59 protein-coding genes and 1 pseudogene (1 of these 60 only partly in view) are annotated in these 55,296 nt (G+C 64.5%); 10 read left to right on the top strand and 50 right to left on the bottom strand.

The features are described 5' to 3' along the window. The 5 genes from E1832_RS09230 to E1832_RS09210 all read left to right on the top strand — a co-directional run. Positions 1-103: the end of an amidase family protein gene (locus tag E1832_RS09230; RefSeq protein WP_133359456.1), read on the top strand. The gene continues 1,289 nt to the left of window position 1, outside the view; the window shows 103 of its 1,392 coding nt (coding positions 1,290-1,392); its start codon lies off the left edge, out of view; the stop codon is at positions 101-103. Positions 104-192: 89 nt separating this feature from the next. After that, a complete protein-coding gene (locus E1832_RS09225; RefSeq protein ID WP_133359455.1) occupies positions 193-1,575 on the top strand; it encodes an aspartate aminotransferase family protein in 1,383 nt (460 codons plus the stop codon). 339 nt (positions 1,576-1,914) lie between these two features. Next, positions 1,915-3,015, top strand: coding sequence for a TRAP transporter substrate-binding protein DctP (dctP, locus tag E1832_RS09220; RefSeq protein ID WP_133359454.1), 1,101 nt, complete (start codon positions 1,915-1,917; stop codon positions 3,013-3,015). 83 nt (positions 3,016-3,098) lie between these two features. Then, a complete protein-coding gene (locus E1832_RS09215; protein WP_133359453.1) occupies positions 3,099-4,421 on the top strand; it encodes a TRAP transporter small permease subunit in 1,323 nt (440 codons plus the stop codon). Positions 4,422-4,424: 3 nt separating this feature from the next. Further along, a complete protein-coding gene (locus E1832_RS09210) occupies positions 4,425-5,780 on the top strand; it encodes a TRAP transporter large permease (protein WP_133359452.1) in 1,356 nt (451 codons plus the stop codon). A gap of 151 nt (positions 5,781-5,931) precedes the next feature. On the opposite strand, the gene E1832_RS09205 is transcribed toward E1832_RS09210, so the two are convergent. The 5 genes and pseudogenes from E1832_RS09205 to E1832_RS22915 form a co-directional block, all read right to left on the bottom strand. Then, entirely contained in the window at positions 5,932-6,678 is a 747-nt protein-coding gene (locus tag E1832_RS09205) for a proteasome-type protease (RefSeq protein WP_133359451.1), read from the bottom strand. A 35-nt stretch (positions 6,679-6,713) separates the two neighbouring features. Continuing rightward, positions 6,714-7,520 carry a transglutaminase family protein gene (locus E1832_RS09200; RefSeq protein ID WP_133359450.1) on the bottom strand — a complete coding sequence of 269 codons (807 nt, stop codon included), beginning with the start codon at positions 7,518-7,520 and terminating at the stop codon, positions 6,714-6,716. Positions 7,521-7,524: 4 nt separating this feature from the next. Beyond that, positions 7,525-8,466, bottom strand: coding sequence for an alpha-E domain-containing protein (locus tag E1832_RS09195; RefSeq protein ID WP_206021030.1), 942 nt, complete (start codon positions 8,464-8,466; stop codon positions 7,525-7,527). A 6-nt stretch (positions 8,467-8,472) separates the two neighbouring features. Continuing rightward, a complete protein-coding gene (locus tag E1832_RS22515; protein WP_165978845.1) occupies positions 8,473-9,903 on the bottom strand; it encodes a circularly permuted type 2 ATP-grasp protein in 1,431 nt (476 codons plus the stop codon). 717 nt (positions 9,904-10,620) lie between these two features. After that, positions 10,621-11,763: pseudogene (locus E1832_RS22915) on the bottom strand (glycine betaine ABC transporter substrate-binding protein); the annotation flags it as partial. Positions 11,764-12,027: 264 nt separating this feature from the next. Between E1832_RS22915 and betA the strand changes: the two are divergent. After that, positions 12,028-13,686, top strand: coding sequence for a choline dehydrogenase (betA, locus tag E1832_RS09185; RefSeq protein WP_133359447.1), 1,659 nt, complete (start codon positions 12,028-12,030; stop codon positions 13,684-13,686). A 13-nt stretch (positions 13,687-13,699) separates the two neighbouring features. Here the strand turns inward: betA and E1832_RS09180 are convergent, their stop codons facing one another. Both E1832_RS09180 and pobA read right to left on the bottom strand, forming a co-directional pair. Further along, complete coding sequence (locus tag E1832_RS09180; protein ID WP_133359446.1) at positions 13,700-14,560, bottom strand: crotonase/enoyl-CoA hydratase family protein; 861 nt, start codon at positions 14,558-14,560, stop codon at positions 13,700-13,702. Between the two features lie 124 nt (positions 14,561-14,684). Continuing rightward, positions 14,685-15,869: a 4-hydroxybenzoate 3-monooxygenase gene (gene pobA / locus E1832_RS09175; protein WP_206021028.1), complete on the bottom strand. Its 1,185-nt coding sequence runs from the start codon at positions 15,867-15,869 to the stop codon at positions 14,685-14,687. Between the two features lie 88 nt (positions 15,870-15,957). Between pobA and E1832_RS09170 the strand changes: the two genes are divergently transcribed. Beyond that, positions 15,958-16,827, top strand: a complete 870-nt coding sequence (locus tag E1832_RS09170) for a helix-turn-helix domain-containing protein (RefSeq protein WP_245513922.1) — start codon at positions 15,958-15,960, stop codon at positions 16,825-16,827. A gap of 127 nt (positions 16,828-16,954) precedes the next feature. On the opposite strand, the gene hemE is transcribed toward E1832_RS09170, so the two are convergent. The 6 genes from hemE to E1832_RS09140 all read right to left on the bottom strand — a co-directional run bounded on the left by hemE (position 16,955) and on the right by E1832_RS09140 (position 22,733). After that, positions 16,955-17,998 carry a uroporphyrinogen decarboxylase gene (gene hemE, locus E1832_RS09165; RefSeq protein WP_133359444.1) on the bottom strand — a complete coding sequence of 348 codons (1,044 nt, stop codon included), beginning with the start codon at positions 17,996-17,998 and terminating at the stop codon, positions 16,955-16,957. Between the two features lie 77 nt (positions 17,999-18,075). After that, the gene (locus E1832_RS09160; RefSeq protein ID WP_133359443.1) at positions 18,076-19,260 is read right to left on the bottom strand and encodes an amino acid aminotransferase; all 1,185 of its coding nucleotides are present in this window, start codon (positions 19,258-19,260) and stop codon (positions 18,076-18,078) included. Beyond that, positions 19,260-20,114 carry a 3-mercaptopyruvate sulfurtransferase gene (sseA, locus tag E1832_RS09155; RefSeq protein ID WP_133359442.1) on the bottom strand — a complete coding sequence of 285 codons (855 nt, stop codon included), beginning with the start codon at positions 20,112-20,114 and terminating at the stop codon, positions 19,260-19,262. The genes E1832_RS09160 and sseA overlap by 1 nt, the downstream gene beginning before the upstream one ends. 153 nt (positions 20,115-20,267) lie before the next feature. Beyond that, positions 20,268-21,131 carry a DUF2202 domain-containing protein gene (locus tag E1832_RS09150; protein WP_133359441.1) on the bottom strand — a complete coding sequence of 288 codons (864 nt, stop codon included), beginning with the start codon at positions 21,129-21,131 and terminating at the stop codon, positions 20,268-20,270. Positions 21,132-21,389: 258 nt separating this feature from the next. After that, positions 21,390-21,866 (bottom strand): SsrA-binding protein SmpB, encoded by a 477-nt coding sequence (gene smpB, locus E1832_RS09145; protein WP_133359440.1) that lies wholly within the window; start codon positions 21,864-21,866, stop codon positions 21,390-21,392. A gap of 48 nt (positions 21,867-21,914) precedes the next feature. Continuing rightward, positions 21,915-22,733 carry a sulfotransferase family protein gene (locus E1832_RS09140; protein WP_133359439.1) on the bottom strand — a complete coding sequence of 273 codons (819 nt, stop codon included), beginning with the start codon at positions 22,731-22,733 and terminating at the stop codon, positions 21,915-21,917. A gap of 150 nt (positions 22,734-22,883) precedes the next feature. On the opposite strand from E1832_RS09140, the gene E1832_RS09135 reads away from it, so the two are divergent. Then, entirely contained in the window at positions 22,884-24,461 is a 1,578-nt protein-coding gene (locus tag E1832_RS09135) for a DUF5928 domain-containing protein (RefSeq protein ID WP_133359438.1), read from the top strand. Positions 24,462-24,471: 10 nt separating this feature from the next. On the opposite strand, the gene E1832_RS09130 is transcribed toward E1832_RS09135, so the two are convergent. The 14 genes from E1832_RS09130 to E1832_RS09065 form a co-directional block, all read right to left on the bottom strand. After that, positions 24,472-25,116 (bottom strand): DUF1523 family protein, encoded by a 645-nt coding sequence (locus tag E1832_RS09130; RefSeq protein ID WP_133359437.1) that lies wholly within the window; start codon positions 25,114-25,116, stop codon positions 24,472-24,474. Positions 25,117-25,126: 10 nt separating this feature from the next. Further along, complete coding sequence (locus E1832_RS09125) at positions 25,127-25,396, bottom strand: hypothetical protein (RefSeq protein ID WP_133359436.1); 270 nt, start codon at positions 25,394-25,396, stop codon at positions 25,127-25,129. 1 nt (position 25,397) lies between these two features. Beyond that, positions 25,398-26,747: a DUF6638 family protein gene (locus E1832_RS09120; protein ID WP_133359435.1), complete on the bottom strand. Its 1,350-nt coding sequence runs from the start codon at positions 26,745-26,747 to the stop codon at positions 25,398-25,400. Next, the gene (locus E1832_RS09115) at positions 26,744-27,232 is read right to left on the bottom strand and encodes a hypothetical protein (protein WP_133359434.1); all 489 of its coding nucleotides are present in this window, start codon (positions 27,230-27,232) and stop codon (positions 26,744-26,746) included. Before E1832_RS09115 ends, E1832_RS09120 begins: the two co-directional genes overlap by 4 nt. Next, positions 27,232-29,190: an AAA family ATPase gene (locus tag E1832_RS09110; protein WP_133359433.1), complete on the bottom strand. Its 1,959-nt coding sequence runs from the start codon at positions 29,188-29,190 to the stop codon at positions 27,232-27,234. Before E1832_RS09110 ends, E1832_RS09115 begins: the two co-directional genes overlap by 1 nt. Before the next feature lie 130 nt (positions 29,191-29,320). Then, entirely contained in the window at positions 29,321-30,448 is a 1,128-nt protein-coding gene (locus E1832_RS09105) for a hypothetical protein (RefSeq protein ID WP_133359432.1), read from the bottom strand. Positions 30,449-30,620: 172 nt separating this feature from the next. Next, positions 30,621-31,697: a coiled-coil domain-containing protein gene (locus tag E1832_RS09100; protein WP_133359431.1), complete on the bottom strand. Its 1,077-nt coding sequence runs from the start codon at positions 31,695-31,697 to the stop codon at positions 30,621-30,623. 304 nt (positions 31,698-32,001) lie between these two features. Next, positions 32,002-33,681, bottom strand: coding sequence for a bifunctional protein tyrosine phosphatase family protein/NAD(P)/FAD-dependent oxidoreductase (locus tag E1832_RS09095; RefSeq protein WP_133359430.1), 1,680 nt, complete (start codon positions 33,679-33,681; stop codon positions 32,002-32,004). Between the two features lie 204 nt (positions 33,682-33,885). Continuing rightward, entirely contained in the window at positions 33,886-34,581 is a 696-nt protein-coding gene (locus E1832_RS09090) for an ABC transporter ATP-binding protein (RefSeq protein ID WP_133359429.1), read from the bottom strand. Continuing rightward, a complete protein-coding gene (locus tag E1832_RS09085) occupies positions 34,581-35,291 on the bottom strand; it encodes an ABC transporter ATP-binding protein (protein WP_133359428.1) in 711 nt (236 codons plus the stop codon). Before E1832_RS09085 ends, E1832_RS09090 begins: the two co-directional genes overlap by 1 nt. After that, positions 35,288-36,232 (bottom strand): branched-chain amino acid ABC transporter permease, encoded by a 945-nt coding sequence (locus E1832_RS09080; RefSeq protein WP_133359427.1) that lies wholly within the window; start codon positions 36,230-36,232, stop codon positions 35,288-35,290. Before E1832_RS09080 ends, E1832_RS09085 begins: the two co-directional genes overlap by 4 nt. After that, positions 36,229-37,155 (bottom strand): branched-chain amino acid ABC transporter permease, encoded by a 927-nt coding sequence (locus E1832_RS09075; RefSeq protein ID WP_133359426.1) that lies wholly within the window; start codon positions 37,153-37,155, stop codon positions 36,229-36,231. The genes E1832_RS09080 and E1832_RS09075 overlap by 4 nt, the downstream gene beginning before the upstream one ends. An 82-nt stretch (positions 37,156-37,237) precedes the next feature. Then, positions 37,238-38,530: an ABC transporter substrate-binding protein gene (locus E1832_RS09070; RefSeq protein ID WP_133359425.1), complete on the bottom strand. Its 1,293-nt coding sequence runs from the start codon at positions 38,528-38,530 to the stop codon at positions 37,238-37,240. 111 nt (positions 38,531-38,641) lie between these two features. Continuing rightward, positions 38,642-40,057: a hypothetical protein gene (locus E1832_RS09065; protein ID WP_245513921.1), complete on the bottom strand. Its 1,416-nt coding sequence runs from the start codon at positions 40,055-40,057 to the stop codon at positions 38,642-38,644. 170 nt (positions 40,058-40,227) lie between these two features. On the opposite strand from E1832_RS09065, the gene E1832_RS09060 reads away from it, so the two are divergent. Both E1832_RS09060 and E1832_RS09055 read left to right on the top strand, forming a co-directional pair. Beyond that, positions 40,228-42,303, top strand: coding sequence for a hydantoinase/oxoprolinase family protein (locus E1832_RS09060; protein WP_133359424.1), 2,076 nt, complete (start codon positions 40,228-40,230; stop codon positions 42,301-42,303). Beyond that, the gene (locus E1832_RS09055; RefSeq protein WP_133359423.1) at positions 42,300-44,117 is read left to right on the top strand and encodes a hydantoinase B/oxoprolinase family protein; all 1,818 of its coding nucleotides are present in this window, start codon (positions 42,300-42,302) and stop codon (positions 44,115-44,117) included. Before E1832_RS09060 ends, E1832_RS09055 begins: the two co-directional genes overlap by 4 nt. Positions 44,118-44,399: 282 nt before the next feature. Here the strand turns inward: E1832_RS09055 and rpmD are convergent, their stop codons facing one another. The 23 genes from rpmD to E1832_RS08940 form a co-directional block, all read right to left on the bottom strand. Next, complete coding sequence (gene rpmD / locus E1832_RS09050) at positions 44,400-44,588, bottom strand: 50S ribosomal protein L30 (protein ID WP_133359422.1); 189 nt, start codon at positions 44,586-44,588, stop codon at positions 44,400-44,402. 3 nt (positions 44,589-44,591) lie between these two features. After that, complete coding sequence (rpsE, locus tag E1832_RS09045) at positions 44,592-45,161, bottom strand: 30S ribosomal protein S5 (RefSeq protein WP_133359421.1); 570 nt, start codon at positions 45,159-45,161, stop codon at positions 44,592-44,594. 106 nt (positions 45,162-45,267) lie between these two features. Continuing rightward, on the bottom strand, positions 45,268-45,627 hold the full coding sequence (rplR, locus tag E1832_RS09040; protein ID WP_133359420.1) for a 50S ribosomal protein L18: 360 nt from the start codon (positions 45,625-45,627) through the stop codon (positions 45,268-45,270). An 11-nt stretch (positions 45,628-45,638) separates the two neighbouring features. Next, a complete protein-coding gene (rplF, locus tag E1832_RS09035) occupies positions 45,639-46,172 on the bottom strand; it encodes a 50S ribosomal protein L6 (protein ID WP_133359419.1) in 534 nt (177 codons plus the stop codon). 11 nt (positions 46,173-46,183) lie between these two features. Then, positions 46,184-46,576, bottom strand: a complete 393-nt coding sequence (gene rpsH, locus E1832_RS09030; RefSeq protein WP_133359418.1) for a 30S ribosomal protein S8 — start codon at positions 46,574-46,576, stop codon at positions 46,184-46,186. Between the two features lie 12 nt (positions 46,577-46,588). Then, positions 46,589-46,894, bottom strand: coding sequence for a 30S ribosomal protein S14 (gene rpsN, locus E1832_RS09025; RefSeq protein WP_133359417.1), 306 nt, complete (start codon positions 46,892-46,894; stop codon positions 46,589-46,591). Between the two features lie 18 nt (positions 46,895-46,912). Beyond that, positions 46,913-47,476, bottom strand: coding sequence for a 50S ribosomal protein L5 (rplE, locus tag E1832_RS09020; protein ID WP_133359416.1), 564 nt, complete (start codon positions 47,474-47,476; stop codon positions 46,913-46,915). Next, a complete protein-coding gene (gene rplX / locus E1832_RS09015) occupies positions 47,469-47,780 on the bottom strand; it encodes a 50S ribosomal protein L24 (RefSeq protein WP_133359415.1) in 312 nt (103 codons plus the stop codon). Before rplX ends, rplE begins: the two co-directional genes overlap by 8 nt. 2 nt (positions 47,781-47,782) lie before the next feature. Next, positions 47,783-48,151, bottom strand: coding sequence for a 50S ribosomal protein L14 (gene rplN, locus E1832_RS09010; protein WP_005621870.1), 369 nt, complete (start codon positions 48,149-48,151; stop codon positions 47,783-47,785). 76 nt (positions 48,152-48,227) lie between these two features. Continuing rightward, the gene (gene rpsQ, locus E1832_RS09005) at positions 48,228-48,458 is read right to left on the bottom strand and encodes a 30S ribosomal protein S17 (RefSeq protein WP_133359414.1); all 231 of its coding nucleotides are present in this window, start codon (positions 48,456-48,458) and stop codon (positions 48,228-48,230) included. 12 nt (positions 48,459-48,470) lie between these two features. Further along, a complete protein-coding gene (rpmC, locus tag E1832_RS09000) occupies positions 48,471-48,677 on the bottom strand; it encodes a 50S ribosomal protein L29 (RefSeq protein ID WP_133359413.1) in 207 nt (68 codons plus the stop codon). A 175-nt stretch (positions 48,678-48,852) separates the two neighbouring features. Then, positions 48,853-49,251 carry a hypothetical protein gene (locus E1832_RS08995; protein ID WP_133359412.1) on the bottom strand — a complete coding sequence of 133 codons (399 nt, stop codon included), beginning with the start codon at positions 49,249-49,251 and terminating at the stop codon, positions 48,853-48,855. A gap of 266 nt (positions 49,252-49,517) precedes the next feature. After that, on the bottom strand, positions 49,518-50,138 hold the full coding sequence (locus E1832_RS08990; RefSeq protein WP_133359411.1) for a 2OG-Fe(II) oxygenase family protein: 621 nt from the start codon (positions 50,136-50,138) through the stop codon (positions 49,518-49,520). 211 nt (positions 50,139-50,349) lie between these two features. Beyond that, on the bottom strand, positions 50,350-50,763 hold the full coding sequence (gene rplP / locus E1832_RS08985) for a 50S ribosomal protein L16 (protein ID WP_133359410.1): 414 nt from the start codon (positions 50,761-50,763) through the stop codon (positions 50,350-50,352). A 13-nt stretch (positions 50,764-50,776) separates the two neighbouring features. After that, positions 50,777-51,493, bottom strand: coding sequence for a 30S ribosomal protein S3 (rpsC, locus tag E1832_RS08980; protein ID WP_133359409.1), 717 nt, complete (start codon positions 51,491-51,493; stop codon positions 50,777-50,779). Next, the gene (gene rplV / locus E1832_RS08975) at positions 51,493-51,873 is read right to left on the bottom strand and encodes a 50S ribosomal protein L22 (RefSeq protein ID WP_133359408.1); all 381 of its coding nucleotides are present in this window, start codon (positions 51,871-51,873) and stop codon (positions 51,493-51,495) included. The genes rpsC and rplV overlap by 1 nt, the downstream gene beginning before the upstream one ends. Positions 51,874-51,876: 3 nt before the next feature. Continuing rightward, the gene (rpsS, locus tag E1832_RS08970; RefSeq protein WP_133359407.1) at positions 51,877-52,155 is read right to left on the bottom strand and encodes a 30S ribosomal protein S19; all 279 of its coding nucleotides are present in this window, start codon (positions 52,153-52,155) and stop codon (positions 51,877-51,879) included. 3 nt (positions 52,156-52,158) lie between these two features. After that, positions 52,159-53,001 (bottom strand): 50S ribosomal protein L2, encoded by an 843-nt coding sequence (gene rplB / locus E1832_RS08965; RefSeq protein ID WP_133359406.1) that lies wholly within the window; start codon positions 52,999-53,001, stop codon positions 52,159-52,161. 163 nt (positions 53,002-53,164) lie between these two features. Further along, a complete protein-coding gene (locus E1832_RS08960; RefSeq protein WP_133359405.1) occupies positions 53,165-53,461 on the bottom strand; it encodes a 50S ribosomal protein L23 in 297 nt (98 codons plus the stop codon). Continuing rightward, on the bottom strand, positions 53,458-54,075 hold the full coding sequence (rplD, locus tag E1832_RS08955; RefSeq protein WP_133359404.1) for a 50S ribosomal protein L4: 618 nt from the start codon (positions 54,073-54,075) through the stop codon (positions 53,458-53,460). The genes E1832_RS08960 and rplD overlap by 4 nt, the downstream gene beginning before the upstream one ends. Then, on the bottom strand, positions 54,072-54,797 hold the full coding sequence (gene rplC / locus E1832_RS08950; protein ID WP_133359403.1) for a 50S ribosomal protein L3: 726 nt from the start codon (positions 54,795-54,797) through the stop codon (positions 54,072-54,074). The genes rplD and rplC overlap by 4 nt, the downstream gene beginning before the upstream one ends. 17 nt (positions 54,798-54,814) lie before the next feature. Beyond that, positions 54,815-55,129, bottom strand: coding sequence for a 30S ribosomal protein S10 (gene rpsJ / locus E1832_RS08945; protein WP_008756422.1), 315 nt, complete (start codon positions 55,127-55,129; stop codon positions 54,815-54,817). Between the two features lie 79 nt (positions 55,130-55,208). Next, a partial coding sequence (locus E1832_RS08940; RefSeq protein WP_206020970.1) for an EF-Tu C-terminal domain-related protein occupies positions 55,209-55,296 on the bottom strand: 88 nt, incomplete at its 5' end.

Below are 55,296 nucleotides of genomic sequence, written 5' to 3'. Positions count from 1 at the left end.
ACCGACCCCGGTGGGTGTTCAGCTGGTGGCCAACCAGTTCCGCGAGGATCTGCTGCTGGATGCGGGCGAGGCGATCGCCGATACCGTCGCCGTCGCCAGTTAACCCCCTTTCCGCCGGCGGCAGAATGGATAGAGTGGCCACGCCCGTCGCCTGCCCCGGCGGATCTTAGACGCAATGCAAAGGAACCGACGATGAAACCCCTGTCCAATTCGGCACAGCACGTGGACGTCACCACCACCCTGCACCCCTACACCGACGCCCGCGCTCATGAGCAAAAAGGCCCGCTGGTGATCGATCGCGGCGAGGGCATCTATGTCTACGACCAGGCCGGCACGCAGTATATCGAGGCGCTGGCCGGCCTGTGGTCGGTGGCGGTGGGGTTCAACGAAAAGCGTCTGCGCGATGCGGCCACGGCGCAGATGGACCGCCTGCCCTATTACCACACCTTTGCCCACAAGGCGCATGAACCCTCGATCCGGCTGGCCGAGAAACTGGTCGAGATGACGCCGGAGAACCTGACGCGGGTGTTCTACACCTCCTCGGGGTCCGAGGCGAACGACACCGTGGTCAAGATGCTGTGGTACATGAACAACGCACTGGGCCGGCCGGAGAAGAAGAAGTTCATCGCCCGCAACAAGGGCTATCACGGCATCACCGTCGCCTCGGGCAGCCTGACCGGCCTGCCGGCGAACCACCGCGATTTCGACCTGCCGGCGATCCCGGTGCGCCATGTCACCTGCCCGCATTACTATCGCTTCGCCGAGGCCGGGGAGAGCGAGGCGGCCTTCACCGCCCGCCTGCTGAAAGAGATCGAGGACGTGATTCTCGAGGAAGGCGCCGACACCATCGCCGGGTTCATCGGCGAGCCGCTGATGGCCGCCGGCGGCGTCATGCCCCCGCCCGAGGGCTACTGGCCGGGGGTCGAGGCGCTCTGCCGGAAATACGACATCAAGCTGATCGCCGACGAGGTGATCAACGGATTCGGCCGCCTCGGCAGTTCGTTCGGCGCGGTGCACTACGGCTTTACCCCCGACATCATGGTGACGTCGAAACAGCTCACCTCCTCGTACATGCCGCTGGCTGCGATCATCTTTTCCGAAGAGATCTATGACGCCATCGCCGACAACAGCCACACCATCGGCACCTTCGGCCATGGCTTCACCGCCTCGGGCCACCCGGTCGCCACCGCCGTGGCGCTGGAGAACCTGACCATCATCGAAGAGCGGGACCTGATGGGCAACGCCGCCCGTGTGGGCAAGGTGATGCAGGACGCGCTGGCGCAATACGCCGGTCATCCGCTGGTCGGCGAGGTGCGCGGCGCCGGTCTGATCGCCGGGCTGGAACTGGTCGCCGACAAGGACAGCAAACACCCCTTCGATCCGATCGGAAAGGTCGGGGCGGCGGCCTTTGGGTTCGGCCATGAAGAGGGGCTGATAATCCGCAACGTGGGCGACACGCTGGCGCTGTGCCCGCCGATGATCATCACCGAGGACCAGGTGCAGGAGGTGGTGGCGCGGCTGGGCCGGGTGCTCGACCGTACCGCCGACTGGGTCAGGGCCGAGGGCATCGCCTGACATCGACCAGGCTGGCCGCAAGATCCGTTTCATCGCCAACCGGCAGCCCCCGCGGCTGCCGGTTTTTTTGTGCCGCGGCGGGGTCTCGTCGGTCGCTTGCCGCCCCTGTGCCAACAATCGGCCAGGAAATCAGGTCAATCCAATTGACCAAATCATTGTTCCCCGCGCGGCCCGAGCAAACGGGCCCGGGCCGCGCGGCGCGAAATCTCGACGCAGCGCGAGACAAATTGAAAAAGGATCTATGCAAATTGGATAAACAAAGTTACCAATTCCAAGGTGTGAATTCAAAACACGTGGCCGGGCGGGTGGGAGATCGCCTGGCGAATTAGGGAGGATACCATGACGAAGACACTTATCTCTCGCCGGGCCGCCTTGCAGAGGGTGGCACTGGCCGGCGCCGCCGGTCTGGCGGCACCGTCGATCGCCACCGCGGCCGGCGAAACCACCACCTGGAAGATCCAGACATCCTGGCCCGGCGGGGCCGGTTTGCAGATCTTCAAGGACTGGTGCGCGACCATCGTCGAGAAGACCGGCGGCGAGCTGGCCTTTAATCCGTTCGGCGCGAATGACGTGGTCGGCGATTTCCAGCTGTTCGACGCGGTCAAGAACGGCGTGCTGGACGCGGTGAACCCGTTCACCATCTATGCCCAGGGGATCATCCCCGCGGCCACCTTCCTGACCAGCTATCCGCTGGCGCTGCGCAACCCGCATGAATGGGACGTGTTCTATTACGGCCTCGGCGGGCTGGAAATCGCGCGCGAGATGTATGCCAAGCAGGGCATGCACTTTGTGGGTCCGGTCCATCACGGCCCGAACATCATCCACTCCAAGGTGCCGATCCGTTCGATCGACGATTTCCGGGGCCGCAAGATGCGCATGCCCGGCGGCATGGTGGCCGAGGTGTTCACCGAGATCGGCGCCGAGACCACGGTTCTGCCCGGCTCGGAAATCTTCCCGGCGCTGGAAAAGGGCACCATCGACGTGGCCGACTATGTCGGTCCGGCGGTGAACTACAGCCTCGGGTTCAGCCAGGTGACCAAGTATATCTCCATGGGCCCTCCGGGTTTCATGTCGTTGTACCAGCCGGTCGACCTGATGGACATCACCGTGGGCATGGATGCCTGGAACAAGCTGAGCCCGCAGATGCGGCAGTTCGTCGAGATGGAAACCCACGTCTATTCCGACATGCACCATGCGGCGATCCAGAAGGCCGACCAGGAGGCCTGGGCCAAGTTCGAGGCCGACGGCACCGAGGTCACCCGCCTCAGCCAGGACGATGTCGAACTGATGACCGAGGTCGCCGTGCCGATCTGGTTCAAATACGCCAACCGCGACAAGGACAGCGCGCGGGTCTTCAAGATCCAGCTCGACTACATGATGTCCGGCTCGCTCGGCTATGTGACCCAGGAGCAGATCGAAGGGTTGCAACTGGACCTGTGAACTAACTGACCGAGGGCATGGCCTGCGCACCACTACGGCGCAGGCCATGTCTGCTTTTTTGCATTGAGGCTGAGAGGGGACGCATGCCAAGTCTCGATTTCACACTGCCCCATTGGGCATATTGGGCCGGGTTGATCCTGTTCCCGTTAATCGCCATGGCGCTGGCCAAGCGCCCGAAACCGGAAAACCCGACCTACAACACCGCGCTGGGATACATGATCCTGGTGACGGGCGGCATGCTCGGCCTGCATCGGTTCTATCTCAAGAACCTGTTCGGACTGGTCTTCATTCCCGTGTTCCTAGCCATCCTGATCGCCAACAGTCAGGGCGCCACCGCGCGCTCCGAGCTGTCGAACGCGGCCAATACCGTGCGCATGGCCGAAGGCACGATCACGCGCGAGACCGAGCGCGCGGCCTCTGCCGAGGCCAGCCTGCCGGAACTGCGCGCCGATTTTGAGGCCGCCGAGGAAGGCTCCTTTGCCAAGCGTGGCGCCGAGAAGAAGATCAAGCGCGCCGAGGACCGCATCGAAAAGAGCCGCGCCGCGATCGAACAGGCGCGCACCGATCTGGCCAGCGCCGAACCGATCGAGGTGGTGGCGCAGGATCGTCTGGCATTCTGGAAGAGTATCTCGACCTATGCCTTCTACCTGCTGCTGGCCGGGATGCTGCTCGACGCCCTGTTGCTGCCCGGTATGGTGCGCCGCGCCAACGCGACCCTGCCCGCCAGGGTCGAGCTGTCCGAGACCGAGCGCAAGCTGAAGGAACTGGAGGAAGAGGAGACACAGGAGGATTCCCGCCATGTCTCGGCGGGCTGGACCGGCCATATCGACCGGCTGGCTCTGTTCTGCGGCGAATTCGTCAGCTATTGGGCGGTGATCGCCGTCTTTGTCTATTACTTCGAGGTGATTAGCCGGTACGTGTTCAACAGCCCGACCAACTGGGCCCATGAATCCATGTATCTGATGTTCGGCATGCAGTACCTGATCGCTGGATCCTATGCGATGCTGACCGAAAGCCATGTGCGGGTCGACATCTTCTACGCGCCTTTGCCGCGCAAGAAAAAGGCCTGGGTCGATCTGCTGACCTCGGTGTTCTTCTTCATCTTCGCCGGCACGCTGCTGGCGACATCCTATATCTTCGCCTTCGACGCGATTGCGGTGCCCTCGGGCAACTCCATCGTATCGGACTGGGCGCGGGGCGAGGTCGGTTTTGGCGAATTGCTGTCCGGCTTCAACCTGTCGCAATGGACCGATCCGAATATCCGCTGGGGCGAGATCAGCTTCAACGAATGGGAGGTTCCTCTTTGGCCGATGAAATGGGTCATGGTCATCGGCGGGCTGCTGCTGGTGCTGCAAGGCATTTCGAAACTGGCGCAGGATCTGCGCGCCGTCGTGAAGGGGGCGTAACCGATGGGTCTTGAGATTGGAATCGAGTGGCTCACACTCATCATGTTCGGCTCGCTGCTGGTGCTGCTGATGGCGGGGCTGCCGCTGGCCTTCGTCACCGGCGGTCTGGCCTGCGTGTTCCTGTTCATCCTCGGCGATGAACGGGCGCTGAACATCGTGCCCAGCCGGATCTTTCCGCTGATGACGAACTATCAGTTGTCCGCCATCCCGCTGTTCATATTCATGGCCTCGATGCTTGAGAGGGCCGGGATCATCAACGACATGTTCGATGTGATCTACAAGGTCCTCGGCGGGGTCAAAGGCGGGCTCGCCGCGGCGACCATCATCGCCTCGACGGTGCTGGCCGCTATGGTCGGCGTGATCGGCGCGGCGGTCGTCACCATGGGCATCATCGCCCTGCCGGCGATGCTGAAGCGGAACTACGACCCCAAGATCGCCATGGGATCGATCATGGCCGGCGGCACGCTGGGCATCCTGATCCCGCCGTCGATCCTGGCGATCATCTACGCCGTGGTGGCCGAGCAGTCGGTGGGCGAGCTGTTCATCGGCGCGGTCATTCCCGGCCTGTTGCTGTCGGGGATGTACGTCGCCTATGTGATCCTGCGCAGCTACATCAACCCTGATCTGGGCCCGCCGATCCCGGTGGAAGAGCGCATCTCGACCGCCGACAAGATCCGTCTGATCAGCAAGATGTCGGCGCCGATCGCCCTGATCGTCGTGGTGCTGGGGGTGATCTTTACCGGGGTCGCCACCCCGGTCGAGGCCGCCGGCATCGGAACCTTCGGCGCCTTCATCGTCGCCGCCATCCACCGCAAGCTGGACTGGCAGACGATCCGCGAGGCCTCGATCGGCACGCTGAAGGCCAGCGCCATGGTGATCTGGATCATGTTCGGCGCGACCATCTTCGTCGGGCTCTACGTGCTCGAGGGTGGCCAGCAGTTCGTGCAGAACGCGTTGCAGGCCACCGGGTTCGGTCCCTGGGGCATCCTGATCATCATGCAGATCGTGCTGATCGTCCTCGGCATGTTCCTCGACTGGGTCGGTATTCTGCTGCTCTGCGTTCCGATCTTCGTGCCGATCGTCAAGGCCCTTGGTGCGCAGTCCTTCGGCCTCGACAGCCCCGACGATCTGGTGCTGTGGTTCGGGGTGCTCTACCTGGTCAACATGCAGATGAGCTTCCTGTCGCCGCCGTTCGGCTATGCGTTGTTCTACCTGCGCGGCGTCGCTCCGGCAGAGATCCCGATGTCGGACATCTTCAAGTCGGCGCTGCCGTTCCTGGCGCTGCAGGTGGTCGGGCTGCTGCTGTGCATGTTCTTCCCCGAGATCATCACCTGGCTACCGAGACTGGTCTACGGCTAACAACGGGTTCACTCACGGAACCACTGACCGCGTCCGCCTCAAGGCGGGCGCGGTTTTCGTTAGAGGCGTCGCTCGATCGTCCTGCGGAACCGACCTGTGGCCGGCCTCCGCGCCAAAGACACCGGCGCGGAACAAGGCCGAAGGCCGCCGCTCACTCCGCCCCTTCGGGAAAGGTGAAATCGGGAAGCTGGCCGAAAGCCTCGCGCAGCGCGATGCCCCAGCCGCTGGAAATCCGCTCGAAATAGGGATCGTCGGGCTGGATGCGGAATTGCTGGCCGGGCTCCAGACTGTCGGCCTCATAGACATGCACGTCCAGCGGCAGACTGACCGAGAGGTTGGCCTTGATGGTGGAATCGAAGGACAGCAGCAGCAGCTTGATCGCATCCTCGTAGCTCATCTCGGGGTCATAGGCCCGCACCAGGATCGGCCGGCCGTATTTGGTTTCGCCGATCTGGAAATAGGGGGTGTCAAAGCTGGCCTCGATGAAATTTCCCTCGGGATAGATCATGAACAGGCGCGGCGCGCCGCCGGCGACCTGCCCGCCCAGGATCATAGTCGCGTTAAAGGCGGCGTCGGCCCGCTGCCCGGTTTCGGCATGGGTCGCGATCACCTCTTTCAGGGTGTTGCCGACCAGCGTGGCGACCTGGAACATCGACTTGGCCTCGAGGATGCCCGGATTGCGCTGCGCCGGTTCCTTGCTGCGCTCATCCAGCAGGCTGACGACCGATTGGGTCGTCGCCAGATTGCCGGCGGTCATCAGGGTGATGTTGCGTTCGCCCTTCTGTTCCCAGACGAACATCTTGCGAAAGGTCGAAATGTTGTCGATGCCGGAATTGGTGCGGGTGTCCGACATGAACACCAGCCCCCGGTTCAGCATCAGACCGACGCAATAGGTCATGTCAGGGCACCTTTTTTGCCGCCCTAGAAAGCAGCCTATTGCTGAACTTGCAAGGTGACATGAAGCGCCTCGCCGCCGGCGCCCTGCCGCAGCCCGTGGATCGGGGCGGCATCGCGATAGTCGCGCCCGGTGGCCACCCTGACATACCGCGCATCGGGGCAGATACCGTTCGAGACGTCGAAGCCGATCCAGCCCAGCCCCTCGGTCCAGACCTCGGCCCAGGCATGGCTTGCGTCCTGCTCCACCACGCCGTCCATCATCAGATAGCCGCTGACATAGCGCGCCGGATACCCCAGCAGGCGGGCGGCGGCGATCATGATGTGGCTGTGGTCCTGACAGACGCCGTGACCGGCACTCAGGGAGTCCTCGGCGCCTGTGGCGCTGTGGGTGCGCCCGGTTTCATAGGCCACCGCGCCGGCGATCTCGGCGGACAGCGCGTGCAGCATGTCCACCCCGCCCGGCGCGTCGCCGCCGCTGCGCACCCGGCTGGCGAGCTGGCGCAACTGCGGCCCCGGCGCGGTCAGCGGCGTCGCCTCGCGAAACAGCCACAGCGGCGCCGGACCTTTGTGCTTGCCGATCACGCCGCCGCGGTCCTCGACCTCGACGTCGCCCTCGCTGACGATCCTGACCCGGGTCACGCCGGTATCGACCATCACCAGTTCGGTATGGTTGGAAAACAGATCATCGAATTCAAGCTGCTTGGTCCCCCCCTCGATCGACGAGGACCAGGCGATCACCCCCTGGCCGTGGTCCGATTTCGGGATCAGCCGCAGTTGCTGCAACGCGTAATGCACCGGCGCGTCAAAGCTGTAGGTGGTGACGTGGGTGATCTTCAGCCGCATGGGGTTACCTGTAAAATCGGAAATCCGTTTCGATGTGATTGGCCAGACGCGAGGTGTCGGCGATGAAGTCGCGCAGAAATTCGTGCAGCCCGTCCTCGAAGATCGACGGCACCGAGGCGCCCCGCAGGCGCATGCAGATGCGATCCGACTGGATCTGACTGTCCTGCCGCTGGCCGTATTCCTGTTCCAGCAGCTCCAGATACTGCCCGATCTTGGAATAGCAGAATGCCAGCGACCGCGGCATCCGCCGATCCAGAATCAGGAACTCGGCGATGCCATAGGGCGAGACATCGCCGCCGTTCAGCCAGTGATAGGACCGTTCCGCCGAAACCGAGCGCAGGATCACCTCCCACTGGGCGTTGTCGATGGTGGTGCCGACAAAGGCGGCCGAGGGCAGCAGGACGTAATACTTCACGTCGAGGATGCGGGCGGTGTTGTCGGCCCGCTCGATAAAGGTGCCCAGGCGCGAAAACGCATAGATGTCATTGCGCAGCATGGTGCCGTGCAGGGCCCCGCGCACCACCGAGGTGCCATGCCGGATGGTGCTTAGCGTGTCATAGAGGTTGCGTTCGGTCACCGGGCGGGCCAGCGTCGACTTGAGCGTCATCCAGCAGTCGTTGACAGCCTCCCACACCTCGCCCGACAGGGCGGTGCGGACCTGGCGCGCATTGGTGCGCGCGGCCTCGATCGCACTCATCACGCAGGAGGGGTTGCTCCTGTCCCGCAGCAGAAAGTTGATGACGGTGGCGGCATCGTATTCGGAATATTTCTCGCGGTAGGCGGCGTTGATCCCGGCGGTGGTCAGGATCGACTGCCACTCGTTGGCGCCGCCGTTGGAGCGGGTCAGGGCGATATGCCAGCCGGCCTCGAGCAGGCGGGCGATATTCTCGGCCCGTTCGATATAGCGGAACATCCAGAACAGTCCGCCGGCGTTCTTTCCCAGCATCATGCCTCAGTCCCCCAATACCCAGGTGTCCTTGGTGCCGCCCCCCTGCGAGGAGTTGACCACCAGAGATCCCTGTTTCAGCGCCACCCGGGTCAGCCCGCCCGGCGTCATGTCGATCCGGTTCGGCGAGACCAGCACGAAGGGCCGCAGATCCACATGCCGTGGCGCCAGCCCCGCCTTGGTCAGGATCGGAACCGTCGACAGCGCCAGCGTCGGCTGCGCGATGTAATTGGCCGGCCGCGCCCGCAGTTTGCGTTCAAAAGCGGCGATCTCTTTCTTGCTGGCCACCGGCCCCACCAGCATGCCGTAGCCGCCCGAGCCATGCACCTCCTTGACCACCAGTTCGGACAGATGCTCCAGCACATAGGCCAGCGCGTCCGGCTCCGAACAGCGCCAGGTCGGCACATTGGGCAGGATCGCCGGCTCGCCGGTATAGAACTCGATGATGTCGGGCATGTAGGAATAGAGCGCCTTGTCATCGGCGATGCCTGTGCCCGGCGCATTGGCCAGCGTGATGTTGCCGGCGCGATAGACATCCATGATCCCGGGCACGCCCAGCAGGCTCTCGGGGTTGAAGTTCAGCGGATCGAGATACTCGTCATCCACCCGGCGATACAGCACGTCGATCGGCTGAAAGCCTTGGGTCGTGCGCATGGCCACGCGGCCCTTTTCGATGCGCAGATCGGTGCTCTCAACCAATTCGGCGCCCATCCGGTCGGCCAGAAACGCATGTTCGAAATAGGCCGAGTTGTGGATGCCCGGCGTCAGCACCGCCACCACCGGCCTGTCGTTCGGCGAATTCAGCGGCGCGCAATCGGACAGCGAGCGGCGCAACAGCTGCGGATAGGTGCTGACCGGGCGCACGTTGAGCCGGGTGAAAAGCTCGGGGAACATCTGCAGCATCGTCTCGCGGTTCTCCAGCATGTAGGAGACCCCCGAGGGCGTGCGCGCGTTGTCCTCCAGCACAAAGAACTCGTCCTCGCCGGTGCGCACCAGATCGACGCCGACGATATGGGTATAGACACCGCCGGGCGGGTTCACCCCCATCATCTGCGGCAGAAACGCCTCGTTGCCGGCAATGATATGCTCCGGGATGCGTCCGGCGCGCAGGATTTCCTGGCGGTGGTAAATATCGTGCAGGAAGGCATTGATCGCCCGCACCCGCTGTTCGATGCCGCGCTCCAGCTTGGCCCATTCGCGGGCCGAGATGATGCGCGGGACGATGTCAAAGGGGATCAGCCGTTCGTCCGCCTCGTCCTGCCCGTAGACATTGAAGGTGATGCCGATGCGGCGAAAGAACGCCTCGGCTTCCAGGGATTTGCGGCGCAGCCCCCTGAGCTCTTCTCCGTTGAACCACTGACAATAGCCCTCATAGGGCGGTCGGGCCGTTTCGGGCCCCGAGAACATCTCGTCGAAAAATCGGTCACTCTTGTCCATGAGACGATCAGCGGCACTCCGAAACAGGTTGGCAAGGAGCCCGCGAAGCGGCGGCGCGGCGATCCGGCGACGCGGCCGGAAAGCGCTCATTTCACGGGCAACCCGCCTGCGATTTAAGCTAACGACGGAAACCGTGCCGGGGCAAGGTTTAGATTCCCCGGCGCGCGGCCAACCGCCGGGCGCAGCACCGCCTCCGCCGTCCTGCCCCCCGCCGTCCCGGCATCCCCGCGGATCCAGCAGCTTGGCCAGCACGCCATCCTTGGTGATCTCGCCCAGCACCTCGCCGCCCTCGGTCACGCCCACCGGACGGCCGGTCTCGATCACCTGGACCATCACGTCCTGGATCTGGGCATCGGCCGGAACCGTAAGCTGATGCGTGCCGCTCAGCGGCTGCATCACGTCGCGCGCGCAGAGCACGCCAAGCGGGTTCATATGGGCCACGAAATCGGCCACATAGTCATTCGCCGGGTCGGAAAAGATCTGTTGCGGGGTGCCGCATTGCACGATCCGCCCGCCCTCCATGATGGCGATGCGGTTGCCGATCTTGAACGCCTCGTCCAGATCGTGGCTGACAAAGATGATGGTTCGCTTCAGATCCTTTTGCAGATCCAGAAGCTCGTCCTGCAACCGGGTGCGGATCAGCGGGTCGAGCGCCGAGAACGGCTCGTCCATCAGCAGGATCGGCGCCTCTGTGGCAAAGGCGCGGGCTAGGCCGACGCGCTGCTGCATCCCGCCGGAAAGTTCCCCGACCTTGCGGTCGCCCCAGTCCGAGAGGCCCACCAGCGCCAGTTGACGGTCGACCCGTTCGGCGCGCTCGTCCTTCGGCACGCCGGACAATTCCAGCCCCAGCCCGACGTTCTCGCGCACGCTGCGCCAGGGCAGCAGGCCGAACTGCTGGAACACCATGGCGATCTGGTTCTGCCGCATCCGGCGCAGGGTGGCGGCATCGGCGGCGGTCACATCGACCATGTCCTGTCCGTCGTTGACCAGCACCCGGCCGCGCGCCACCGGGTTCAACGCATTGACCGCGCGCAACAGCGTGGACTTGCCCGAACCCGAAAGCCCCATCAGCACCAGGATCTCGCCCATGATCTCGTTTTCCATCGCCAGCGAGAATTCGAGATTGCTCAGCAGTTTGCCCACGTTCGGGCAGGCCGCGACATAGCCGGCCGAGGTGTTGGTATAGACTGTCGCGCCGCCATAGTTCGGACCGAACCAGTCATCGCCCCCCGACAGGTAGGTCATCTCGAAATTGGCGTTCATCGGGTGCGGCTCCCAGCCCAGGAAGATGATCGGATCGCCCTTGCGGTCGGAGCGGGCAACCTGCGCCAGCATCCCCTGCTCGGAGCTTTCCTTGACCTCGAACCCTTTCAGGCCAAAGGCGTCATCCGCGATCATGTCCATGATCAGGCGGTTGCCGTCGTTGCCCGGCTCGATGCCATAGATGGTGCTGTCCAGCGCCTCGGCCTGGGTGGCGATCGCCCCGAACGAGGTGATGCCCAGATCCGCGCCCGCCTTGTTGGTGGCCAGGGTGTATTTCGCCCCCTCGAGGTTGGCGCGCACGGTGTCCACGGTGCCGGCCTCGCGGTAGGGGGCGATATCACCCTCCATCGTCGGCATCCAGTTGCCGAGGAACACGTCGATGTCCCCTTTGGCCAGCGAGGTATAGGTCACCGGCACCGACAGAACCTTAACGTCGGTGTCATAGCCCAACGCCTCCAGCACCGTGGTGGTGGCGGCGGTGGTGGCCGTGATGTCGGTCCATCCCACATCCGAGAAGGTGACCGAATCGCAATCCGCGGCGGCGGCCGCGCTGGTCATGGCCGCCAGGGCCAGCGCCGAAATCGACAGCCTGAACATCTGAGAAACTCCGCGTTTCAGGTTGGATTGCCTCCAGGAACCACATTTTATGGATTCTCGTGACACCCCTGATTGACCAGTCAATCAATATACGGTCTAGAGGGGGGGCTTTGCCCCAGGCCCGGTCCACGCGACTCTCCCCGCGCGGACCGCTGACAGACCCAGAGGTGTGCCATGACCGCGCGTTTCCAACCCAACGCCCGCCCTGTCCCCGCCGGTATTCCCAACCGCGCCGCCTGTGTGCGGGCCTGAGGAGGACGACCGATGGAAGCGGATTTCGTCATCGTCGGCGCCGGTTCCGCCGGCTGCGCCATGGCCTGCCGGCTGTCCGAGGCCGGCGCCTCGGTCCTGGTGATCGAACACGGCGGCAGCGACGCCGGCCCCTTCATCCGCATGCCCGGCGCGCTGTCCTACCCGATGAACATGAAGATCTACGACTGGGGCTATCGCTCCGAGCCCGAGCCGCATCTGGGCGGACGGCGCCTGGCCACCCCGCGCGGCAAGGTGATCGGCGGGTCTTCCTCGATCAACGGCATGGTCTATGTGCGCGGCCACGCCTGCGACTATGACACCTGGGCCGATATGGGCGCCGACGGCTGGTCCTATGCCGATGTGCTGCCCTACTTCAAACGGATGGAGAACTGGCACGACAGCGGCCACGGCGGCGACCCGGCCTGGCGCGGCACGGACGGCCCGCTCCATGTCAGCCGCGGCAAGCGCGACAACCCGCTGACCCGCGCCTTTGTCGAGGCCGGGCAGCAGGCGGGTTACCCGGTCACCGACGATTACAACGGCGAGCGCCAGGAGGGGTTCGGCCCGATGGAGGCGACCATCTGGCAGGGCCGCCGCTGGTCGGCCGCCGAGGCCTATCTCAAACCGGCGCTGCGCCGCCCCAACTGCGACCTGATCCGCGCCTTTGCCCAGCGCGTGGTGATCAGCGCGGGCCGCGCCACCGGCGTCGAGGTTCTGCGCGGCGGCCGGACCGAGGTGATCCGCGCCCGGCGCGAGGTGATCCTCGCCGCCTCCTCGATCAACTCGCCGAAACTGCTGATGCTGTCGGGCATCGGCCCCGCCGCGCATCTGGCCCAGCACGGCATCCCGGTGATCGCCGACCGCCCCGGCGTGGGCCAGAACCTGCAGGACCATATGGAACTCTATATCCAGATGGCCGCGACCCAGCCCGTCAGCCTCTTCAAATACTGGAACCTCTTCGGCAAGGCCCGGGTCGGCGCGCAATGGTTGCTGACGAAAACCGGTCCCGGCGCCTCGAACCAGTTCGAAAGCGCCGCCTTCATCCGTTCCAGCGCCGGCATCAGATACCCCGACATCCAGTACCACTTCCTGCCCATCGCCGTGCGCTATGACGGAAAGGCGGCGGCCGAGGGGCACGGGTTTCAGGCCCATGTCGGACCGATGCGCTCGAAAAGCCGGGGCGCGGTCACGCTGGCCTCGGCCGATCCGAAGGCGCCACCACGGATCGTCTTCAACTACATGAGCCACGAAGACGACTGGCGCGATTTCCGCGCCTGTATCCGCCTTACGCGCGAGATCTTCGCGCAGGACGCCTTCAAACCCTTCGCCGGACACGAGATCCAGCCCGGCGCCGCGGTGCAAAGCGACGACGCGCTGAACCAGTTCATCCGCGAGCACGCCGAAAGCGCCTATCACCCCTGCGGCACCGCGCGGATGGGACGCGCCGACGATCCGATGGCGGTGGTCGACCCAGAGGCCCGGGTGATCGGGGTCGAGGGGCTGCGCCTGGCCGACAGTTCGGTGTTTCCGCAGATCACCAACGGCAATCTCAACGGCCCCTCGATCATGGTGGGCGAAAAGGCCGCCGATCATATCCTCGGCCGCGCGCCGCTGGCCCCCGCCAACGACCGGCCATGGATTCACCCCAACTGGGAGACCGTCCAGCGCTGAGGCGCCGCGCCGCTCAGCGGTTGCGGCGCGGCAGCGGCTCGTTCGCGGTCCAGTCCCAACTGCCCTCATCGCGCTCGCTCACCGCCTGCTTCCAGCCGACAGCCTCGGCGCGGGTCTTGAAGTTGATCCCCTCGGGCGAATGCCGGGTGATGCCGTCAAAGATCGTCGCCAGCCGCTGGGTCTGCATCATCCCGGTCTGCTCGATCGCCTGGTTGATCACCATCTTCTGCATCGCCAGCTGGTTGATCGGCACAGAGGCCATCCGCGCCGCCATCTCCTCTACCCGGTCGTCCAGCATGTCATCCGGCACCGCCTCCAGTACCAGCCCCATATCGGCCGCCTCGCGGCCGGTGATCTTGTCGCCGGTGAACAGCATCCGCTTGGCCCGCTCCGCCCCCAGCCGGTAAACCCACATTGCCGTGGTCGGGCAGCCCCAGACGCGGGCGGGCATGTAACCGATCTGCGCGCCCTCCCCCATGATCGTCATATCGGCGCACAGCGCGATGTCCGAGCCGCCCGCAACGGCAAACCCATGCACCTTGCACAGAACCGGCTTCATCGCCCGCCACAGCGACATGAAATGCTGGGTGTTGCGCCACATGAAGCTGTAGTCCTTGATCGGATCCCAGGGCATCTCCTGCGTGGCCTGGCCGCTGCCGTTGCCCTCGGCATAGAAGGTCAGGTCATAGCCCGCGCAAAACGCCTCCCCCCGCCCCGACAGCACGATCACATGCACGCCCGGATCGGCATCGGCCCGCGCCACCGCCGCCTCCAGCTCCACCGGCCGCTCGTCATTGATCGCGTTCATCACCTCGGGCCGGTTCAGCGTGACCCGGGCGATCCGCCCGTCCTTTTCGTAATCGACAACAGCCATGGTCGTCCTCCCTGTCTCCTCCCAAAGAGGGAACCACGCGCTCCGGCAAAAGAAAACGGGACGCGCGGTATGACCGCACGTCCCTTCTTTTTCGCGCCGAAAGTATCCCGGCGGTGCCTCGGTCTTAGAACGGCAGTCCGACGTAATTCTCCGCCAGCGAGGTTTGCGCCGCCTCGGACGAGAACAGATACTCCAGATCGGTCTGCTGCAGCCGCTTGTCGTAGTCGATGCTGTCCGGGAAGGTATGCAGCAGCGTGGTCATCCACCACGAGAACCGCTGCGCCTTCCACACCCGCGCCAGCGCCTTGGCAGAGTAATTCTCCAGCCCGGCATCGTCGCCGTTCTGATAATGATCCACCAGCGCGTGATAGAGGTAATAGATGTCCGAGGCCGCCGAATTCAGCCCGCGCGCGCCGGTGGGCGGCACGATATGGGCGGCATCGCCCGCCAGGAACAGATTGCCGTAGCGCATCGGCTCGGCGACGAAACTGCGCAGCGGCGCGATGCTCTTCTCGATGCTGGGACCGGTGATCAGACCCTCGGCGACATCCTGCGGCAGACGCATCTTCAGCTCGTCCCAGAACGCCTCGTCCGACCAGTCCTCGACCGAGTCGGTCAGCGGCACCTGGATGTAATAGCGGCTCAGCACCTGGCTGCGCAGCGAACACAAGGCAAAGCCGCGCTCATGCTTGGCATAGATCAGCTCGGGGCTGACCGGCTTGGTGCGCGACAGCACCCCCAGCCAGCCGAAAGGATAGACCTTTTCGTATTCCTTCAGCACATCCTTGGGGATCGACTTGCGGCTGACGCCGTGGAACCCGTCGGCGCCGATGATGTAATCGCAGTCGATGCGGTGCTGCTCATCGCCCAGCCGGTAGGTGAGGTAAGGCGCGTCGGATTTCAGATCGTGCGGCGTGACGTCCTGCGCCTCGTGGATGACGGCGCCGCCCATCTTGTCGCGCGCCTCGTAGAGGTCGCGGGTCAGTTCGGTCTGGCCGTAGACCACCACCGAATTGCCGCCCGTGTACTTGTGCAGATCTACCCGGTCCCGGGCGCCGTCATGGGCGATGTAGAACCCTTCGTGGATCTCGCCCTCGCGGTCCATCCGCTCGCCGCATTGCGCCTCGCGCATCAGCTCGGCAAAGCCATGCTCCAGCACGCCGGCCCGAATCCGGCCCAGAACGTAGTCGCGGCTGTGCCGTTCCAGCAGGATATTGTCGATTCCCTTCAGGTGCAGCAATTGCGACAGCAACAGGCCGGACGGCCCGCCGCCGATGATTCCGACCTTGGTTTTCACGGGGGTATTCATGGACGCTCCTCCTTTGATTGCCGGAATATGCTCTCTTGCGGCCTAGTCGGGAATGGATCAACCGCGCAACTTATTGTACATTTCGAACATGACCGAGACCACCACCAGCGCCGCGATCCGCAATTATAACCTGTTCGGCGAAACCGCCGAAGTGCCCGATGTGGTGCATTGCGAGACGATTCAGGACCGCTCCGAGCTGCACAATTGGGAGCTGCGCCCGCACCGCCACGCGCGGTTGCACCAGGTTCTGATGCTTCGCTCGGGCGGCGGCAGCGCCCGGATCGAGGGGCAGACCGTCCCGCTCATCCCACCGGTGCTGATCAACATGCCCCGCGGCTTCGTCCATGGTTTCCGCTTTCACCAGGGCACCGAGGGTTGGGTCATCACGCTGAGCGCCGATCTGATGGACGAGGCGCTGCGCGACCGCGAGGGGCTGCGGGCGGTGCTCGCCAATCCCTGCGCCGTGCCGCTGCCCCCCGAGCTGGAGACATTGGCCCACCGCATCCTGACCGAATATCACAACCGCGATTTCGCCCGGGCACAGATCCTGCGCTCACAGGCCGGCTCGCTTCTGGGTCTGGCGGCCCGCGCGATCCACACCGATCAGGCGCCGCCCGATCCCCATGCCGACACCCCGCTCCTGCGCCGGTTCGAGGCGCTGGTCGAGCAGAACTTCCGCCAGCGCCTGGCGGTCGCCGACTACGCCGCGCGGCTGGCGGTCTCGCCCACCCATCTCAACCGCGTGGTGCGACAGGCGACCGGGCGGCCCGCCTCGGCGCTGATCGCCGAACGGGTGCTGCGCGAGGCGCGGCGCATGCTGATCTATACCAACCTGACCGCCGCCGAGATCGGATACGAGCTGGGCTTTGCCGACCCCGCCCATTTCTCGCGCGTGTTCACCCGGGGCACCGGCAGCCCGCCGCGCGCCTTCCGTCAGCGGATGGAACAGGGCGGCTGAGGCCGCACCTGGCCTTGCTGTGGGATTTGGGCCTTTGTGCAGAAAAGAAGAGGCGGACCGCTCCGCTTCTTCTCGTTGTAAATGGTCCCGCCGGAGGCGCGCGCCAAAGGGGCGTTTCGGCCCGGGATCACCCCCGCGCCATGCCCCGTACAGTTTCGACCATCAATTGTACGTTTTCCGGGTTCGCATCCGGGGTGATCCCGTGGCCCAGATTGAAGATATGCGGCCCCTTGGAGAACGCCCTGACGATGCGCCGGGTCTCGTCGATCAGGGCCTGACCGCCGGTCACCATATGCTCGGGTGCCAGATTGCCCTGCACGCAGCCGTCGATCTGAACATTCTCCGCCGCCCAATCGGCATCCACCGACTGGTCCAGCGCCACGCAATCGACGCCGGTCGCTCTGGCAAAGCCTGCGTATTTCTCGCCCGCGCCACGCGGGAAACCGATCACCGGAATACCGGGGTGGCGCGCCTTGAGCGCCTGGGTGATCTGCCGGCAGGGCGCCAACGCGTATTTGTCGAAATCCGCATCGCTCAGCGAACTGGCCCAGCTGTCGAACAGTTTCACCACCTCGGCCCCGGCCTCGATCTGCGCCGAGAGATAGTCGATGGTGGCCGCTGTGATCCGCTCCAGCAGCGCCTCGAACAGCGCCACATTGCCCTCGCGCAGGGCATGGGCCGGGCCCTGATCGGGGGTGCCGCGCCCGGCGATCATATAGGTGGCCACGGTCCAGGGCGCGCCGGCGAATCCGATCAGCGTGGTCTCCTCCGGCAATTCGCGGGCAAGGATGCGCACGGTCTCATAGACCGGGGCCAAGTGGTCGTGGATCGCATCGGCCGGCTTCAGGGCATCGAAATCCGCCTGTTCGGTAATGGTCGACAGCCGCGGCCCCTCGCCCGTCTCGAACCACAGATCGGCGCCCAGCGCCTGCGGCACCAGCAGGATGTCGGCGAACAGGATCGCGGCGTCGAAGTCATAGCGGCGGATCGGCTGCAGCGTGACCTCGGCGGCCAGATCGGGCGTGTAGCAGAGCGACAGGAAATCCCCCGCCTTGGCCCGCGTGGCGCGGTATTCCGGCAGGTAGCGGCCGGCTTGCCGCATCATCCAGATCGGCGGGGTTTCCATCACCTCGCCCGCCAGCGCGCGCTGCAGCTTTTTCTGTCCGGCCATGTCATTCCCTTCAGGCAAGATGCGGAAATAGGCGGCGCGCCCCGAGGGTTCGGGACGCGCGCAAGAGTTCAGGACGCTCAGACGCCCACGTCGACGATGGCCCGGGCCAGGATCGGAACCGTGGTGCTGTTCAGCCCGGCGATATTCATCCGGCTGTCGCCCACCATATAGATGCCGTGATCCGCGCGCAGCTTCTCGACCAGCTCCGGCGTGGTGCCAAGGCGCGAGAACATGCCGCGATGCTGGGCGATAAAGCCGAACCGGTCCGAGCCGGTCAGTCGCTGCAGCTCGTCCGCCAGCTGCTGGCGCAGGCCCAGCATCGACAGCCGCACCTCTTCCAGCTCTGCCGCCCAGTCGGCACGCAATTCGGGATCGGTGAGAATGGTGGTCACCACCCGCGCGCCGTGATCGGGCGGAAAGGAATAGTTCTGCCGGTTCAGGAACGCCAGCGTGCCCTGGTTCAGCTTGGTCTTGCCCGCATCGGCCGCAACCGCCATCAGCAGCCCGGTACGCTCGCGGTAAACCCCGAAATTCTTCGAGCAGCTCGCCGCGATCAGGCATTCAGGAACCGAAGAGGCAACCAGCCGGGTCGCCGCCGCGTCCGCGTCCAGACCGTCGCCAAAGCCCTGATAGGCGATGTCGATCATCGGGATCAGCCCGCGCGCGTTCAGCAGATCGACCACCGCCTGCCATTCGACCAGGTTCAGGTTGGCGCCGGTCGGATTGTGGCAGCAGCCGTGCAGCAGCACCACATCGCCCGCCTGCGCGGTGTTCAGATCGGCGATCATGCCGTCGAAATCCACCCCGCGCGTCTCGCTGTCGAAATAGCGATACGATTTGGTCTCGATGCCGAGATAGTTGAGGATCGAGGTGTGGTTCGGCCAGGTCGGGTCGGACACCCAGACGCGCGCCTTGGGGTTGGCCATGCGGATCAGCTCGAACGCCTGGCGCACCGCGCCGGTGCCGCCCGGGGTGGCCACGGCCGCGACATTCGCGCGTGCGACCGCATCCGACAGGATCAGCTCTATCATTGCATCCGCATAGGCCGGATCGCCGGCCAGGCCGGTATAGCTCTTGGTGGTCTGCTGTTCCCAGATCCGTTTCTCGGCGGCCTTGACCGCGCGCATCACCGGGGTCACCCCCTCGGCGTTCTTGTAAACGCCGACGCCCAGGTCGACCTTGTGGTCGCGCGGGTCGTCCGCGAACATCTGCATCAGCGCCAGGATCTTGTCGGCGGGCTGCTCTTTAAGGGTCTCGAACATCAGTCGTCTCCAGTTGCGACGGGCAGGGTCGGGAAGGCCCCCCATTCGGTCCAGGACCCGTCATAGAGGGAATGGTCGGTCTTGCCCATGCGCTCCAGCGCCAGGCTGAGGATGGCGGCGGTCACGCCCGAGCCACAGGAGGTGATCGCGGGCTTGCCCAGATCGACACCGGCCGCCTCGAAGACCGCGCGGCACTCCGCAGGCGATTTCATCGTACCGTTGCCGTTCAGCAGGTCGGTGAAGGGGACGTTTTTCGAACCCGGGATATGGCCGCCGCGCAGCCCCTCGCGCGGCTCTGGCTCTTCGCCGCGAAACCGACCGCGCGAGCGCGCGTCGATGATCTCGTAATCGCCCAGCTTGGCGGCGGCCGAAACCTGGGTGACATCGCGCAGCAGATGGTTCTGCACCCGCACCGTCATATGCCGGTCGCGCACCACGGGCGGCAGATCCTCGGTCTCGCGGCCCTCGGCCTGCCATTTCGGCAGACCGCCGTCGAGCACGGCGATATTGGTCTGCCCCATCAGCCGGAAGGTCCACCAGACGCGGGCGGCCGAGCCGACGCCGCTGCCGTCATAGACCACCACCTGATGGCCGTCGCCGACCCCCATGGCGCGCAGGCGCGACATGAACTTCTCGACCGGGGGCGCCATATGCGGCAGCTCGGACCGGTGGTCGGAAATGTCGTCTATATCGAAGAACCGGGCGCCCGGGATATGCGCCGCCTCATACTCTGCGCGGGCATCGCGGCCGAGTTGCGGCAGATACCATGAGCCGTCCAGAATACGCAGGTCGGGATCCTTCAGATGCGCCGCCAGCCAGTCGGTGGAAACCAATGTCTTCGGGTCGTCCTGCATACCTGCCACCCCTCTGTCAAAACCAGTGCCCTGCCTACTATTGGCCGGGGACAGGTGCAAGGCAAGGCGGGTTCACGCCGCTGCGGACAGGCGGCAAAAAATGCCGCGGGCGGGGGCCGGCCTCACGCCGGCCGCCCGCCCCGATGCGCTGGATCAGGCCATCAACAGGCTGTCGAAGGCGTCCAGGTGATAGCTGGAGCCGGTCAGCAGGTTGTCATAGACCGTGGCCAGTTTGGTGCCTTCGACACCCTCGATGGCGGCGGCGATGTCGACCATATCCCTTTCCTCGATCGCCTTGCCGACCTCCAGCGCGCCGGTAACCGACTCGCTGCCCTGGGCCAGCAGGGTGTCGTACATCTCCTGCAGCTCGGGGTTAGAAAAGGTGCCGGCAGGCTCGAACACGAACTGATCCACATCGATGCCCAGGGGCTCGGCCTGTTCGATGAGCGCGTTGAAATGCTGATCCTCGGACTCGGCGATATTTTCGAACACCTTCAGTCCGTACATCTCGTGGAACGCTTCGTAGATGTCCCCGGCGAGCTTCTCTTCCTCGATCATGTAAAGCAGTTCGGCGATCGCCGCGTCGCTGTAGGTCGCGGTCGCCGTCGGGACCGGATCGCCGCCGGTCGGGATTACAGCGGTATCGCCATCGTCGTCCCCGGTCAGCTCGACCTCGACCCCGTCCTTCCGGTGCGTGTCGCGCTCTGCGCTGCCGGTGCCGGTGCCGGACAGCTCGGATTTATCGCCCTTCTCCGACGACCGGCCGCCGTGGTGGCCGCCGCGATGGTGATTGTGGTGGCCGTGGTGACCACTTTCACTGGACGAGTCGGTCTCCGAATCCGCGTCCCGGCCGGCTCCCCGCGACGACCGCCCCGTCAGCTCTTTCGCCGAGAGCACGTCGGTCTCCGGCCCGTCGTCGTCATGGCCGCGGCCCTCGCGCGGCCCGTCGGTCAGATCGCCGAACTTATGCTTGAACTGGAATTTTCCGCCTGCACTCTTGAATGCTGCTTTCTTCATGTCTCGCCTTCCTCTTCGGCGTGCCCGCTCTCCTGCAAACACATGCGAAAAGCAATATGTATTTTCAGAGGTGGCGCAAACCGATAGCCGGAGGGCTCAGCCGGATTCTGCCGTCACGCCGGCAAGAGATTGCCGATACGCGCCGCGCCAGGCGCTTCTGCCCTGTTTTTCATGCAGAAAATCCTTGTTTCCGCCACAATCGCGGGTCAGCGGCGACCCGCAGGCGCTCCGGCCCGGGGTATCCCGCAGGCCGCGGCGTCAGCGGTTGTCCTTGAGCAGACGCTGTTTCTGCCGCGACCAGTCGCGCTTGGCCTCGGTCTCGCGCTTGTCATGGGCCTTCTTGCCCTTGGCGATGCCGATCTTAAGCTTGGCGATGCCCTTGTGGTTGAAATACATCACGATCGGCACCAGAGTCATGCCCTTGCGCTGGGTCGCATTCCACATGTCCGCCAGCTGCTTGCGGCTGACCAGCAGCTTGCGCCGGCGCCGCTCCTCATGGCCAAACGTCTTGGCCTGTTTGTAGGGCGCGATATAGGAGTTGACCAGCCACAGCTCCCCGTCCTCGACCGCAGCATAGCTTTCGGCGATGTTGCCGCCGTTGGCGCGCAGCGACTTGACCTCGGAGCCTTGCAGAATGATCCCACATTCCACGTCGTCTTCGATCGCATAATCAAAACGCGCGCGCCGGTTCTCGGCGATCACCTTGTAGTTCGGGTCTGTCTTCAGCTTGGCCATGCGCACCGATCTACGCGCGCGCAGGCCGTTCCGCAAGATCGCGCGCGATCAGTTGCCCAGCTTGGCGTGGACCTCGTCCAGGTCGATCTCGCCCACCGGCATTTTGTTGGCGGGATCATCCGGGTCGTACTTGAACAGATCGAAATCGCGTTTGTAGATCTCATAGACCAGATGCATGGACAGATCGTCGAAATAGTCCTCGACCGGATGCGCCCGCTTCGGCCCGTGCCCCTCGCTCTCGTTAAAGCGCGGGATCGTCGCCAGATCGACGGCATGCGGCACCTCCACCGCGTCGAGCACCGATTGCATGCCGGTGTTGAACCTCTCGGTCCAGAAGATGTTGTCGTAGCGCCCGCCGTTGACGATGAAGGTCGAGACATGGCCCGACATCGCCGACCAGTGAATGTCCGGGTCCATCGGCCGGCGCCAGCGGATGGTATCGCGGGCAAACAGCAGGAACCGGCGAAAACTCCTGATCTGGTCGAACTCCTGCTTGCCGTCGTCGCCGCCCACCTCGATTCCATAGGTATAGGCCAGCTTGGGCACCAGGTTGCCGCGATAGCGTTTACCGTTGCGCTGGATGCCGCAGATCTTGTCAAAGAACGAGGACAGGATACGGCTGTAAGGGTTGCGCACGCAGGTAAAGGCATAAGACCCATGCGCCTGAACGATGCTGGTGATCCTTACCTGGCTGTCCTCGATGCCCCATTTGTGCAGCCCAGACTGGGCATCGTGAATGTCACCATCGAAGAACCGGCCGTGATCGGAATAGAACATGATCTGTCCGATGGTCGAACAGGCACATTTCGGAACCACCCGATACACCATGCTCTCACTCTCGGTCATCCAGGTGCCGGGAAAGCCCATTCGCCCTTTGCCTCCTTGCAATCCGGGCCACTCTAACGGTGCCGCCGGCGGGGATGGCATGAAAAAAGCAAATTATGCATGTTTATTCAATCGCTGTTCACCTTTATCTAGTTAGGGGAAGTGCCCTAACACGTATATGTCGTTCCCCGCATGGCGAAGATCGCGTACATCCTGCTCTGCCACAAGGACCCGGAGGCGATCGTCCTTCAGGCCGAGCGTCTGACCGCGGCGGGCGACTATATCTCCATCCACTTCGACGCCAGCGCGCCGCTGGCGGATTTCCGCGCCATCCGCGATGCGCTCCAGGACAATCCCAACGTGACCTTCGCGCGCCCGCGCCAGCGCTGCGGCTGGGGCGAGTGGTCGCTGGTTCAGGCCACCTTGCAGGCGGTCAGGGCGGCGGTCGAGACGTTTCCCCGCGCCACCCATTTCTACATGCTGTCAGGCGATTGCATGCCGATCAAATCGGCGGAATACGCCCATCGGTTCCTCGATGAACATGATGCCGATTTCATCGAAAGCGTGGATTTCTTCGACAGCGACTGGATCAAGACCGGAATGAAGGACGACCGGCTGATCTATCGCCACTTCTTCAACGAGCGAAAGAACAAGCGCCTGTTCTATGCCTCGGTGGCGCTGCAGCGGCGGCTGCGGCTGAAACGCGCGATCCCGGCGGATCTGCACATCCAGATCGGCAGCCAGTGGTGGTGCCTGCGACGCCGCACGATCGAATGGATCCTGGATTTCATCCGGCAAAGGCGCGACGTGATGCGGTTTTTCCGCACCACCTGGATCCCGGACGAGACGTTCTTTCAGACCCTGGTGCGCCACCTGGTGCCCGAGACCGAAATCCAAAGCCGCTCGCTGACCTTCCTGATGTTCTCCGACTACGGTATGCCGGTCACCTTCTACAACGACCACTACGACCTTTTGCTCAGTCAGGACTATCTCTTCGCGCGCAAGATCAGCCCGGAGGCGAATGAGCTCAAGGCGCGGCTGGGCAGGCTCTATGCCGCCCATGACGTGGAGTTCCGCGTCTCCAACGAAGGTCAGAGCCTGTACAAGTTCCTGACCGGGCGCGGCCGGATCGGGCGACGGTTCGGCATGCGGTTCTGGGAAAGCGAAAGCACGCTCGGCCGCAAGCGGGAACTGATGATCGTGGTCAGCAAGAAATGGCACGTGGCCAGGCGGCTGCTGGGGCAGATCCGCCAGGCCACCAACCTGCCGGTGATCGAATACCTGTTCAACGAGGTCGACACCGCCCTGCCCGATCTGGGCGGCATCCAGAGCACGCTGGAAAAACGCACCCGCCACCGCCGGGCGCTGATACGGATGCTGTTCGACTACTATGAAACCGACCGGCTGATCGTCTGCATGGACCCCGGCAATCTGGACCTGATGCAGGATTTCGCCTCGGACCGGTCGGTGACGCGGTTCCTCGAAGTGGATTGTCAGTTTTCCGACGCATACCTGGCCGGGCACGCGCGCCGGATCGGACTGGCCGGCGAGCAGACCGCGCCGGCCACGCTGGAACGTTTGCTGCCGACGATCCGCAACGATCTGATCTATGAAACCGATCGCATGCGCGATGCCGGATTCGAACATCACGTCCGGCTCAGCGAGACCGCCACCGACGAGGACAACGCGGCGGCATTGTCAGACTTCCTGTCGATCCCGGGCGATCAGGCGCTGAGCCTGGCGCAAACCGAACGCCTGTTCGCCGATTAGGCCGCCACGCTCACTTGCCGCGCAGACGGTCGAGCCAGCGGCGCACCCGGCCGCGGCGCTCGGCGATCGCCTCGCCGGCGATATCCATGTTGTCCTCGATCCCCTCCAGCAGCGGATCGATCCGCGCCCGGCGAAACCGCCGCCAACGCACCCAGATCGCATAGACCAAGGCCGCCAGCAGGGTCAGCAGGATGATGTTGAACCAGGGTATGAGGCGCACGTTGGGCCCGGCGACCGGCCGGATCTTGACCGCGTTGGGAAAGATCGACAGAAACTCGTTGCGCCAGCCGTAATGGCGGATCGCCACCCATTTCGGCATCTCGGCGGTGGATTTCATATCCGCCGCCTCGGCCTGCAGGTTCGAGCTGTTGACCTTGAAATAGGGTGGCCAGGACCAGCCGGTATCCTCGTTGCGATAAACCATGACCTTGCCGCCCGCTCCGCGCGTCTGGATAAAGAACACGTCGCGGTTCGCGGTGGTCGGATCGCTGCCCACGTCGTGCGAGGCCCAGAACCAGCTGTTCTCGCCCGGGTCGATCCGTTTTTCATAGGTGTCGGTGACCCGCGCGATGTCGTTCTGCGGCAGCGTGTAGTGAAAGAACGCGGCAACCAGAAGCCAGAAGGTCAGGATGAAGGCCCATTTGACGTATACCATCGGTGCGTCCTTACATGAAATTGGTGACATAGATGAGGATCGCGATCAGCGTCAGCGGCACGATATAGACCCCCAGGATCAGCTTGCGGCGGAACGAGCGATCGTAGCGCTCCAGCCCGCGCCGGATGAAGGTTTCCCGATCCACGGTCAGAACGTCCTTGCTGTCCCAGCGCTCGGCCAGCTTGCGGCGGCGGACTCTGCGCGAATAGATCGAGAGGACGACATAGACCACCGTGAGCACGATCAGCAGCGGCAGCAGGAAACGAAACATCACCAGCATATCAGCTTCTCCTCACCGCGCCCCAGGGTCCGACCCGGCGGATTAGGTCATCGGGCGGGGGCGGCGGATCCTCGCCGGACATGTCCGGTTCATGCCCGAACAGCGCCGCCCGCGCGCCCGCCTTGTCCACCTGATACTCGCGCGCGAGGAAATCGGCAACATAGGCGCGCTTGGCCTCGGGCCAGGTGGCGTAACTGCGATAGAACAACTCCTTGTGACAGATGAAGAGTTGCCGGACATCCAGCGGCGTCAGTTCCGCCAGCAGCATGTTCACCAGATCGCGCAGCGGCGTGTCGGCGGCCCGGAGCGTGTAGAAAAACGCCGGATCCTCCGAGGTGATGCGCGGCCAGGCGCCGTCGGAGGCGGCCCAGCTCAGCAGGTGCGCCAGCCCGTGATAGGCGCCCGGCAGCACGTCGGCATTGGTCCGCGCCAGCCGGCGCAGATCGGCACGATCGAGGTTTTCCAGGTCGAGCCCGGCGCCGGCGGCGGCGTCGATGACAATGAAATCCATCTTTTGTCGCAGGATCGCGGCGGCATCGACGCCGCGCGCCCGCAGGATCGGCTCGACCAGCCAGTTTTCGTCGAGGAACCGCGCGATGCGGTTGCGCGCGGTGAGGGACAACAGCCGCTCCACCGGCAGCCCATCCAGCGCCCCGGCGGCATCGGCGGCAACCACCGTCGGCTTGTCGACCGACTGGAACAGGTAGAGCCCGCCGAAATGCGCGGTCCAGAAATCGCGCTGCTCGTACTCCTGGTTCTTCAACTGCACCGGATTGCGGGTCAGGTCGCCCGATTTCTGCGCCAGCCCGACCATCTCGGCGATCAGCACATCGTCGAACCAGGCGTCCGGCTCGGCCTTGAACCGCTCGACCAGCCGGGCAAGCCGTTCGGCGTGGCGCAGCGTGCCGGTGGTGGTGTCGGCCTCGATCACCACCCTGCGGATATCGAACAGACGGCGCGGGTCGGAGATGTCGATCACCGAATTGACCAACTCGCCCGCCACCGCATCGGTGGCCGTGAGCGCGAACAGCTGCGCCTCGTTATCGGCGATGAAATTGCGCAGAATGTCGCGGCTGGTGGAGAATTTGGCGCCCAGCAACGGGCAGCGTTTCTGTTCGGTCGACAGCAGGATGAACTGCCGGTTCACGCCGCCGTGGTTGAGGTAGAGGTGATCCTCCAACTCATCGCCCACCTCGGGGCTGTACCCTGACAGATCCACATGGAAATCGGCCAGCGCCGTGCGCTTGCCGGTCAGATGCTCCAGCGCGCGGTTATAGCGCTCGACCAGCGCCGGGCTGTCGACGTGGTAGAGGTTTCCGAACATGAGGCCACGGGTGATGAGGCGTTTCATTGTGGCTCATCAACCTTTACTAGTGCACTGTAGGTGTTAGCTTTCCCATCATTCAAAATGTCGACCGCGAGCGATTTGAGGGGTTCATATTCTTCATTGAAAATCGGAAAGTCAGGAGCCTCCAATAGGTAATCTGAGACCTTTACGAACCGTTCGTAGCTTTCGTTCTCTCGATCAAGCTGCAACAGCACCTTGTGATACCGTCCGGTTACAATTTGGTGAGATGGGACATCGGTTAACCTCCAAGATCGCAGGCTGTTAATGTAATCCGTAAGGTCTCGCCGAAGCTCCTTCAGTCGATCCACATCAAACTCCGCCAACTTGATCTGTTTGCTCAGCTTGCGTTGAGCTACCCTGTCGACCGCAGCCCTTTTGTCGGTGCGATTTGCGATCCAATGCGTCAAAACAAAGAAGACAATTGGGAGGACCACTAGCGTGATTAGTGTTTGATGCTTTGAGACCCAAAGACTTACATTTTCAAACATCACCCCTTCCCCTCCAGATACCGCCGCTTGGCCTCTTCCATCCGCTCCATGTCCCGCACGGTCTGTTCGATCGCCACCTCATCCGAGGTGTCGCTATAACGGAACTCGCTATCGGCATAACGGTTGATCTCTTGGATCACCATTTCCGGCGTGACCGGCACCCGCAGCTCCTCGATCATCGCCTTCTTGGTCTCGTAGTCGCGGAACAGGAACTGCTCCGGCTCCTCCATCCACTCATCCGGCAGCTCGAAATCCATCGACCGCAGCTTCACCGCGTCGGTGATGTTCTTGATCGCCCGCCCGGTAAACCGCGGATCGGCCTGCTGGATCGCCTTGAGATAGCTGCCCATTTTGGCCACGGTATCCAGCGCGCCGATCCGCGCCGACACATGGTCGAACACCTCGATCAGCCCCGCCTCCTTCGGCCGGTTATGGGCGGCAAAGCTGGCCGCCACCGCGCGCCGGATCTCCTGCGCGGCATAAAGGTCATGATCGCCCAGCGGGATGCCGTGCCCCTTGCCCAGCAGCAGCGCCAGGATGTCGATGTAGTCGTCGCGGCTCTGCGGCCCGTCCACCAGAAACCGCGCCCCGGCCCGCTGGCGCAGCGCATCGTCCACATTCTCCGGATAGTTCGAGAACATGCCAAAGGTGCAATTGCCGCGCACCACCGTATTGGCCCCGGCGAAACTCTCCATCAGCACCGCCGTGATCTCCAACTGCCCGGCGGAGGATTGGCGGTCGCCCCGCTTTCCCGCCAGTTGGTCGATGTCGTCGATGGTGCCGAAGCCGATCACCCCGGGATCAAGCACCGTGTTGATAAACGCCTTGGCGTTCTGCGCCGATTTGCCCTGATAACTGTCGATGCTCTCGGTGCTCAGGTTCTGATAGCGGAACGGATAGCCGGCGGTCTGACAATAGTCGTGGATCAGCCCCGCCATCATCTGGATCAGCGTGGTCTTCCCCGTCCCCGGCATGCCGTCGCCCATGAAGGTAAAGATGAACCCGCCGAGTTCGGCAAAGGGGTTCAGCTTGCGGTCGAAATCATAGGCCATCAGCATCTTGGCCAGCCGCAGGGCCTGGTATTTGGCGATATGGTTGCCGACCACCTCCTCGGGCTTCTTGAAGGCCATGGTCAGCGTGGTGGATTTCGCCCGCGTGGCGGCGGTAAAGCCGCGGATCGTCAGATCGTCCGCCTCGATCCGCCAGGCCGCCCCGGCAAAGGCGCCCAGATGCGGCGCGCTCTGCGCCCGCAGCGCGGCCTTTTCCATCAGCGCCTCGGCAAAGGTGCTGGCGGTGGCCACCAGCCGCGCATCGTCGCCCGCCTGCGCGGCCAGCGCACGGTCCAGTTCCCACAGCGCGCCGTGCAGCGCGATCTGGCCGTGATCGGTCAGCACTTCCTCGACCTCGCCCGGCTCGATCGCGGTCTCGCCCAGATGCGGCGCCAGCAGGAAACTCAGCGCATTGCCGAAGACGTGCAGCGAAATCAGCGCCTCGCCCGCCAGCAGCTCGGAAAACTCCCCCTTGCGCGCCGCCGGCAGATCGCCCGCGAGGTTGGCGCGTTTCAACTCCGCCAGCGGCGTCTGTTCGCCATAGGTCTCCGCCATGGCCAGCGCGATGGACAGCGCCCGCCGCAGCGCCCGCATCACCTGCGCCTGCGCCGGAGAGGTCAGCGGATCGCCCCCGTCGCACTCCGCGATCCGGTCCAGCAGGTGCACCCCGTCGGGCCGCGCCACCCGACGGGTGACCAGCCCCGGCGTGGTCGAGCGGAACCGCCGGTGCGCGCCGATCCCGGGCGAGCGTTCCGCCCCGGCCCCGCCGGCGCCCCCGGTGGGCGGCGCAGCCCGCTCCCGCGCAACCCGCGGGGCATGGTCGAACCCCTCCAGCATCGCCTCGGCGGCCGGGTAATGCGCGACGATATCGGCCTCGCGCAGCTCCATCAGATCGGATGTCAGGCTCATCTCATGCTCTTCCGTTTCTCACCCGGCCACGTCATTTTCCAGCCCTTTCAGGGCTCCGCCCGTTCCTCGCTGAAACGCGCCACCGAAGCGTTTCCGTTTCGCTCGTCCCGCCCCGCCGGAGGCGTGAAGCCTAGTACCGAAGCACCTGCCCCTGCGGGCCGACCACGAATTTGCGCACATCCTCAAACCCGGGCGGATTCTTTTCCGCCAGCACCTGAAACACCCGCTGCGGCAGGATCAGGCTGCGCGCGGTGCGCGTTGCCCCTGTCTCGGCGCCGCGCCCGCCGAACGGATCGAGCGCGAAGACCTCCCGCTCCACCCGGCTGAACCAGCCGGAGCGCTCCTCGACCGCGCGTTCGCTTTCCAGCTCCTCCTCGGTCCAGGCCAGCGCCCAGTCCTGCCCCTCGGGCGCGTGGGCCTCTTCGAGCACCTCGCGCAGCGGACCGGTCTGTTCGGTGAAGGCGTGCGAATACATCGGGCCGACGTGGATGCGCCGCAGCCGCTTCGGGTGCAGATCGTCGAAGTCCTCGTCGAACCCCCTGGCGATGGTCACCAGCTTCAGCGCGTCCAGCGATTGCGCCATCAGATGCGCCTGGGCGCGCGGCCAGCGCGCCTCATCCTTGGGCAGGGCGATGCGGCCGGTGTCCTCCAGTTCCATCAGATAGACCACCGGCAGGTTGACCTGGCTGTCATAGACCGCCCAGTGCAGCAGGAACCGGCGGCGGTCCTCATCCGGGTTGCCCAGCCACTGGCATTCGGGATCGTTGCGCACCCAGAACAGATCGCCGCGCGCCAGCTCCTCGTAATACAGCCGCTGGGACAGCGCGAATTGCAACCGGGTCGGAATCGCACGCTCGCCGATGATCATGCGGATCATGTCGTCCTTGTACTGCTCGGTACTCGGCATGTTGCCCAGGTGCCGCCCGGCCTGCTGGGCGTCATTGGCCATCACCAGCAACTCGGTCCCGACCGGAAACCCGCTGTCGCGCTTGTCCATCAGCATCGAGCCGAAAACCGGCCCGGTGTCCCGCCCGATCATCAGGTACTTCATGCTAAGCGCGCGAAAGCTGTAGGTCAGCCCCAGCAAATACCGGCTGAGCACCTTGACCTCGGGGCGGGTCAGGGCGCCCTCGGCGCGCATTGCGCCTGTGACCTGAACCAGGTGGCCGGTGATCGTCTCGAACTTGCGGAAATAGCGGCGGCTGAGGAAGGTATCCCTCAGGCCCCGGAAATCCCACTCGGTCACGTCATCGGTCATTGGCTCTCCCCGCCGTTTTTTCCGGAGGACGACATTGCCGAACGACCGGACGGAAGGTCGGCCGCTCCGCCCCCGCTCCGTTCAGGGATGGCGGCGGGAGCGCGCATCCCTGACCCGCCGGTATATCGAACGCGGGTCGCCTGGTTCATCTCACCCATCACCGGCGCGCCAATCACCCGCCATAGAGGTTCTTGTCGTGCTTCTCGACAATCGCCTGGAACCGACGGGCAAAGCGTTCGTCCGCCTTGGCCTTGGCCGCCAGCACCTCGCGGGCAAAGACCATATGCTCCTCGTGCTTCTCCAGCATGTCGGCCATCTTCTGGTTGGTGGCGGTGCCGATCGCGGCCATCGCCGTCTGCGCCTCCTGGTCGGTCTTCACCCCGATCTCGTTGATACGGTGGGCGATGTCCTGCTGCTGCGCGGTCTTCAGCGATTTCGACAACGCATCATAGAGCACCACGCGCTGGTTGGTATCGGTCTGCAGCTTGTTGATCAGCACCATCTGGGTCGCCGCCTGATTCTGCAGCGAATCGACCCAGGTCTTGCCCTTCTCGATATAGCGTTCCAGCGTCTGGCTCTTGGCCAGTTGCACCTGTTCGTCCTGCACCAGCGCATTATAACGGGTGTTCAGCGCGGCCAGTTCGGTTTCCAGCCGGGTCCGCGCCGCCGCGTCGGTTTCGACCGAGATCTTGTTTTCCAGCGCGATGATCTTCGGGTCCATCCCGAGGATCTCGGCGCGCACCGATTCCAGCGCCGCCACCGTCCCCTCGCGGTCGTCCAACGTCGCGGTCAGATTGGTCTCGACCTTGTGCTTCTGCTCCTCCAGCATCTTGAGTTGCCCTTCCAACAGCTTGACGATCACGTCGGACTTGGCGATCAGATCCTGCAGCTTGTCGTCAATGCTGGCGCTGCGCATCCGCTCTTGCCGCATCGCCTCCGAACGGTCCTTGGCGAAAAAGCCGACAAAGCTTTCCCAGCCGGTCTTGTTCCGCAGCTCCTCGAAATCGCGCGAGAACCCGGCGGTCACATCGTCCAGCCCCATGATCAGTTCGGCGATATTGGCGTTCATCACCTCGGTATGGGTGTGAACGTCCTCCAGCGTCGCGGTCTCGATTTCGATGCCGGTCTCCTCGCCGGCCTCGATCCTGTTCCGCGCCGCCTCGATCCGCGCGGTCATCGCGGTGATCTCGCTCTGCGATTTGGCCACCTGTTCCTGGCTTTCGCGCAGCAGCGCATTGAAATCCGCCATCGGACACTCCTGAACAATCGATCCTGTTGTGGACATAAGGGATGTTAATTCAATTTACATCACCGCGGCCCTTAAAATCACCCTGAGTGTGGCAAATGCCGCCCCGCTTGGAAAGGGCGCCGCGCGCAGCGGCCGCAACCGGCGAGGGAGCATGGGAGCCGAGGCCTGCCAGCCCGGCGGCGCGGTGCCCTTCCCGGCCAAGGCCCGCGCCCCCGCCATCCCCGCGACAGCGGGGATGGCGGCAACGAAAAAGGCCGCCCCGAACCGGAGCGGCCTCTGTGTCATCGCCGTATTGTGCTGCGCCTTATTGCCCGCTTGCGGTGATCTTCTCCGGCCGGGCCATCCATTCCTTGCCGCGCAGCATCGCCTTCCAATAGATCGGCGGCAGCATCTTTTCCTTCAGCAGCCAGGCCGCGCGCGAGGGTTTGGTGCCGTCGATCACCCATTTCGGGAACGACGGTTTCAGCGCCCCGCCATAGCCGAACTCGGCCAGCACGATCTTGCCCCGCTCCACCGTCAGCGGGCAGGAGCCGTAGCCGTCGTATTGCGCCACCGGCGATTTGCCGTCGATGTCGGCCGCCACGTTCTCGGCCACCACCGGGGCCTGAATGCGCGCCGCCGCCGCCGTCTTGGCGTTCGGCGCATTCATCACATCGCCCAGGCTCCAGATGTTGTCATAGGTTTTGTGGCGCAGCGTCGCCTGATCCACATCGACCCAGCCGGCCGCATCGGCCAGCGGCGAGACGCGGATGAAATCCGGCGCCACCTGCGGCGGACAGACATGCATCATGTCGAACTCCATCTCCACCGTGGTGGGCTCCGCATCGGGCTTGGCGACCCGGAAGGTCGCCTTTTTCGCCGGCCCGTCCACCGCGATCAGGTTGTGGAAGAAGTCGAGCTGCGCGCCGTATTTCTCGATGTATTGCTCCAGCGCGGGGACGTAATCCTTGACCCCGAACAGCACACCGCCGGCATTGGCAAAGTGGATGTCGATATCCTTGATCACCCCGCGTCGGGTCCAGGCATCGCCGGACAGGTACATCGCCTTCTGCGGCGCGCCGGCGCATTTGATCGGCATCGGCGGCTGGGTAAAGATCGCCCGCCCTTCCTTGAGGTCCTTCACAAGCTCCCAGGTATAGGGCGCAAGATCGTAGCGATAGTTCGAGGTCACGCCGTTGCGGCCCAGCGTCTCCTCCAGCCCTTCGACGGCGGCCCAGTCGAGCTTCAGCCCCGGGCAGACGATCAGCCGGTCGTATTTCACCACCCGGCAGCCGTCGAGCACAACGGCGTTGTCCTTGGGCTCAAAGGCCGCGACGGCGGACTTGATCCAATGCACGCCCTTGGGGATCAGGCTTCCCATGGTCTTGGCCGTCTCTTCCGGCTCGAACACGCCGCCGCCCACCATGGTCCAGCCCGGCTGGTAATAATGGATGTCCGCCGGGTCGATCAGGGCGATGTCCAGACCCGGCTTGCGCGATTTGAGGCTCGAAGCGACCGAGATGCCCCCGGCGCCGGCACCGACGATGACCACGTCGAACTTGGCATCTCCGGTATCGGTGGGCGTCTTGCCGCCATTGGCGATGCGGCGCGCCACGCCGTTCATGTCGTAACCCGCCAGCTTGGCCAGGGCGAGGATTTCGGGCAGCGGCCGCCGTGGTGCCTCGCTCAGCGACCACAGCGTGGTCGAGCGGGTGCCGGTCCGGCAATAGGCCAGCACCGGGCCGGGCAGCTCGGTCAGCGCCGCGCCGAAACCCGCAGCGGTCTCGTCGGTCACGATCCCCGGCGTGACCGGCAGAAACCGGAACTCCAGGCCCTCGGCGGCGGCGGCATCGCGAATCTCTTCATGACCGGGCTGGTCGGCCGCCTCGGCATCGGGGCGGTTGCAGATGATGGCCCGGAACCCGGCCGCCTTGAGGGCGGGCAGATCCGCCGTGGTGATCTGCGGGCTGACCGAGAGACCCTCGGTGATCTTCTTGATTTCCATGAAATCTCTCCTCACTGGGCCGATCATTCGTCAGCGGACAATCCCCCGCACACGACCCGGCTGTTCCCCAATAGCCCGCCCGGCATGTCCGCGACGGCACCTCTGACCGCACAGACATATTCAAAATACTTAATTCGTTCAAGATCCCTGTGCGGCGCTGCTTTCTATTGTCGCAGAATGCGCGGCGGGGCCGCAGCGGCCCGCTCAGACCCCCAGATGGGTCTCGATCAGGCGGTGATCGCGGCGCAGCGCCTCGGCCTCCAGGGTTTCCAGGTTGCGGCCGTTCTCGATGAAGGCCACCCGGTCGGCCACCGACAGCACCGCGTCGATCCGCTGCTCCACCAGCAGGATGCCGACCCCGCGATCGCGCATCACCCCGATCACGTCGCGGATCGCCGCGATCATCGAGGGTTGCAGCCCCTCGGTCGGCTCGTCCAGCAGCAGGATACGCGGCCGCACGCACAGCGCCCGGGCGGTCGCCAGCATCTGCTGCTCCCCGCCCGACAGGGTCTGCGCCCGCTGGTGCATCCGTTCGCGCAGGCGCGGGAACAGGTCCAGCGCGTCCTCCAACACCTCGCGGCCCGATCCCCCCGCCCGCAGCCCGATCTCCAGGTTCTGCGCCACGGTCAGCTCGCCGAACAGCCGCCGCCCCTGCGGGATATAGCCGATGCCGCACCCGGCCACCTTATGCGCCGGCAGCTTGCTGATCTCGCGCCCCTCCAGCCGCACCGCGCCCGACATCAGCGGCAACAGCCCCATGATCGCCTTCATCGTGGTGGTCTTGCCGGCGCCGTTGCGGCCCAGCAGGCACAGGATTTCGCCGGGCGCCACACTCAGCGACAGATCCCGCAGGATCTGCGCCCGGCCATAGCCCGCGTTGATCTTGTCCAGCTCCAGCATCAGCCCGTCCCCAGATAGGCGGCCTGGACATCAGCGTTGGCGTGCATCTCTGCCGGTGTGCCCTCGGCGAGAATCTCGCCGAAGTTCAGCACGGTCACCCGGTCCGCGACCTCCATCACCACGCTCATGTTATGCTCGATCAGCAGGATTGTGGTGGTTGCCGACAGCTCCCGCACCAGCGCCTTGAAACCCGCGATCTCGGCGTCCGACAGGCCTTGCGTCGGCTCGTCCAGGATCAGCAGACGCGGCGCCTGCACCAGCCCCATGGCGATCTCCAACAGCCGCTGGTGACCATAGCTCAGATCGCCCGCCGCCCGCTCCGGCGCCTCGGTCAGCCCGACCTTGGCCAGCGCGCTCATCACCTCGGCTTCCACCGCCGCGGCCCCGTGCAGCCGCCGCCGCGCCGCCAGCGCCACGTTCTCGAACAGGCTCAAACGGGCGAAGACCGAGGTGATCTGGAACGTATAGGCCATGCCCAGCCCGATCCGCCGATGCGCCGGCAGGTGGGAAATCTCGCGCCCGTCGAAGAACACCTGCCCCGAGCTCGGCGCGATCCGCCCGCAGAGCAGCCCGACAAAGGTTGTCTTGCCCGCCCCGTTCGGCCCGATCAGCGCCCGCACCTCGCCCTCGGGCAGGTCGAAATCCACCTCATGCACCGCCCGCAGCCCGGCGAAACTTTTGCTGAGGCCGCGCGTCGACAACAGCGTCATGGCAGCCACCGCCAGATGCGATCGCGGATCTCGCCCACCAGTCCCTGCGGCGCGAACAGCGTCAGCAGCACCAGCGCCACGCCCGCGACCAGCATATAGGCGCTGGTCACCGCGCTGGAGAGGTCGATCAGATAGAACATGAACAGCGTGCCGATGAACGGACCCAGTACCGTGCCCGCCCCCCCGAGCAGCACCCACAAGAGCGGAAAGATCGAATATTGCACCGATGCGAACGTCGCCCCCACATAGCCGAACAACAGCCCATAAACGGCGCCGGCCAGCCCCGAGATCGTGCCCGAGATCACCACCGCCGCCAGCTTGTAGCGGAACACGTCATAGCCCAGCATGCGCGCCCGCTCCTCGTTCTCGCGGATCGCGATCAGCACCCGGCCAAAAGGCGCGCGCACCAGAGCTAGCGTCGTGAGCACACAGACCGCGAACAGCGTCAGCGCCGCGAAATAGCGCGTGTCGGGCTGGGTCAGGTCGATTCCCCACAGCACCCGCTGCGCCTGCTGCAGCACGAACCCCTCGTCGCCGCGGGTGTATGCGCCGAAATAGAGGACGGTCAGATAGCCCGCCTGCGCGAACATCAGCGTCACGATCATGAACGCAACGCCGCTGGTGCGCAGTGCCAGCAGGCCCAGCGCCGCCGAAACCGCCACCGCTGCGGCGATCCCCGCCAGCAGCCCCGGCACCGGCGCCGCGCCGCCGTGCTGCACCGCCAGCCCCATGCCGTACATGCCTGCGGCAAAGAACAGCGCATGGCCAAGGCTGAGCAGCCCGGTATAGCCGAACATCACGTTGTAGCCGACCGCGAAGCTCGCCAGCACCATGATCCGCGCCAGATTGCCGTGGTGATAGGCCGGCAACACGAATTGCAGCGCGAACAGCAGCACCAGCAGCCCGCCATGCAGGGCCAGCGTCTTGCTCCCGTCGCTCATTTCGCCCCCGTACCGAACAGGCCCTGCGGCCGGAACACCAGCACCAGCGCCACCAGCAGCGTCGCCAGGATCTTGGCCAGCGTCGGCGAGAAAAACACCGAGATGATGCCGTCGCTGAGCCCGATCAGCACGGCGGCGGCCACCGTGCCCGGCAGGCTGCCCAGGCCGCCGATGATCACCACGATGAACGACAACAGCAGCGGATCGCCCCCCATCAGGTAATGCGCCTGCTGGATCGGCACGATCAGCACCGCGCCCAGCGCCGCCAGCGCCCCGCCGATGCCGAACACCATGGCATAGACCCGCTCCACCGGGATGCCAAAGGCCAGCGCCATCTCGCGGTCAAGCTGGGTGGCGCGCATCAACAGGCCGATCCGCGTCCGCGCCATCAGCAGCCAGACACCGACCAGCACCGCCGCCGCCGCGCCGATCACGAACAGCTTGTAACTCGTCGTGCTCAGGCCCCAGGGCCAGTAAAGCTGAATGCCGCCTTCGCCCCATTCGACCCACGGCAGCGCCAGGCGGGTGTTGAACGGCGCCTCGACCGGGCGCGCCTCGGGGCCATAGGTCATCAGCGTGACCTGTTGCAGGATATAGAGAATGCCGATGGTGGCCACGATGGTCCGCTCCGGGTCATACGCCACCCGTTTCAGCACCGTCATGTCGGCCAGCGCCGCCAGCGCGCCCACCGCCAGGGGCGCGATCACCAGCGCGGCGACAAAGCCCACGGCCGGCGGCCCGCCCACATGGCTGGCCACCCACCAGGCCAGCACCGCGCCCAGCATGAAGAACTCGCCATGGGCGACATTGACCACCCGCATCACGCCGAACACCAGGCTCAGCCCGATGGCGGTCAGCGCAAGGACGGCGGCGGTCACCGCGCCCTCGAGCGAGGCGAGCATCAGATAAGGTCCGAATTCCATCAGTCAGAACAGTCCAGATCCCGCAGGCCGGAAGGGCCGCCCGCGCCAGAGTTCAATCGCGGCACGGCCGGCCCCCGACCGATCAGAACGACATCTTGGTGTAATCCACCTCGTCGGGATAGAAACCTTCCTCGATCGACGTGGTGTGCTGCACCTTCAGCATGCCGCCCTCCAGCTTGCTGATGTATTGCGGGCCGAACACCTGGTGGGTCTTGCCGTTGAACACCTTGGCGCCCTGCGGATGCTCGTTCGAATGCGGCATCTCGGTCATCGCCTCGACCGCCTCGATCAGCGCCTGACGGTCCTGCGGCCCCTTGTAGCCCGCCGCCTCCATCCCGGCCTTGATGACATAAAGCGTCTCCCAGCAGCCGAACATATGGGCAAACGTCGACACATCCTTGGCATCGCTCAGCGAGGCCCCCTTGTCGTCGACCCCCACCTGTTCGCGGTAGAACTTGTCATAGGGCGACTGGTCGGCCTGCGCATAGCGCGGCATGCCTTCCCAGAAATAGGTGCCTTCGAGGAACTCCAGCCCCGGGCTGGAAATGTCCACCGCCTCCAGGCTGTCGATAAAGCCAAAGATCTCGGGGCGGCTCGGCCCGAAAAACTCACCCATTTCCTTGACAAAGGTCAGCACCGCCGGCCCCACCATCACGTGATAGATCACCTCGGTCTCGCGCGGGATCTTGGGGAAATACTTGGTAAAGCTGGTCTCGGTCGGCGGGATCGCCAGCTTGGCCACCACCTCGCCGCCCTGCGCCTCGATCGCCGCCGAGAAGAAGTCGCGGTGATCGTGGCCAAAGGCATAGTCGGGAAAGATCATCGTGACCTTCTTCCCGAGGTTGGCCGCCACAAAGGGCGCCATCGCCTGCACCTGGCTTTTCACGTCGGTGATGCCAGGCTGAACGGTATAGCGGTTCAGCGCGCCCGAGGCCACGTGATGGCCCTCGGAGACCACGAAATAGGGCAGCTTCAGCTCGCCCGCGCGGGGGGCCGAGCCGGCGACCACATGCGAAAACAGCGTGCCGTAGCCGACGTCGCAGTTGTGCTGCGTGGCGAATTTCTCGACCACCTCGGCGCCGCGCTTGGGATCGGTGCCGTCGTCCTCGACCACGATCTCCAGCGGCCGGCCATTGATGCCGCCGGCCTCGTTGATCAGCCGCGCCGCAGCCTCGGTGGTGCGCCCGTACCAGCGGCCATAGGCGGCGCCGATGCCGGTGCGGTGCATCTGGAACCCGACGCGGATCGGCTCGGATGTCTGCGCCTCGGCATAGCGCGCCCAGAGCGGCAGGCTGGTCGCCGCAGCGCCTGCGGCCAATGTCTTGAGCGCGCCTCGGCGCGTGGTTCCCGTCTGTTTGGTGGTCCTGGTGGTCATCGCACTTCCCTCATTTGTGACACGGGCGCCTCTTGCGGCCATTATGGCTTGGCCATGATTGGCTCTACTGTGCAAAGGCGCCGCCCTTCTGTCCAGTTTTTTGCGGTTCGCTCAAACCCCGCGCGGCGAGGCCAGCAACCAAAGTCCGAAAAACGTGTAACCGATCATGAACAGCGCCAGCGGCGCCTGGCTGAGCAGCGCGCGCCGGGCGCCGCCGAACACCTTCAGCGCCACCGCATGGGCCAGCATCACCGCGATCACATGGCCCACAACCACCGCCGCCGCCTGGGTCAGCCAGATCCGGCGCATGGTCTCGGTGGTATTGAAGAACCCGGTGGTGATGTGATCCCCGTGCCCGTGTCCCTGATGGGAATTGCCCGCCACCTCCTCCAGCATCGCCCAGAGATACTGTCCCTCGACCAGAAAGGCGGTGTAATAATGGGCGATGTGATACCCCAGCGCGATCGGCAGGATCGTCGGCGCGAACAGCCGCACCGCCTCGGCCAGCGGCAACGCGGACCGGTTCAGCATCAGCCCCGCCTTGACCGTTCCCGCGAAAATCCCCAGCAACAGCGCATTCGCCGCCGCCAGGCCCGCCAGGTTCTGCCAGACCACCGCCGAGCGGCCCGGAAACTCCAGCGGGTTGACCCCCAGCACGCCCAGCCACCAGAAGGTCTCGTTCACCCCGTCGAAACTGCCGCAGGCCAGGATCACCAGCACGAACACCGCCCAGCCGCCGCGCGGCACCCGGCCGCGCAGCAGCTGCCAGCCGTTCAGACCCAGCGTCAGCCGCCCGCCGCGCCGCGCCACCAGGCTCATCCGCGCATAGCTGCGCATCAGCAGCGTGATCCCCTCGCCCCGGCGTAGCCAGCGCGGACCAAAGATCAGCGCCGCCAGCAGATTGACCAGCCAGTAGACGCCGCCGAACACCGCCAGACGCCCGGGATCGGCCGGGGCCGGATCGGCCATCAGAAAGGCGGCGAAGGCCAGAAAGGTGACGATCGCCGGCCCATAGCCCAGACGCACCGGCAGATGCAGCACCGGGCGCAGCCCCAGCCCCCGCAGCATGGACACCGGCCCGGCCCAGGGATTGACCCAGCGCCAGATGTCGAAGGCAACCCCCTGAACCGTGACGATGATGATCCAGAACCCGGTCCAGATCCCCAGCGACAGCGGGTTTTCCATCGGATCGCGCGACCCCGACAGGCCGGTCCAGACCAGCGACAGGAACACCAGCGCGACCAGCATGCTGGTGATCTCCGGCGCGCGCGTGCGCGGCAGTCGCAGCAACAGCAGGGGGGCGAAGATCCGCGCCAGCACCGGCTCGGGCAGCACCGCCATCAGCACCACGGTCAGCGCCACCGCCGAGGCCCCCGCGGCGGTATAGAAATCGGTGGGCAAGAGCAGCACCAGCCCCCCCTCGGTGGCGTGGGCCAGCGCCGCGCCGGCGCCCGCAACGACCAGCCCGGCCGCAAGTGCAAGCCGCGCCGCCGCCCGGATACCGCCTGTATCTAAGGGTGCTTTCATGGCGCGATATTACCGATGCGCCCTGCGAAGGAAAGCCGCTTGCGCCGCCAAAGTCGCCCGCACCCGCATTTTCCGCACCCGCATCGCCGCGATGCCGCAACGGCGCGCCGTTGACAGTGCCGTCCGGTTGCGACGATCATTTGTCTGCGAACAAATTTGACGGAGCGGACATGACAGGCGAAACCTCGGGGGCGGTGGTCGGCGTCGATGTGGGCGGAACCTTTACCGATCTGGTGGAGCTTGATCCCGCAACCGGGCGGGTGCGGCTGGCCAAGGTCGCCAGCACCCTCGACAACCAGGCCAGGGGCGTGCTGAACGCGCTGCGCGAGGCCGGCTGCGACCTGGCCGCGCTGGGACTGATCGTGCACGGCACCACCACCACCACCAACGCGGTGCTGGAGCGCAAGCTGTCAAAAACCGGGCTGATCACCACCCGGGGCTTCCGCGACGTGCTGGAACTGGGTCGCCGCACCCGGCCGCAAGCCTACGGGATGAAGGGTGATTTCACCCCGATCATCCCCCGCAACCTGCGTCTTGAAGTGCCCGAACGGATGGATGCCACCGGCGCGGTCCTCACCCCGCTCGACGAGGAGGCCCTGCGCGCCGCCGGCGAACAGCTCGTAGATCAGGGCTGTGAGGCGCTGGTGATCCACTTCCTCCACGCCTATGCCAACCCCGCCCACGAACTTCGCGCCGCCGAGATCCTGCGAGAGATCTGGCCCAACGATCACATCACCATGGGCCACGCCCTGCTGTCGGAAAGCCGCGAGTTCGAGCGTGGCGTGACCGCCGCCGTCAATGCCTCGGTGCAACCCCTGCTCGCCCGCTATATCCGCCGCCTCACCGACCATCTGACGGCAGGCGGCTATGCCGGCGAGGTGCTGGTGATGAACGGCAACGGGGGCATGGTCTCAGCCTCCCGCGTGGCGCTGGAGGCGGCAAAAACGGTGATGTCCGGCCCCGCCTCCGGCGTGATGGCCGCCGCCTATACCGGGCGCCGTTCGGGCCATGAAAACCTGATCACCTACGACATGGGCGGCACCTCCACCGACGTCGCCCTGATCCGCGGGGCCGAGCCCACCGTCTCGAACGAGATCGAGATCGAATACGCCATGCCGATCCATGTGCCGATGGTCGATGTGCGCACCGTCGGTGCCGGCGGCGGCTCCATCGCGCGGGTGACCCCGGCAGGGCTCTTGGAGGTCGGCCCGCAAAGCGCGGGCGCCATGCCCGGCCCGATCTGCTATGGCCGCGGCGGTGAAAGCCCGACGATCTCGGATGCCAACCTGCTGCTGGGCCGGCTCGATCCGGCGGGCCTCAACGCGGTGGAGGGCGGCATCTCCATCGACCATGTGCGCGAGGTCTTCGCCCGCGATCTCGGCACGCCGCTGGGCCTCGGCGCGACAGAGGCCGCCGCCGCCGTCATCCGCGTCGCCAATACCAAGATGGCCGGCGCCATCCGCATGGTCTCGGTCTCGCTGGGGGCCGACCCGCGCGACTTCGCCCTCTTCGCCTTCGGCGGAGCCGGTCCGCTGCACGCCACGGCCCTCGCGCGGGAGCTGTCGATTCCCAAGGTTCTTGTCCCCGCCCGCCCCGGCATCACCAACGCATTGGGCTGCGTGGTGGCCGACCTGCGCCATGACTTCGTGACCACGCTCAACAAGCCGCTGCACAGCCTCGACCCCGCCGACCTGCACCGCGTCTTCGCCGAACAGGCGGCGGAGGGCGAGGCGCTGATCGGCAAGGAACGGATCGAAATCCGCAGCATCCGCCACCTCTACAGCGTTGATATGCAGTTTCAGGGGCAGACCCACCTGCTGCGCGTGCCGCTGGAGCGGCCGGACGTCGACACCGAGACCCTGCAACAGCTTTTTGAGACGGCCTATTTCAACCGCTTCCGCGTGGCGCTGTCGGACATCCGCGCCAATCTGGTCAACGCCAACTGTTCGGTCATCGGCGCGCGGGCCGAGCTTGACCTCTCCGCCCTGATCGACCCGGGCGAGCGCAGGGCGACGCTGGACGACGCCCTCCTCTCCCGCCGCCCGGTCTGGTTCGCCAGCGGCGACGCGGGCGGCGATTGGCACGACACCCCCGTCTACTGGCGCGACCACCTGCCCCAAGGCTTCACGATCACCGGCCCCGCCATCGTCCAGCAGATGGACACCACCCTGCTGATCGAGCCGGGCGACCGCGCCACCGGTGACGCCGACGGCAATATCATCGTCGAAATCGGAGCGGATGCATGATCCTCGATCCCGTCACCCTCTCGGTCATCCAGGCCGGTCTGCAACAGGTCTGTGACGAGATGGACCTCAGCTTTTCCCGCGCCGCCTTCTCGCCGGTGATCGCCGAGGCCAACGACCGCTCCGACGGCATCTATGCCGCCGCAGACGGTGCGCTGATCGCGCAGGGGGCGCAGGGCCTGCCGGTCTTCGTCGGCACCATGCAGGACTCCACCCGGCAGCTGATCGAACGGATTAGCGCCGGGATCACCCCGGCGCCGCAGCCGGGCGACATCTATATCGTCAACGACCCCTACCTCGGCGGCACCCACCTGATGGACGTGCGTTTTGCCATGCCGTTCTACCGGAACGGCGCGCTTTACTGCTGGCTCTCCAACACCGGCCACTGGCCCGATACCGGCGGCTCCGTCCCCGGCGGCTTCTCCGCCTCGGCCACCGCCGTTGAGCAGGAGGGGCTGCGCCTGCCGCCGGTGCGCCTGTTCAAACAGGGCGAGATGGATCAGGAGATCTATGCCATCATCTGCTCCAACATCCGCGTCGCCGACCAGCGCATCGGCGATGTGAAGGCGCAGGCCGCCGCCCTGCTGGTGGGCGAGGCGCGGCTGAACGAGTTGATGGACCGATATGGCGACGCCACGGTGACCGAGGCGATCGCCGAACTGCGCCGCCGTGCCGCCACCCAGATGCGCGCCTTCATCGCCGACATCCCCGAGGGCAGCTATCCCGCCACCGCCTGGATCGACAGCGACGGCGTGGTGAACGAACCGCTGAAGATCGCCCTGACCGTCACCCGCAAGGGCGACGCGCTGACCTTCGATTTCACCGGCTCCAGCGCCCCCTGCGCCGGGCCGATGAACTCCGTCCGCGCCACCACGCTCAGCGCGGTCTATCTCGCCATGCGCCACATCTTCCCCGAGGTGCCGATGAGCGCCGGCGCCTTCGAACCGCTGCATGTCACCGGCATCGAGGGCACCTTCCTCGACGCGCAATACCCCCGCCCGGTCTCCGGCTGCGCGGCGGAGGTCTCCCAACGCATCGCCGAGGCGGTCTTTGCCGCCCTCGTCGCCCCCCTGCCCGATCGCGTCACCGCCGCGCCTGCGGGCACCAGCGGCAATTTCGCCCTCGGCGGCCACGACCCGGCGCGCGGGCGCGATTTCGTGATGTACCAGATTTCAGGCGGCGGCTACGGCGGCAATGCCGATCACGACGGCCTGTCCAACGGCTGCTCCACCATCGGCATTTCCAAGGCCCCGCCGGTCGAGATCATGGAACAGGCCTTCCCGGTGCTCTACCACCGCTACGCCCTGCACGAGGGCTCCGGCGGCGCGGGGCGGCACCGTGGCGGCTTCGGCCTCGACTACGAGGTCGAACTGCGCCGCGGCGACGCCCGCGCAAGTTTCGTGATGGACCACGGCCGCAGCGGCCCCCAGGGGGTGCTGGGCGGCAGTGACGGTGCGGTGAACAAGGTGACCGTCTGGCGCGGCGGCACCCCCTACACCCCGCCGCACCTCTCCAAGGATCAGGACATCCCGCTCGCCCCCGGCGACCGGGTGCATGTGCGCACCCCCGGCGGCGGCGGTTATGGCGACCCGTTCACCCGCGCGCCGGACGCGGTGCGCTATGACGTGGAGATGGGCCGTTACACGCCGGAGCAGGCCGCCGAGTTGTTCGGCGTGGTGCTCAAGGGAACCCCGCCGAAGGTCGATGAAACGGAAACTGAACGGCTGCGCGGCGAAAGCCCCCTGCGCGGAATCAAGCCCGAAGGGCGCCGCGCATGCGCCGGACCGTCCCCACGGTCTGGCGCTTGGGAAACGTAGGCGCACCAATCAGATTTCTTCCGAATTTGACTGCCATAAAGTGAACAGAACGACCGTTTCAGCGCCAGCCCCCGGTCCGGCACTTGCGCGGCTTGCTCTGTGATCTGGGTGGGGGAAACCCCATTTTCGTATCTGTACGATTTCGCCCGAAGACTCCCCAATCCGGGCTTCCGCCGGCCCGTCACGCGCCTTTGAACCGTACACTCCGCCCGGAAAACTCCCCACAACGCAAAACGCCCCGGCCTTTCGACCGGGGCGTTTCATTTGACTATCGAGAGAGGCTCAGTCGCGCTCTTCGATGATTTGCACCAGATGCGGGATCTTGTTGACCATGCCGCGGATCGCGGGGGTATCCTCCAGCTCGCGGGTCTTGTGCATCTTGTTCAGGCCCAGCCCGATCAGCGTCTGACGCTGTTTTTCCGGGCGGCGGATCGGCGAGCCGATCTGTTTGACAACGATGGTCTTGGCCATGGGTTACGCCTCCTCTGCGACGGCGGCGGGTGCTTCTTCCCGCTTGGGAAGGATGTCGGCCACCTTCTTGCCGCGGCGTTGCGCGACCAGACGCGGCGACTGCTCTTTCGTCAGGCCGTTCAGGGTGGCGCGGATCATGTTGTAGGGGTTTTGCGAGCCGATCGACTTCGACACCACGTCCTTGATGCCCAGCATCTCGAACACGGCGCGCATCGGACCACCGGCGATGATCCCGGTGCCTTCCGGCGCGGTGCGCATGACAACCTTGCCGGCGCCCCAGCGGCCCTGCATGTCGTGGTGCAGGGTCCGGCCCTCACGCAGCGGCACGCGGATCATGTTGCGCTTGGCGGCCTCGGTGGCCTTGCGGATCGCCTCGGGCACTTCTTTCGCCTTGCCCTTGCCGAAACCGACGCGGCCCTTCTGGTCACCGACGACGACCAGCGCGGCAAAACCGAAACGCTTACCGCCCTTGACGGTTTTCGACACACGGTTGATCGCAACCAGGCGATCTGCGAATTCCGGGGTCTCGTCGCGATCGCGACGTCCGCCCCGCTGATTGGGTTCTCTGGCCATTCTGGCCTCCTTCGTAACCGGCGCCGGGGCACCGCTGAGTATCAATCCAGGTGGGCGCGGACGCCCCCGGATCATCGAGGCGGCCCCGCGGGGGGCCGCCTGCACCTTAGAGTTTCAGGCCGCCTTCACGCGCGGCATCCGCAAGCGCCTTGACCTTGCCGTGGTAGAGGAACCCACCACGGTCGAAATAGGCCTCTTCGACGCCGGCCTTCTTGGCGCGCTCGGCAATCGCCGTGCCGACCTTGGCGGCCGCCTCGACGTTGTTCTTGCCGATAACGCCCAGATCCTTTTCCAGGGTCGAGGCCGAGGCCAGGGTCACGCCACGAACATCGTCGATCAGCTGGACGCTGATGTTCTTGTTCGAGCGGTGCACGCTCAGGCGCGGACGCCCGGCGTTGACCTTGCGAAGTTTGTTCCGAACGCGCAGGCGGCGCTTCAGAAACAGGGTTCTTTTGCTGTTTGCCATCTGTCCGGTCCTTACTTCTTCTTGCCTTCCTTGCGGAAGATGTACTCGCCCTTATAGCGGATGCCCTTGCCCTTATAGGGTTCGGGGCGGCGCCATTCCCGGATGTTCGCCGCAACCTGGCCGACCAATTGCTGGTCGATACCTTCGACGGTGATCTCGGTTTGCTTGGGCGCGGTGATGGTCACGCCTTCGGGGGCGACGAAGTCCACGTCGTGGCTGAGGCCGAGATTCAGCTTCAGGGTGTTGCCCTGCATCTGCGCTCGGTAACCCACGCCCTGGATCTCCAGTTCCTTTTTGAAGCCGTCGGTCACCCCGGTCACCAGGTTGGCGATCTGGGTGCGGGACATCCCCCATTGCTGGCGGGCCCGCTTGGATTTTCCGCGCGGCTCGATCTTCACCAGGTTGTCTTCCACGGTGATGGTGACGTCGTCGGTCGCGTTGAAGCTGCGGGTGCCTTTCGGCCCCTTTACTTCGACGGTCTGGCCCGACACGCTGGCAGTCACTCCGCTGGGAAGTTCAACCGGCCGTTTTCCGATACGAGACATGTCTGACCTCCTTAGAATACGGTGCAGAGCACTTCGCCGCCGACATTGGCGGTCCGTGCATTTGCATCCGACATCACACCCTTGGGGGTGGAGACAATCGACACGCCCAGGCCCTGACGGACCGACGGGATGTCCTTGACGCCCATGTAGACGCGGCGGCCAGGGGTCGAAACCCGCTTGAGCTCGCGAATGACAGGTTCGCCTTCGAAGTACTTCAGGCTGATTTCCAGCGCCGGGTGACCATTGGCGCCGGTCACCTTTTCATAGCCGCGGATATAGCCTTCGTCCGCCAGCACGTCGAGCACCCAGGCGCGAAGCTTGGACGCGGGCGTGATCACGGTGCTTTTGCCGCGCATCTGCGAGTTGCGGATACGGGTGAGCATATCGCCGATAGGATCGTTCATATCATGCTCTCCTTACCAGCTCGACTTCACCATGCCGGGGATCTGGCCATTCGAGCCCAGTTCCCGCAAGGCGATCCGCGAGACTTTCAGTTTGCGGTAATAGGCGTGCGGACGCCCGGTGAGTTGGCAGCGGTTGTGCAGCCGGGTTGCCGAACTGTTGCGCGGCAGTTTCGCCAGTTTCAGACGCGCCTTGAAGCGCTCTTCCATCGGGCGGCTTTCGTCACTCGCGATCTCTTTCAGTGCGGCCCGCTTCTCGGCGTATTGCGCCACCAGCTTCTCGCGCTTCTTCTCGCGTTCGATCATTGCTTTCTTAGCCATGTCTATTCCTTCCCGCGCTCAGCTGTTGAACGGCATGTTGAAATGCTTCAACAGCGCCTTCGCTTCCGCGTCGGTTTTCGCTGTGGTGGCGATGATGATGTCCATCCCCCAGGTCTCGTCGACCTTGTCGAAGTCGATTTCCGGGAACACGATGTGCTCCTTCAGGCCCATGGCATAGTTGCCGCGGCCATCGAACGACTTGCCCGGCACGCCGCGAAAGTCGCGGATACGGGGCATGGCGACGGTGATCAGGCGATCGAGGAATTCATACATCCGGTCGCCGCGCAGGGTGACTTTGGCCCCCAGCGGCATGTCTTCGCGCACGCGGAAGCCGGCGATGGATTTCTTGGCCTTGGTGACGACAGCCCTCTGGCCGGCGATCGCGGTCAGGTCTTCCTGAGCCGATTTCGCCTTCTTGCTGTCTTTCACGGCCTCGGCGCCGCAGCCGATGTTCAGAACGATCTTGTCCAGACGCGGGATCTGCATGTCGTTCTTATAGCCGAACTCTTCTTTCAGAGCGGCCTTGATGGTCTCGGCGAACTGCGCCTTGAGGCGCGGCGTGTAGGTTGCGGCATCAAGCATCGATCACGTCCCCCGTGGTCTTGGCGAAACGGACCTTCTTGCCCTCTTCCATGCGGAAGCCGACGCGGGTCGCTTTACCGTTCTTGTCCAGCAGTGCCAGGTTGCTCAGGTCGATCGGCAGTGCCTTGGACAGGCGGCCGCCCTGGCTGTTCTGGGTCTGGCGGGTGTGGCGGATGGCCATGTTGATGCCCTCGACCACGGCTTTGCCGGCCTTGGGGTCAACCGAGGACACGGTGCCCTCTTTGCCCTTGTCCTTGCCGGCCAGCACGACGACCTTGTCGCCTTTGCGGAGTTTTGCAGCCATGATTACAGCACCTCCGGAGCGAGCGAGATGATCTTCATGAAGTTTTTCGCGCGCAGCTCACGAACCACCGGCCCGAAGATACGGGTGCCGACCGGCTCGTTGTTGTTGTTGAGGATCACCGCGGCGTTGCGATCGAAACGGATCGCGGTGCCGTCTTCGCGGCGAACTTCCTTGGCGGTGCGCACGACGACAGCCTTGCGGACGTCGCCTTTTTTCACGCGGCCCCGCGGAATGGCTTCCTTCACGGAAACGACGATGATGTCACCCACCGACGCGTATTTCCGTTTGGACCCACCCAGGACCTTGATGCACTGAACCCGGCGCGCGCCGGAGTTGTCAGCAACATCCAGATTGGTCTGCATCTGGATCATATGGTTTCTCCCGACCTTTGGGGGTTGTTTCTTTTCTACCCCCCAGGGTTTCGTTCAAACCGAAAGGTTCTCAGGCTTACGCCTGCAGAACCTCCCAGCGTTTCGTCTTCGACTTGGGTGCGCATTCGACGATGCGCACGGTGTCGCCCACCTTGTAGGTGTTGTTCTCATCGTGAGCCCGGTACTTCTTGGACTTACGGATGGTCTTCTTCAGGACCGGGTGCGTGAAACGGCGTTCCACGGAAACGGTCACGGTCTGTTCGTTGGCGTCGCTGGTCACGGTGCCGGAAAGGATACGTTTGGGCATCTGTCAGGCTCCTTATGCGTCGCCGGCTGCGGCAGCAGCTTTTTCGTTCAGGATGGTTTTCACGCGGGCCGCATTGCGGCGGGCCGCCTTGATCCCGGAGGTGTTTTCCATCTGACCGGTTGCCTGTTGAAAGCGCAGGTTAAAGCTTTCTTTCTTCAGGTTGGCCAGCTCCTCGCGAAGCTGGTCCGGCGTCTTGTCGCGCAGTTCTTTGGCGTTCATCGCCTTCTTCCTTTTCTCAAAACACCAGAAGGCCCCTTTTTACGGGTCACCTTAGACCTGGTGGATGAATTGCAAACACACGAATCCCGTCGCAACGGGACTCCGTGAGATGCCGCTCTATAAGGGAGGGACCGGGGGACGGCAAGGGAAACTTTGCCGTGGGCACAAGGCCCGGTCAGGCCAGGTTCGGAACTGTGCCGTCGAGGCGGGTGTCGGCGGCCCCACGCAGGAAAACGACCACGCTTTCATCCCCTGCCGATTTGTCCAGATTGGTGCCTTTGCCGTCGACGCCGCCTTCGCCGTCCCATGCCGCGATCTCGCCGCGGTCAATTGGCAGGTCAGCGACCGATTCGTCACCCGCATTGGCCTCGATCACCGGTCGGTTCAACAGACCGCCGCCGCCGGTCACGGCAAAATCGTTCTCAATATAGCTCTGAGCGACGCTGGCCATATGCGGATCGACGGGCCCGAGCGGGTCGTCCTCGTCGTCATCCTCGTCGTCGACAAAATCGTCTTCTTTACCGAGCAACCCAAGAACCACGGCCAATCCGGCGACCCCGACCAGCCCGAACATCAAGACGGAAACCATTCCGAACACCTATCGCAACTGAAAATCTGAATGCAACCTAGAGGTGTTGCCCGCCCGGTACAAGCAATTTTATCTCACTTTGAGACAACTTCGGCTTTAAAACCGCGCACACCAGCAGCCGGCCAGTGCACCCCGTCGGCCAACGGGTCCACGAGCCCCATTGCCGGTCCGAGGCACGGGGCGAGCCGGCCTTCGGAGCACCGCCCCTTCGCACGCGAAACGCTCCACTGGGGCGTTTCCGGCACGCTTGCTCACCCCCAGCTGTAGTTGAAGCTGACGCTGATGCGGTCGTCTTCTGCCATGTTCATCGGCACTTCGTGGCGCAGCCAGCTTTCCCACAACAGGACCTCTCCGACCTTGGGCGCCACGTAGATGAACGGTTGCAGTTTGCGGCGGGCGTCCTTGCGGCGTGTCGGTGCCGCCATCATCCGCGCCGAACGGGGATCCTCGAGCTTCAGCGCGCTGGCACCGTCGGGCATGGCGACATAGGTCGTACCGCTGATCACGCTGTGTGGGTGAATATGCGAGGAATGCATCCCCCCCTCGGGCAGGATGTTGATCCAGAGATCCTCCAGTTCCAGTTCCTTGCCGTCGAGGTCGAACTCCAGATCCTCGGCAAAGGCGGCAACATGCGCATTCAGCGCCCTGACCAGATCGGCAAAGACCGGAAAGCGCCAGGGAAGATCGGTCAGCGAGGCGTATGAGGTATAGCCGGGATAGCCGTTCTGTGCGCACCACTCCTGCCCGGCCTCGTCGTCCTCGGCGATGGAATAGCAGGAGGCCTCCAGTTCGGAGGCGTCGATTACCGGGCCGTACTGCTTGAGCGCGGCGCGATAGAGGCGGGTGACGAAGAGAGATTCGATCTGGGACATGGGGATGGTTTAGCGCAGAGAAATCCCCCGCGCGAGTGCCTGTTTGCACCTGCGCTGATTAGCGCGGATCAGGCCCCGAAACGCCGCCGGGACAGATGGCAGCAGCAAGAAAAGGCCCCCGCCGGTTTCCCGACGGAGGCCTTTTTTTTCACCGTGTGCGGCGCGCAGGAATTCTCCGAATTCCCGCTCCACCGCACCCGTTCCGAAAGACTTACCAGTCTTCCCGAACGACAATCCGGGTCTTGATCGGCAGTTTCATCGCGGCCAGGCGCAGTGCCTCTTTGGCCACGGCGTCATCGACGCCGTCGATCTCGAACATGACGCGACCGGGTTTGATCTTGGCGGCCCAGTAATCGACCGAGCCCTTACCTTTACCCATCCGCACTTCGGTCGGCTTGGAGGACACCGGGGTGTCCGGGAAGATCCGGATCCAGACGCGGCCCTGACGTTTCATGTGACGCGTCATGGCACGACGTGCGGCTTCGATCTGACGCGCGGTGACACGCTCGGGCTCAAGGGCTTTCAGCCCGTAATGACCGAAGGTCAGGTCGCTACCGCCTTTTGCCAGGCCTTTGATCCGGCCTTTGTGCATCTTGCGGAATTTCGTACGCTTTGGCTGAAGCATATCCTGCTACTCCTTATCGGTCGCGGCGGCCGCCACCGGCACCACGGGGGGCCGGGCCGTCCTGCAGCTCTTGTGCCTTACGATCACGCGCCGCCGGATCATGCTCCATGATCTCGCCTTTGAAGATCCAGACCTTGATACCGATGATCCCATAGGGGGTCATGGCTTCGGAAAGCGCATAGTCGATGTCGGCGCGCAGGGTGTGCAGCGGCACACGGCCTTCGCGATACCATTCGGTCCGTGCGATCTCGGCACCGCCCAGACGGCCAGCGACGTTCACCCGGATACCCAGGGCGCCCATGCGCATGGCGTTCTGCACGGCCCGCTTCATCGCGCGGCGGAACGAGACCCGGCGCTCGAGCTGCTGGGCGATGTTCTCGCCGACCAGCTGGGCGTCAAGCTCGGGCTTGCGCACCTCGACGATGTTCAGGTGCAGCTCGCTGTCGGTCTTGCTCGCCAGCTTTTTGCGCAGAACCTCGATATCGGCGCCTTTTTTGCCGATGATCACACCCGGACGCGCCGTGTGAATCGTCACCCGGCACTTCTTGTGCGGCCGTTCGATGATCACGCGGGCCACGCCGGCCTGCTTGCACTCTTCCCTGATGAACTCGCGGATTTTCAGGTCTTCCAGCAGAAGATTACCGTAATCCTTGGTGTCGGCGTACCAACGGCTGTCCCAGGTGCGGTTGACCTGGAGGCGCATGCCGACCGGATTGACTTTATGTCCCATTAGGCTTGCTCCTCGACTTGACGCACCTTGATGGTAAGCTCCGAGAACGGCTTGCGCAGGGCGCCAAACCGGCCACGGGCCCGCGGACGACCGCGTTTCATCACCAGGTTCTTACCGACGTAGGCTTCGGCCACGATCAGCTCGTCCACGTCCAGGTTATGGTTGTTCTCGGCGTTGGCGATCGCGGACTGAAGGCATTTCTTCACATCCTCTGCGATCCGCTTGTTCGAGAAGGTCAGATCGGTCAACGCCTTTTCGACCTTCTTGCCGCGGATCATCGCTGCAACCAGGTTCAGTTTCTGCGGGCTGGTGCGAAGCATGCGGGTTTTCGCCATCGCTTCGTTGTCGGCCACGCGGCGGGGGTTCTTTTCCTTGCCCATGACTTACTTCCGCTTCGCTTTCTTGTCCGCAGCATGACCGTAATAGGTCCGGGTCGGCGAATACTCACCGAACTTCTGACCGATCATGTCTTCCGTGACGTTGACGGGGATATGTTTCTGGCCGTTGTAGACACCAAAGGTCAGCCCGACGAACTGGGGCAGAATGGTGGACCGGCGGGACCAGATCTTGATGACTTCCTTGCGCCCGCTGTCGCGTGCCGCCTCTGCCTTTTTCAGGACATAAGCGTCAACGAAGGGGCCTTTCCATACAGAGCGTGCCATGTGTTAGCGCCCTTTCCTGCGTGCGTGCCGCGAGCGGATGATCAGCTTGCTGGACGCCTTGTTCTTGTTGCGGGTACGCGCACCCTTGGTCGGCTTACCCCAGGGGGTTACCGGGTGACGACCGCCCGAGGTCCGGCCTTCACCACCACCATGGGGGTGATCGATCGGGTTCATGACCACACCACGCACCGACGGACGCTTGCCCTTGTGGCGCATGCGGCCGGCCTTGCCGTAGTTCTGGTTGGAATTGTCGGGGTTCGACACGGCACCGACGGTGGCCATGCATTCCTGACGCACCATGCGCAGCTCGCCCGAGCTCAGACGGATCTGGGCGTAGCCGCCATCGCGGCCCACGAACTGGGCATAGGTGCCGGCAGCGCGTGCGATCTGACCGCCCTTGCCGGGCTTCATCTCGATGTTGTGCACGATGGTACCGATCGGCATGCCCGAGAACGGCATCGCGTTGCCCGGCTTGATGTCGACCTTGGACCCGGCAACGACCTTGTCACCCACGGCCAGGCGCTGCGCCGCCAGGATATAGGCCTGCTCGCCGTCTTCGTACTTGATCAGCGCGATAAAGGCGGTCCGGTTCGGGTCATACTCGATCCGTTCAACGGTCGCCGCCACATCGAATTTGTTGCGTTTGAAGTCAACGATCCGGTAGAGGCGTTTTGCCCCGCCGCCACGGCGGCGCGAGGTAATCCGTCCGGTGTTGTTACGGCCGCCCGACTTGGTCAAACCCTCGGTGAGGGCCTTGACCGGACGTCCTTTCCACAGCTCCGAACGGTCGATCAGCACCAGCCCGCGCTGGCCCGGCGTCGTCGGCTTATACGACTTGAGTGCCATGCTTTCTGTCTTCCGTTTAGCGTGCAAAGCCTTAGGTTGTTGTCTTTGGCTTCGCTATGTTGAAGGCCCCCGTAGGTGCCTGAGTCTAGGGCCCCGAAGGTCCCCGGTTAAAATGGCGCAGGCCCCGGGAAAACCGGGGCCAGACCAGATTCGCGGCTAACTATCAGAGACCAGTGCTCACGTCGATAGTGTTTCCCTCTTCGAGGGTCACATAAGCCTTTTTCACGTCTTTCCGGCGACCCATCTGGCCGCGGAACCGCTTGGCCTTGCCTTTGGTGATGGTGGTGTTGACCGCCTTCACCTTGACCCCGAACAGCGCCTCGACCGCTTCCTTGATCTGCGGCTTGTTGCTGTCCATCGCCACTTCGAAGACCACGGCGCCGTTTTCGGATGCCATGGTGGCCTTTTCGGTGATGACCGGTTTGCGGATCACGTCGTAGTGTTCTGCTTTCGCGCTCATTTCAGTCGAGCCTCCAGAGCTTCGACACCCGCCTTGGTGATCACCAGGGTGTCACGCTTGAGGATGTCATACACGTTTGCGCCCATGGTCGGCAGCACGTCCAGACCCTCGATGTTGCGGGCAGCCTTGGCGAAACCTTCGTTCACCGACGCCCCATCGATCACCAGAGCGCGCTTCCAGCCCAGGTTCTTGACCATCTTGGCCAGCGCTGCGGTCTTGCCCTCGGCCTCGGCCGCATCGATCACCACCAGCTCGCCGGCTTTCGCCTTGGCGCTCAGCGCATGGCGCAGGCCCAGCTTGCGGAATTTCTTCGGCAGCTCGTGGCCGTGGCTCCGCGGGGTCGGACCCTTGTAGATACCACCCTTGCGGAAGATCGGCGCGTTGCGGTCACCGTGGCGGGCGCCGCCGGTGCCTTTCTGGCGATAGATCTTCTTGGTCGAGTAGCTGGTTTCGGAGCGGGTCTTGACCTTGTGGGTGCCGGCCTGCGCATTGTTCCGCTGCCAGCGCACCACGCGGTGCAGGATATCGGCGCGCGGCTCCAGACCGAACAGGTCCTCGGACAGTTCGATGTCGCCGGCCTTGCCGCCGTCCAGTTTGATCACGTCAAGTTTCATGCTTCACCACCTTCCGCGGGGGCTTCCGCTGTTTCGGCCGCGGCTGCTGCCGCCTTCAGACCCGCCGGGAACGGCACGCCTTCGGGCAGTTTCTTCTTGACCGAGTCCTTGACCGTAACCCAGCCGCCTTTGGAGCCGGGAACGGCGCCTTTGACAAAAACCAGGCCGCGGTCAGCGTCGGTGCGGACCACTTCGAGGTTCTGGGTCGTCACACGGGCAGCGCCCATGTGGCCGGCCATCTTCTTGCCTTTGAACACCTTGCCGGGATCCTGACACTGACCGGTCGAACCGTGCGAACGGTGCGAGATCGACACACCGTGCGAGGCGCGCAGACCGCCGAAGTTGTGCCGCTTCATGGCACCGGCAAAGCCTTTACCGATCGAGGTGCCCGACACATCCACTTTCTGACCTTCGAGGAAGTGGGTTGCCGCGATTTCGGCACCAACTTCGATCAGGTTGTCCGCCGAGACGCGGAATTCGGCCAGCTTGCGCTTGGGCTCGACCTTGGCGGCGGCGAAATGGCCGCGCATGGCCTGGCTCACGCGCTTCACCTTGGGCGTACCCGCGCCGAGTTGAACGGCGGTATAGCCATCCTTGTCGGCGGTGCGCTGCGCAACCACCTGCAGGTTGTCCAGTTGCAGAACGGTGACGGGGATTTGCCGACCGTCATCCATGAAAAGCCGGGTCATGCCGACCTTTTTTGCGATAATTCCAGAGCGCATCTGATAACCCTCCGAACTTACGACTGCAGCTTGATTTCGACGTCCACACCAGCGGCGAGGTCGAGCTTCATCAGCGCGTCCACGGTCTGGGGGGTCGGATCAACGATGTCGAGCAGCCGCTTGTGGGTGCGGATCTCGAACTGATCGCGGGATTTCTTGTCGACGTGGGGGCCACGCAGAACGGTGAATTTCTCGATCTTGTTCGGCAGCGGAATCGGGCCACGCACGTTGGCGCCGGTCCGCTTGGCTGTGTTGACGATCTCCTGGGTGCTGGCGTCCAGAACCCGGTAGTCAAACGCCTTCAGCCGAATACGGATGTTTTGGCTTTGCATTCTTATCGCCCTTTCAGGCTTGGAGTTGATAGGAGGGCCGCCGGCTCACCCGGCGGCCCTCGTCGAACCCGAGTAGAGTTTACTCGATGATTTTCGAGACGACGCCGGCACCGACGGTGCGGCCGCCTTCACGGATGGCGAAACGCAGGCCGTCTTCCATGGCGATC

Origin of the sequence: Antarcticimicrobium luteum (genome assembly GCF_004358185.1) — a bacterium.
GTDB lineage: Bacteria > Pseudomonadota > Alphaproteobacteria > Rhodobacterales > Rhodobacteraceae > Antarcticimicrobium > Antarcticimicrobium luteum.
Note: the sequence above shows the minus strand (reverse complement) of the source record. Positions and strands in the feature narration are given on the sequence as shown.

Bases quoted from the DNA above. Each gene is read 5' to 3' on its own strand.
- rpsH (WP_133359418.1), bottom strand. From the start codon at position 46,576: ATGAACGATCCTATCGGCGATATGCTCACCCGTATCCGCAACTCGCAG.
- sseA (WP_133359442.1), bottom strand. From the start codon at position 20,114: ATGCAGGACGACCCGAAGACATTGGTTTCCACCGACTGGCTGGCGGCG.
- E1832_RS09060 (WP_133359424.1), top strand. From the start codon at position 40,228: ATGACAGGCGAAACCTCGGGGGCGGTGGTCGGCGTCGATGTGGGCGGA.
- E1832_RS09200 (WP_133359450.1), bottom strand. From the start codon at position 7,520: ATGCGGCTGAAGATCACCCACGTCACCACCTACAGCTTTGACGCGCCG.
- E1832_RS09195 (WP_206021030.1), bottom strand. From the start codon at position 8,466: ATGCTGGGAAAGAACGCCGGCGGACTGTTCTGGATGTTCCGCTATATC.
- E1832_RS09170 (WP_245513922.1), top strand. From the start codon at position 15,958: ATGACCGAGACCACCACCAGCGCCGCGATCCGCAATTATAACCTGTTC.
- rplR (WP_133359420.1), bottom strand. From the start codon at position 45,627: ATGGCAAACAGCAAAAGAACCCTGTTTCTGAAGCGCCGCCTGCGCGTT.
- E1832_RS09095 (WP_133359430.1), bottom strand. From the start codon at position 33,681: ATGGAAATCAAGAAGATCACCGAGGGTCTCTCGGTCAGCCCGCAGATC.
- E1832_RS09150 (WP_133359441.1), bottom strand. From the start codon at position 21,131: ATGAAGAAAGCAGCATTCAAGAGTGCAGGCGGAAAATTCCAGTTCAAG.
- E1832_RS09215 (WP_133359453.1), top strand. From the start codon at position 3,099: ATGCCAAGTCTCGATTTCACACTGCCCCATTGGGCATATTGGGCCGGG.
- rplB (WP_133359406.1), bottom strand. From the start codon at position 53,001: ATGGCACTCAAGTCGTATAAGCCGACGACGCCGGGCCAGCGCGGGCTG.
- E1832_RS09130 (WP_133359437.1), bottom strand. From the start codon at position 25,116: ATGGTATACGTCAAATGGGCCTTCATCCTGACCTTCTGGCTTCTGGTT.
- E1832_RS22515 (WP_165978845.1), bottom strand. From the start codon at position 9,903: ATGGACAAGAGTGACCGATTTTTCGACGAGATGTTCTCGGGGCCCGAA.
- rplD (WP_133359404.1), bottom strand. From the start codon at position 54,075: ATGAAACTTGACGTGATCAAACTGGACGGCGGCAAGGCCGGCGACATC.
- rpsN (WP_133359417.1), bottom strand. From the start codon at position 46,894: ATGGCTAAGAAAGCAATGATCGAACGCGAGAAGAAGCGCGAGAAGCTG.
- E1832_RS09080 (WP_133359427.1), bottom strand. From the start codon at position 36,232: ATGAGCGACGGGAGCAAGACGCTGGCCCTGCATGGCGGGCTGCTGGTG.
- E1832_RS09120 (WP_133359435.1), bottom strand. From the start codon at position 26,747: ATGAAACGCCTCATCACCCGTGGCCTCATGTTCGGAAACCTCTACCAC.
- E1832_RS09135 (WP_133359438.1), top strand. From the start codon at position 22,884: ATGGCGAAGATCGCGTACATCCTGCTCTGCCACAAGGACCCGGAGGCG.
- rplV (WP_133359408.1), bottom strand. From the start codon at position 51,873: ATGGGCAAGGAAAAGAACCCCCGCCGCGTGGCCGACAACGAAGCGATG.
- E1832_RS09110 (WP_133359433.1), bottom strand. From the start codon at position 29,190: ATGAGCCTGACATCCGATCTGATGGAGCTGCGCGAGGCCGATATCGTC.
- E1832_RS09085 (WP_133359428.1), bottom strand. From the start codon at position 35,291: ATGACGCTGTTGTCGACGCGCGGCCTCAGCAAAAGTTTCGCCGGGCTG.
- rpmD (WP_133359422.1), bottom strand. From the start codon at position 44,588: ATGGCCAAGACCATCGTTGTCAAACAGATCGGCTCGCCGATCCGCCGC.
- rplP (WP_133359410.1), bottom strand. From the start codon at position 50,763: ATGCTTCAGCCAAAGCGTACGAAATTCCGCAAGATGCACAAAGGCCGG.
- E1832_RS09160 (WP_133359443.1), bottom strand. From the start codon at position 19,260: ATGTTCGAGACCCTTAAAGAGCAGCCCGCCGACAAGATCCTGGCGCTG.
- E1832_RS09075 (WP_133359426.1), bottom strand. From the start codon at position 37,155: ATGGAATTCGGACCTTATCTGATGCTCGCCTCGCTCGAGGGCGCGGTG.
- E1832_RS09055 (WP_133359423.1), top strand. From the start codon at position 42,300: ATGATCCTCGATCCCGTCACCCTCTCGGTCATCCAGGCCGGTCTGCAA.
- E1832_RS08990 (WP_133359411.1), bottom strand. From the start codon at position 50,138: ATGTCCCAGATCGAATCTCTCTTCGTCACCCGCCTCTATCGCGCCGCG.
- pobA (WP_206021028.1), bottom strand. From the start codon at position 15,869: ATGAATACCCCCGTGAAAACCAAGGTCGGAATCATCGGCGGCGGGCCG.
- E1832_RS09210 (WP_133359452.1), top strand. From the start codon at position 4,425: ATGGGTCTTGAGATTGGAATCGAGTGGCTCACACTCATCATGTTCGGC.
- E1832_RS09115 (WP_133359434.1), bottom strand. From the start codon at position 27,232: ATGTTTGAAAATGTAAGTCTTTGGGTCTCAAAGCATCAAACACTAATC.
- E1832_RS09100 (WP_133359431.1), bottom strand. From the start codon at position 31,697: ATGGCGGATTTCAATGCGCTGCTGCGCGAAAGCCAGGAACAGGTGGCC.
- rpsC (WP_133359409.1), bottom strand. From the start codon at position 51,493: ATGGGACATAAAGTCAATCCGGTCGGCATGCGCCTCCAGGTCAACCGC.
- E1832_RS09065 (WP_245513921.1), bottom strand. From the start codon at position 40,057: ATGAAAGCACCCTTAGATACAGGCGGTATCCGGGCGGCGGCGCGGCTT.
- smpB (WP_133359440.1), bottom strand. From the start codon at position 21,866: ATGGCCAAGCTGAAGACAGACCCGAACTACAAGGTGATCGCCGAGAAC.
- rplC (WP_133359403.1), bottom strand. From the start codon at position 54,797: ATGCGCTCTGGAATTATCGCAAAAAAGGTCGGCATGACCCGGCTTTTC.
- E1832_RS09140 (WP_133359439.1), bottom strand. From the start codon at position 22,733: ATGGGCTTTCCCGGCACCTGGATGACCGAGAGTGAGAGCATGGTGTAT.
- E1832_RS09125 (WP_133359436.1), bottom strand. From the start codon at position 25,396: ATGCTGGTGATGTTTCGTTTCCTGCTGCCGCTGCTGATCGTGCTCACG.
- rplX (WP_133359415.1), bottom strand. From the start codon at position 47,780: ATGGCTGCAAAACTCCGCAAAGGCGACAAGGTCGTCGTGCTGGCCGGC.
- E1832_RS09090 (WP_133359429.1), bottom strand. From the start codon at position 34,581: ATGCTGGAGCTGGACAAGATCAACGCGGGCTATGGCCGGGCGCAGATC.
- E1832_RS09070 (WP_133359425.1), bottom strand. From the start codon at position 38,530: ATGACCACCAGGACCACCAAACAGACGGGAACCACGCGCCGAGGCGCG.
- dctP (WP_133359454.1), top strand. From the start codon at position 1,915: ATGACGAAGACACTTATCTCTCGCCGGGCCGCCTTGCAGAGGGTGGCA.
- rpsS (WP_133359407.1), bottom strand. From the start codon at position 52,155: ATGGCACGCTCTGTATGGAAAGGCCCCTTCGTTGACGCTTATGTCCTG.
- E1832_RS09225 (WP_133359455.1), top strand. From the start codon at position 193: ATGAAACCCCTGTCCAATTCGGCACAGCACGTGGACGTCACCACCACC.
- rpmC (WP_133359413.1), bottom strand. From the start codon at position 48,677: ATGAACGCCAAAGAACTGCGCGACAAGACGCCGGACCAGCTTCGCGAG.
- E1832_RS08995 (WP_133359412.1), bottom strand. From the start codon at position 49,251: ATGTTCGGGCTGGTCGGGGTCGCCGGATTGGCCGTGGTTCTTGGGTTG.
- rplF (WP_133359419.1), bottom strand. From the start codon at position 46,172: ATGTCTCGTATCGGAAAACGGCCGGTTGAACTTCCCAGCGGAGTGACT.
- E1832_RS09180 (WP_133359446.1), bottom strand. From the start codon at position 14,560: ATGGCTGTTGTCGATTACGAAAAGGACGGGCGGATCGCCCGGGTCACG.
- E1832_RS09205 (WP_133359451.1), bottom strand. From the start codon at position 6,678: ATGACCTATTGCGTCGGTCTGATGCTGAACCGGGGGCTGGTGTTCATG.
- rplE (WP_133359416.1), bottom strand. From the start codon at position 47,476: ATGCTTGATGCCGCAACCTACACGCCGCGCCTCAAGGCGCAGTTCGCC.
- rpsE (WP_133359421.1), bottom strand. From the start codon at position 45,161: ATGGCCAGAGAACCCAATCAGCGGGGCGGACGTCGCGATCGCGACGAG.
- rpsJ (WP_008756422.1), bottom strand. From the start codon at position 55,129: ATGCAAAGCCAAAACATCCGTATTCGGCTGAAGGCGTTTGACTACCGG.
- rpsQ (WP_133359414.1), bottom strand. From the start codon at position 48,458: ATGCCCAAACGTATCCTTTCCGGCACCGTGACCAGCGACGCCAACGAA.
- E1832_RS09105 (WP_133359432.1), bottom strand. From the start codon at position 30,448: ATGACCGATGACGTGACCGAGTGGGATTTCCGGGGCCTGAGGGATACC.
- hemE (WP_133359444.1), bottom strand. From the start codon at position 17,998: ATGGCCGGACAGAAAAAGCTGCAGCGCGCGCTGGCGGGCGAGGTGATG.
- betA (WP_133359447.1), top strand. From the start codon at position 12,028: ATGGAAGCGGATTTCGTCATCGTCGGCGCCGGTTCCGCCGGCTGCGCC.
- rplN (WP_005621870.1), bottom strand. From the start codon at position 48,151: ATGATCCAGATGCAGACCAATCTGGATGTTGCTGACAACTCCGGCGCG.
- E1832_RS08960 (WP_133359405.1), bottom strand. From the start codon at position 53,461: ATGAGCGCGAAAGCAGAACACTACGACGTGATCCGCAAACCGGTCATC.